This window comes from Candidatus Enterococcus murrayae, from assembly GCF_017315985.1.
Taxonomy (GTDB): domain Bacteria; phylum Bacillota; class Bacilli; order Lactobacillales; family Enterococcaceae; genus Enterococcus_A; species Enterococcus_A murrayae.
The window spans coordinates 1-57671 of record NZ_JAFLVR010000056.1 but is presented as its reverse complement, the minus strand read 5'-3'; the positions used below and the strand labels follow the sequence as shown (position 1 = coordinate 57671).

Sequence of the window (57671 nt, the reverse complement as noted above, 5' to 3'; positions counted from 1 at the left end):
TTCGTTTATTCAGCATTTCAGCGGCTGCTGGTGCAATACAGATCACCTCAGTCAATCCATATTTCTCCACCAGTTTTTCTTCTAATAACCGATAAGGATGAACTAGATCATCATGAATGATAATTTCCACTAATCCCAAGGAACGTGCTTTGGCTAAATACTTAGAAACTAACGAACGGCTAATATTGAATTTTTTTGCTACTTCTGATTGTTTGGCGCCTTCTTCGTAGTACATTGAAGCAATCTCCGTCAGTAATCGTGCATCGTCGGAATAACTCATCTCATTTCCTCCCAGTTCGATCTTAACTACACATACCGTTTCACTAACCTGCTGTCGCATTTAATAAAACGAACATCCTACAGCGAATTTTTGGACTAAACGCGTCTTTTACCATATGTTCTTATATTTAACATATGTTACACTGTCATCATAAGAGGGTTCGATGGAAGTGTCAACGCTTTCTCTAAATGATTTTTTTCACAAGCTCATCTTTATCGGATGTTCCAACGACGCGATTTTCGTAACAAATGTTACTGGAATTCACATTCTCGTACTGTCAGTGATCATTCAAGCAAAAAAAACGTCATAGTAAAAATCAGTTATTATTGGGCTCTCACGAATAAACCAATAAGGAGGATTTTCACTATGACTTTTCCAATTTCATTCTCATTCACGATAGAAGCCGGAGCATAACTAACTTTTCGTTCATTGAACGCATTATCGATGCAGTACGGCTGACTTTCAGCTAGTTTTCCGGCAAACAATCAGTGTTTACTAAAAGCTTTACGCCACAGCGCCTCCCTACTTCTCATCTTCATCATAATAAATTCCACTACCCGTTTAAAGACATCCTTTTTTCATCATTAATCATGAAAGAACAAAGTGAACACAGCTGTCGTCCTTCAAATTGCTTTTTACAGTTGCTCCATTAGTTGCTGACAGCAGCTGTCCATATTGAACTTCGTGATAAAAGGAGTCCCATCAATGATTGGGACAGTCGTATGAAATTGGGGCTGACCAATGGCGACGATTGCTGAAATGTCTGCCGCTATTTCTGTTACATCATAAATACTTTCTCCAGCAACCTCGACGTCCATTCCTTTATCTTGCATAAACTCGCTAATGTAGTTCACCGCAAAGTTTCGTTTATTATCGGACGTTCCGGCAACGACTAAAATTTTTTTCATATGCTCTCCTTTAATAGGTTCTTCCACCATCTGCTAACATAATTTGCCCATGAATATAAGAACTTTCTGGACTTGCTAAAAACAATGCCAGGTTCGCGATATCTTCTGGTTGGCCAATTCGCCGAAGCGGGATCTTTTTCAGCAGCTCCTCTCGACTGGCATCGTCAGGATAAAGAGTATCTAATATATCCGTCTGAATTACCCGCGGAGCGATCGCATTGACGTTGATCCCTCTAGGTCCGAATTCTTTCGAAGCTGCCCGCATCAAGCCGTGTTGACCCGCTTTTGAAGAGGCATAGTGCATACCGCCGCCGGTTCCTGTAATCGCTGAGCCGGAAGTGATAAAGATCACTTTTCCGACATTATCTACAAAATGATCGCAAAATGCCTTCAACGTATAGAAAGAACCGTCTAAATTGATGCGCAGTACACGTTGCCACTCTTCAATCGAAATTTCATCAATTGAATGCAGGTAGCTGATTCCCGCATTGATCACCAAAATATCTACCCGCTTAAAATACGCCAATACTTGATCGCTGGCTTTCCTTAACGACTCTGGATCAGAAACATCTGTTTTAATAAAGAGTGATTCTGAATAGTCGCGAGAAAATTCCGCCGCAGTCTCTTCCCCATTGTTCTGATCAAAATCCAAAATTACTGTATGTGCACCAGCTTCTGCAAACTTGCGTGCAATGGCTTTTCCGATTCCTTTAGCGGCTCCAGTGACTACCGCAACTTTTCCCTTCATGTGCCCGCTCCTTTTTCCTTTTAGTGCTTTTATTTTTTCTCTGTAGAAAATAAACCCGTTCTTCAAATCGACTGATTTATTTCCTCGCAATAAAACTGCAAAAATGGAACTGACTTCCTTTAGCTTAAAATATCAATAATCTTTTGCACATCCGCTTCAATACCGACACCTGTTAAAAACGATAGTGCTCGGATTACCGGAATATCCTCGCTTTCATAAGCGGTCGTAGTCACCACCAGATCAGCACCGCTGATTTTCGAAGGTAATTCAGCAACCTTACATTGTTCAACGGTTGCCGGGATATTGTTTTTCTCCAGCTCTTCTTTTACCCGCATACAAACGACGGTTGAGGTCGCCACTCCTGTACCGCAGGCGATCAAAATATGCTTTTTATTCATTCGTTCCAGCTCCCTTGACTGTATTATTTGGATCATCTTTTCCAGTTGGTAATCCATATTGTTTTTTGATGTCATTTCGTGTCCAGAACCACAATGCGCCATACATCACTAAAGCTATGACTCCTGCCATGAAGGCTGGCAGGTTCGATGGATCAATCAATTTCAGCATGATCCATAAGGTGATGTGAGAGCTCATATCAATTCCTGAGATCATCGTCGCCCCTTCTGGGAAAGCAAAGCCTACTGCATGCGCCATCGTTGTAGTCAATGCGCCTAAGTTCGTCGCAATGAAGAATACGATACAAATCGATACGATCGAGTTTAACAAGCCTCTGAAAATATTGCCCTTCGATGCTGCGACTGACCAAATAACCGTGAACGGCAGCACCGCTAAATCAGCAAAAGGCAGCAGACGGTTAAATGGCAAGACAGCTGCCAGCAGGATCGTAATTGGGACCATCAACAAGGCTACTGTGATAATGGCTGGATGTGCCGTTACAACAGCCGCGTCTAATCCGATGTACACTTCTTTTCCAGGGAAACGTTTTTGAATAAACGCCTTGGCTCCTTCTGCAATTGGTGACAGCCCTTCCATCAATAAGGCCACCATTCTCGGCATTAAAATCATGACCGCTGAGGTTTGAACACCTAATTGAATAATTGCCTGAGAATCATAGCCTGCCAATAAGCCCATTCCAACTCCTAAAACCAGCCCGATCATCATTGGTTCGCCAAAAATCCCCAAGCGCTCCTTTAGATTTTTTGCATTGATATCAATTTTGTTAATACCTGGAATTTTATCCCACACACGATTCAACGCGTAGGTCAGTGGCGCAAAGTTCACTGTCTCTCCATGGGGCAGTGAAATCCCCGGCAGTCCAAAGAAATGCTCGACTGCTGGAGCCGTCCAATCGGCTAGCTTGAAAATAACGAACGTATTGATCAGAGAACAAATAATAGCGATCCAAATTGAGTTTGTCGCATAATAAATCATTGCCCCCGGGAAAATCAGATGCCAATAATTCCATAAATCCACATCCATCGTTTTTGTTAAATTAAATCGCAGCAAGATCATATTAAAAATAAAAATGACTGGAATCAAAATAACTGCGATCGGCGTTGCGAATGTGATTGCGGCTCCAATCGGCCACCCCACATCTAAAATATCCAATTGTAACCCTAACCGTTCGATCATCGCTTGGGAGGATGCCCCGATAGAATCCGAAAGCAATCCAATCACTAGATTCAACCCAGTAAAACCGATCCCGACAGTTAAACCGGCACGAAAAGATTTACTCAGCTTTTGCCCTAAAACCAAGCCAAAGACAGTCAAAATGATGGGCAGCATCGCCGCTGCACCTAAATCTAAGATATAATTTACCCCTGCTTTAAGTATATCTAACATAGTTTTTTCTCCTTCTCCTTTGAATGAATCGCTTTTCCATAAAATGGAAAAGCTTTTGCAGTCAAGCCATACAGCGTTTTACTAATCTGCTGAAGCAAAAAGTAAAACTAGCAAACGAACACCATTACTGGATCGTTTTCAATAATCGCTCAACCTCAACAACCTGCTCTTTTGATTTTAGTAGCTGTAGATTTTTTTCATCCTGACACAACAACATGAGCTTTTGCAGCATCACCAATTGATCTTCCGGCTGTTTGATCGCCAACATAAAAATAAGTTCTACCTCTAGATAAACATCCTTGCTTGCCATCATTTCAAACGTGACTGGCTGCTCTAACACGCCTACTAAAAAACCTTCCTTTTTTACATGGATCGAATCTGTATGAGGAATAGCCACATTGATCCCCTGCGTTGGTAATCCTGTGGGAAAGACCCGTTCCCGCTCAATCACAGCCTCTTTGTAGCTCTCATGTACAAAGCCTGCATCAATCAAAACCTCACTCATATTAGCAAGCAGTGCCTCCTGCTCCTTTTCATCAAATGCATAGTACAGAAACTTCTGATTTTCATTACTTAATAGTTTATTCATAAGGAAACCCCATCACTTTATCTTCTAGTTTTCTTAACTGGACCATTACCTCTTGTTCACAACGACACTGATCCATTATTTCCAAAAAATTCTCCGTTGCTAAGATTTCAGTAAAATAATAAAGACAGGTTCCGATGGAAACACCTTCCGGCAAAGAGAAAGCGATTACATATTTTACTGGATCATTTTTCTGATGATTAAAGTTTATCGGCTCCTTTAAACGAACAAAGCTTGCGCCGATCTTCTTTGCCCCATGAGAAAATTCTGCATGCGGGATAGCGACTCCCGGAGAAATAACGATGTATGAATCATTTTCGACGACCATTTGAATCATCCCTTGAATGTAATCCGCTGTAATCAAGTCATCTGCCAGCAATAATTGCCCCGCTGCTTCGATCGCTGATTGCCAATCGTCACATGGACAGTCCAGTTTAATTCGCTCGATAGTCACTATCGATGTCAAACGGCTAACCTCTTGTGTCTCTGCTGACAAGCGCTCATTCAGGCGATTAAAGGATTCAATATCACTTAAAAAATTTTGATATTCGCCCACATCAATGTATTTCTGAATGATCGGCAAGAAATTTTCAATCATCGCCTCTTCTTTGGTAATCAAGTAATCTTGATCAATGAAATGACGTGGCTTGATCTTATACAATGCTTTTTGAATTCGAACAATATCCTGCTCTGTCAGAATCGGATTCACTAAAACAACTGGTGATTGGTCAAAATTTAAAGGAACCGTACTGACGATTAAGTCTTGATCATCCGGCCGAATCTTTTGCAGCGCATGAGAAGAGTCAACAGAGATTACCGAAATCTGCGGAAATGCCGAAAGCAGCTTTACTTTAATCAATTGGGCTGTCCCACTGCCGGAGTTACAAACAATGCGTAATCGTATCTGACCTTTTGAATGAGTATTATTACTATTTTCTAGAATGGCCATTGCATACATAACGATAAAAGACAGCTCGTTCTGTTGGATATCAACCTCCAAATAGCTTTCGATCTTTCGCAAGTTTCGTTTTACAATTTCAAACATCTCCGGATAAGACTGATAAATTTCATCAAACAACACATTTACCACGCTATCCTTTAGAGAAAGTCGATAAATCAACAGCTTTAAATGATTTTCCAGCAGATCAAACAGATCGCTGTTCAAGTAATATTTGATATCCATCTCCTTCGCTAAATTAAAGATAAACTCATTGATCAAGATTTGAATTTCAATCGAATCGATTTTACGTCCATTATTTTTGATATAACTTTTCCTGCGTAAAATGGAGATCAGATAACCCAATTCTCCCTCCGCAGCTACAATGGAGTAGGCTTCCTCGATTTTTTTGATGATCGTCTTGGCAAAGCTGGATTTGGAGCTCTCAAGCATTTCATCTAGGTCTTCAGAGGCTTCAATATAATGACTAAACTTGATGCGCTCAATCAAAATGATCAAGTAGCAGATCATCTCCTGATAAGAAAAATCGGACAATTGCAAGTGTTCTTCCTTTTCAGCCTCCATCAGCAGCTGACTGACTGTTTGGTAGCGATTATCTGAATCAATAATATCCAGCAGCAAATTTTGAAAGATATTATTTTCCCATCCTAAGGCATAATCATAACCGTAATCAAACAACCCGTTGAAAATAATTAGCTTAGTCATTGCCTTTCGAATCCTTATTTCATCTCCGGCAACTTTGTACCCTTTCCCAATGTGGGATAACAGAATCAGATCGTTCTTCGCAAACCACTTTTTTAACGCCTCGATATCACTAACCAATGTATTACGGCTGACTAAGAGGTATTCAGAGAGATAGTAGGTTGTCACATAATCATGACTAGTTATCAGAAGTAAAGCGAGAATGGTTCGGCGTTCGTCGAGGGTTAAATGATAGTGTTGAAATGATGCATAGGTTTTAAACAGTTCCTTTAGATCGACCTCCTTCGGTATTTGTAAATACCCATCTTCTAGATAGATGCCTTTATTTCCGTCACTGCTTTCCAATTGAAAGTTGATTTCTTTGACGTCATTACGAATCGTTTGTTCGGAGACCTTAAACAATTTTGCATAATTGGCCAATGAATCTTCTTTTTCATGCAAAATATCCAATAAAATTTTATTGATCCTTCTGTTCATCACTATCACCTCTACACATTTAATTGTATCTCCCCTCTATTATTTCACAAGACCAATCCTTTTTGTTCATTTCTCAAAAGAATTGTGATAGATAGTCAGGAAGCTTCTATGCTACGCTTGGCATACTAAAAAAACTCTATTTTTTAATAACAAATTTAATAAAGGGATTGATTAAGGAGGGTATTACATTGAAAGCACTAAGAAAAATGAAGGACGGTTTTGGCAATATGGAATTATGTGATTTTGATAAGCCATCACCTAAAAATGATGACGTATTAATCAAAGTCGTGTTCAGCGGTATTTGCGGGTCTGATATTCATGCCTTTAAGGGAGAATATAACAAAAAAATACCATTGACACTTGGTCATGAGTTCATTGGTATAGTTCATGAAATAGGGGATAAAGTAACAACTCTCACTGTCGGAGATCGAGTTGTTAGTGAAACAACCTATGAAGTTTGTGAAAAATGCGTCCACTGTTCCGCACAGGAATTCAACCTATGCAGCCAACGAAAAGGGCTGGGCACTCAGGTCGATGGAAGCTTCGCAACCTTTGTTTTAGCCAAAGCAGAACGCTGTCATAAGCTGCCAGAAAGGATTTCAAATGAGACTGCTGCTTTGATCGAACCCCTTGCTTGCTGTGTCCACGCCGTAATGGAAAAGACACATATCCATCCCAACGAAAAAATCGCGGTATTTGGTCCTGGTCCGATTGGTGTTTTACTGGCGTTAGTCGCAAAATCATTGAAGGCAGATGTAACACTTATTGGTATATCAAAAGATGCCTATCGTTTAGCCAAGGCCAAAGAACTCGGTCTCTCTCTCACCGTCGACAGCCAAACAATTGATTGGGACTCTTTCCTCGCTGAGCGGACGGAACAATTGGGCTTCGATCAAGTTTTTGAATGCTCCGGCAGTCCGCAAGCGCTGCAGCAAGCACTAGAGATTGTTAAAAAGAAGGGAACTGTTATTCAGGAAGGTTTATTCGCAAAAAATCCTGTTCCTGTTGATATGAGCCTGCTCCTAAACAAAGAGATCCAGCTCATCGGATCGCGAACTCAAAAAACCAGCTCATGGCTTAAAACGATCGAATGGCTGCAAACCTCTAATATCGACTTATCTCCTGTAATCACAAACATTCTTCCGTTAACTCAGTGGGAGGAAGCCTTCCGCTTAGCAATGAGCGGTGAAGAGCTGAAAGTCCTGCTGAAACCGGAATAATCGGCGTACAACCCTTTCTTCAACACTGCAAAATAAAAACTGTCTGCCTAAAAATGGCAGACAGTTAAGTCACACGCTCGCTTCGCTTGTCACAGAAACTATTCGTAAGTTGAACTTACTTCAATGCTGGCTCTGTCCATAATCCTTGAATACTTCAACAGCAGTTTGAATCTGCTCATCACTTAGTTTAGCGATCTCACCGCCATAGGAATGAGCGACAAATAATGTTTTAGCAGCCTCTTCTAGATAAACAGCAGCATACAATGCTTCTTTTAGATTTTTACCCACCGTTACGACACCATGGTTTTTTAATACGACTGCTAATTGATTGCCAATATGGTCAACGACTGCATAGCCCATGTCGATGCTGGCTGCTGAGCTGTATGGAGCTACATTGACCGGTCCCTTTGCCGTATTAGCAAGTGTGGTAACATCACAATCGATCCGATCAGTCACCAAACCAATCCCTGTGGCATATGGCTGATGGGTATGAATGACTGCGTTAACAGTTGGTAACTGCTGAAAAATATAACGAATCGCGATCGTATCAACACTTGGACGACGTGTACCTTCGATTATTTTTCCTTCAAGAGTCATCACGAGGACATCCTCTAGAACCATTTCTTCATACATCATTCCGCTGGGAGTGACCAGTATTGTCTCCTGATCCACTCGCATGCTCACATTTCCGCCGGACAATGAGATTAATCCATAGCGATCCAGTTTTATTCCCGCTGCGATTATTTCTGCTTTTTCTTTTTCTAACATCCGCTGGCCTCTTTTTTCTTTTTTGCACGAGCATTATACTCAGTGTTCACTCTTCTAGCACGAGCCTTCAGTGATTCCGGATGCTTTTCATATTCCAGATCCAGCAACAACCGGAACAGCTCTTGACCATCATTATAATTTTTTGTATTCAACCAATAGCGGCCTTTTAATATCCCGCCGCCATCCATCCGCAGATACATTTTTCCTGCGGTCGGAAATTCCCGGATCTTAAAGCTTTTTAATTGCGTGAGACTATAATCATCGGTCCGCTTAAAAGAACGTAAACGCAACCTATCTCCTGTTACATCTACTTCCTTTGGTGTGACTCTTGCAACAAGGGCATTCCAAAAACTATAGAAAGCAACGATGCTAACTAAGCCCATCAAGGCAGGCATCCAATTAGCTATAATTGAACTGATCGCAATGAGGAAAACGATCAATGAGACTACTCCTGTAACTAGGACATCCATAAAATACAATGTATTATCGTATTCGAACCGTTTCATTCGTTCTTCCTCCTCTATAACAATTAAGCAACTTCTCCTTCGTCATGAAGCTGAGCGGCTTCCTTTTTAATCCGGTTGCGATTCCAAATCGCCATGGCTACAGCGACAACGGCTCCAATTCCAGTACCGATATAGCCAAAGCCATTCAATCGGACGATTGCCCATGTTAGTGGATTCGCACCATCACAAATCGATGAAATCTGCGATGCACCTTCCGGCATTTGGAAGTTTACATTGTTGGCAGCTGTAGTGATCATCGGTGCCAAGTCCGTTGCGATCCACAGACCGAAAACTAAGACGATTAAACCGACAATCAGACCTCTGAAGCCATTCTCTTTTACGATCGGCGTAATCAGTACGAACATCCACGGAATAACTGCTAAATCAGCAAACGGCATTACTGTGTTCCCCGGCAACACCACTGCCAAGAAAATCAATAATGGAACTAAGATGAAGGAAATAGCCAAAGTAACTGGATGTCCCACACCTACGGCAGAATCTAGCCCAATATAGATTTTCCCACGATTTTGGAACCTCTTTTGAATAAAATCACTGGCAGCGTCGCTTATCGGGATCAGTCCTTCCATCAACAGCGCGGCCATTTTAGGAATCAAGACTAAAACAGCTCCCAGAGAAACGCCCAGCGTCAATACTTCTGTCACGTTGTATCCCGCGATAATCCCAATGATAACCCCTAAAAACGTACCTACTAAGATCGGTTCGCCAAAGACACCAAACCTTTTCTGAACAGTATCCATGTTGATATCGATGTCTCTTACACCTGGAATCATATCGATCAGCTTATTAATCACCATCGCGATCGGCGCATAGGCCGTTGTAAAGCCGTGCGGGAGTGAGACTCCCGGTAAATCCAGCGATTTTTCCACCTCTGGCGCTGTAACATCACCTAGAACCATAATAATGATCATATTCACAACTGCAGCAACAATTCCTAACCATAAGGTATCCGTAACAATCGCTACCAAAGCACCCGTAAAAGCAAAGTGCCAATAATCCCAAATATCGACATCAACTGTTTGTGTCGTATTTGTCAGCAGCATCAAAATGTTTACTAATAAGCCTAACGGGATGATGATCAAGCCGACTGTTGATCCCATAGCGATCGCCGCTGAAGCCGGCCAGCCCACATCGATCGTCGACAAGCTTAAGCCATAACGATCAACCATCGCCTGTACCGCTGGTGAAAGACTCGTTCCCAATAGCGAGTTGATAACTAAGTTCAAACCAATAAAGCCTACCCCTACTGTCAATCCTGCCCGAAGACTTTTCCCAACGCCTGTTCGGAATGCGCAACCAAGGATAAAAATAACAATTGGCATTACAACGGATACACCCAATCCCTGAATAAATTGAAACACTTTAATAATAGTATCCATGCTTAATCCCTCTCTTTACTCATTTTTTTAATAGCTTATTTCTCCATCAGCTCTAAGATTCGATCGATCGTCGGTTTTGTGTTCACGCCTGTCAAAAAGCACACACCCGATACAGATTCACAGTCTAAATCTTTAGGTATCACTGTTGTAGAGATCAAAAAATCATAATTGGATGCTTTGTTGGGCGCCTCGGAAATCTTGCATTGGGTAATTTTATATTTTCCCTTATACCCATTTTCATCCAATAATTTAGAGATTTTTCCATTGACTGCTGTTGAAGTCGCGATTCCTGAACCACATGCTAGTAAAATATTTTTCATTTTCTCCACGTCCTTAATTTAGATTCTGTTTTATTTTTTTCACGGCCTCCGCCGCCGTTTTTGCTTGAATAATAGCTAAGACCTTTTCATCTGTTTGAAACATATCGATCAGCGCCTGTAAAAATTCCAATTGCTTTTTCGGCTCCTTGATCGCCAGCATAAACATGATTTTTACCGGAACTAGAACCTCTGGTGAACCCATCATCTCAAACATTACTGGCTCCTTTAAAATACCGATCGCCATTGATTGCCTGAAAACATATTCTGAATCTGTGTGCGGGATCGCAACGCCTATGTGCTCCAAGGGCAAGCCGGTCGCAAATTCCTTTTCCCGCTCTTGAATCGCCAGGCCAAACGCTTCATTCACACACTGATTATTTTCAAGACGATCCGCTAATGTAGCCAGTGCTGAAAAATTATCAGGCTCATCCATTTCCAAATCTACCAAATGTTCATCTAAATACATTTCATCCCAAAAATCAGCCACCTAAATTGCACTCCCTTCCCCCATCACTAACTCCAAAAGTGTCTGTTTATCCGTTACTTGAATCAGCTTTTCCACGTTCTCCTCCTTCTCGATAAATTCAAGTAATCCCGTAATTTTGCTTTTTGCTGCATCGATATCCGTATCTGAAATAGCGAAAAATAGTATCACATTTACGTTATTGATCCCCCAATTTATTTTTTTATCCAAGGTCATGATCCCAATCGACGTTTGATTAACCTCACTTGGATCCGCATGGGGAATCGCAACACTGACAGAAAAGCTGGTATCTCCCAACTTCTCCCGAACCCAAACAGATTCACCAAAATTTTCTTTTGCGATTCCTAGCCGCTGGTACTGGTCAATCATGAAATTTAAACACGCCTCTTTATTTTCCACATGCTGCTGAAGAAAAATAAGGTCTGGATTGATCCACTGATGCTGGACCTGCGTTTTTTCTTTTACCGTTGCGTTGTAGCGTTTGTAATAGGTATGAACAATGCGGCTGATTTCTTCATCCTTGATCATTGGAGAGATATACACGACATTTCTTGCCTTCAAATTAGCATCTGTAGTCACTACGACATCTCGCGAGTTCAGTGTCACCTGCTCAAACTCTTTTGTTGTTAACTGAATAACCTTATCTGTATGAGGAATGATTCGACGAATTTTGGTAAAAATCAAATCACTCGTGATCAGCCCTCGGGAAAGAACCACGTAAATATTGCGGAAGCTCACGCCATATTTTCGTTCCAAAGAAACTTGAAAATAAATCACTAAAAAAGAAATCTCATCCCCTGTAATTTCGATCGAAAAACGTTGTGCAATGCTGCTTGTCGCATAACACATCATGGAATAAAGCAATAGATAGCGGTTCTTGATTTCCTCCATAAAGGGATTTTTGATCAAGATATTCCGCCGCAGACGATAGATCATCGGAACGATATGGCTCATCAGAGAATCATGCAGCTCCTGATCGCCAGAGAAATCAATATTTAACAAGTTGCCTAAATCAGCCATCAATTCTTCAACAGCTTCCTGATAACAATTGCTATAGCTTTTTGTTGATTTGTAATACGGCTTTACGTTCATGGCATACAGCGTTTCGGATAAATGATAAATATCGGGATACCAAAGCTCAATCGAACTATTCGCAGAAATGAAGGCGCAGATTTCATATGTTTGGGTGTAAAGGGCTAGATCTTCTAGTTCGTTTTTCTTCTTTTCCTCGATCGTCATATGACAGCCCTGTTCTGCGCGAGTAATCAAACATAAAAAGGTAAGAAAAATTGCTGAAAAATACTTGTTTGAAATATCGCTGTAAAACATGTCTGAAAACTTCTCCAGTGTATCCTTAACTAGCTGGATTCGTGTTTCTGGAAAATAATTGCTCAATTGCACCAGCAGCTCATCATTATTGACAAGCAGGGCATCGGGAAATTTTGTCATCAAGAAATTTTGATAGGACTGTTGAATGTCAGCCTCTGTTCCCTTGAGTGTCACCTTGCGCCGGCTTTGGCAAATCTTAACTTCAAAACGACGCAGATACCGCTGCAGATAATCTAAATCTTTTTTTAGGGTCGAATCAGAAATGAAAAAGTCCCGTTCCAATGCTTCTAGCAATTGCCCTTCAGGATTTATGAATAATTGTCGAAAAACGGCTTCTCTTCGTCCCAAGACATCATAAATATCCGTGTCGCTCTCCACTGAGAAATCCGTGATTTGACTGACATTCCCCTCAGTTCCAACTAATTTGATCCCATGCCGCGGGACCTTGACGATCTCTATCTCTTTCTTTACCAATTCCTTATTCAAAAAATTGACATCATTCAAAATGGTTCTTGTTGAGACCTCTAGCTTCTCACTGAAATAATTCGTTGTTTTGTAATCGTTTTCAGAAACCAATAGTGAAAGTAATTGATTTCGGCGCCGCATACTCTTATCCATTTTCACACCTCCTTATTCATTTTGCCGGGCTGACCGCCTCACTATCTCTTATATTCATCATAGTCAATTTTCTTGTTAGTTAAAAGGCATCCTTTTTTCATCATTAATCATGAAAGAACTAATGAATAGGAACGATTCTTTTTTGAAAATATTCATCTTTCAATAGTTAAGCGCAGTTCGTTCGATCTAAGATAGTTTTCGTATGGATACGATTTTGCTGGATGAAGAGGAAAAAAACTGCAAAAAAATTGCTGACCACCGAGGTCAGCAATTTTCTACTTAGTTTATTTCTTCCACTCATCAACTTCTTTTTGATGGTCCTTGATCCAGTCTTTTGCTGCTTGAGAAGGATCCTTTCCTTCATTGATGGCCAGCATGACACTTTCCATATCTTTTTGGTTCCAATGGAAATTATCTAAGACTTTATACGCTTCAGGCTGATCCTTTTTCAGACCCTTACGTGTCATCGTATGAATAGCTTCTTCAGCTCCCATCGCACCCTTCGGATCTTCCAAATACTTCAAACCATATTTAGCAAACATCCAATGCGGCGACCAGCCAGTGATTACGATCGGCTGTTTCTTTTTAATTGCTTGACCCAAAGCTACAGTCATAGCACCAGAAGATGAGGTAGAAACCTTCCAATCTGCTAAGTTCGGATAGGCTTTTAAGGTGTTCTCTGCTGCATTCACAACACCGGCACCAGGTTCAATTCCGGTAATTGTTTTGCCGGCCTGATCAGTCAAGTCCTCGATGGAATTAACATCCATATAATCTGGAACAACAATCCCAACTCTGGCGCCTTTTAAATTAACGCCTAGATCATTTACTTGATCTTTATATTGAGCAAATTGCGACTTATGGGTATTCGGCAGCCATGCAGCAACCATTGCATCCGATTCACCTTTTGCCACAGATTCCCACATGATCGCATTATCCAACGGTGTCAGGTTGACATTGTAGCCCATTTCTTTTAGAACCTCACCGATTACATGGGTTGAAGCAACTTCAGTATCCCATTCTACGTAAGTCAGGTTGATTGTTCCTTTGTTCTCGTTAGAGGATCCTCCAAAACCAAACGAAGCAAGTAATACAACAGCGGCGACAACGCCGGCTGCGATTCCAACTTTTTTCTTTTTCGTTTTCGGCATTTTTTCAGCTGCTTGTTGCTTCGGTTTATTGATATTTTGAGTGAAGCGGTCAATGATGATGGCTAAAATAACCAATGCCAGCCCATTCACAAAACCATTACCAACCTGTGCTCGCTGCAAGGCAGATAGCACACCCCGCCCAAGACCAGGTGCTCCAATCATTGATGCGATCACAACCATTGATAAAGCCAACATCGTTGTTTGGTTGATTCCGGCTAAGATCGTACTTTTCGCTAACGGCAATTCCAATTTAAACAGCTTTTGTTTACCCGTTCCGCCGAATGAATCAGAGGCTTCTACCAATTCTTTGGGAATTTGACGAATCCCTAGATTGGTAAAGCGTACGGTTGGCGGCAAAGCAAAAATTACTGAAGCAAAAACACCGGGAACCATACCGATTCCAAAGAAAGCGACAGCTGGGATCAAATACACAAATCCAGGCATCGTCTGCATGAAATCTAAGATCGGCGTAATGATTTTTTTCGCCGTCTCATTTTTCGCCATCAAAATCCCTAATGGCACTCCAATAATAATCGATAATAGACTAGATAAAAGTACTAAGGTAACTGTACTCATCAAATCAATCCATAAGCCTTGATTGTAAATAAAGAGCAACCCAATTAAGGTAAAGCTCGTCAGACCCCATTTTCTATTTGAAATAAAAAATGCGGCAACAGTTAAAATAAGAATCAATAATAAGGGCGGAATTATCGTTAATAGATTTGTCATGCCGTCCATCAAAAACTGTCCTGCATGCTGCAGGGCCGAGAACAATCCTGAAAATGTTCCCGTTAGCCAATCTGTAAATCCTTCGACCCAATCTGCGACGGGCAAAGCTTGCTGTAAGAAATTAAACATTCATTTTCACCTCTTCTGTTTCCGTATCTGCCAACGCTTCTAACACACTGCCGCGAATGACGACACCGACTAAACGATCGCCTTCCACTACAGCCAGCGGTGCCGGCGAATCAAAAATCAGATTGAAAATGTCAGTTACCAGCATATCTTTAGGGATTCGGCGGACATTTTTATCAATGACTTCTTTTAATGTTAAATTATTTTTTCGTGCCTCTAGAGCTTTGTCAGCTGTCAAGCTGCCTTTTAGCTTACGTTTACGGTCCACAGCTAAGAGCATGCTGACTTCCTCTTTACGCATCCGGTTCAAAGCAACATTTGGTCCATCAACTTCGATGTTCGTAGTTAATGCAGGAACCATGATATTTTGGGCAGTCAAGACTTTCGAACGATCCACGTCCTCAACAAAGTCCCGCACATATTGATTCGCTGGATGTGTCAGAATTTCTTCTCCTGTACCGATTTGCATAATTTGACCATCTTTCATCAATGCGATTCGATCTCCGATACGTAATGCTTCATTCAAATCATGAGTGATGAAAATAATCGTCTTTTGCACATTTGACTGCAAATCCAATAATTCATCCTGCATTTCACGACGAATCAATGGATCTAATGCGGAGAAGGCTTCATCCATCAATAAAATCTCCGGATCATTAGCTAAAGCCCGCGCTAATCCAACCCGCTGCTGCATCCCACCGGATAATTGATTTGGATATTGATCTTTAAAGGTCAATAAACCAGAGTTTTCCAATGCTTTTTCTGCTTTAGCCTGACGTTCGGCTTTGGGTACTCCGCGTACTTCAAGGCCATATTCTGTATTTTCTAAAATCGTCCGATGAGGAAACAATCCAAAATTTTGGAAAACCATGTTGATTTTATGACGACGCACTTCTCGTAGTGCTTCCTTATCCATTTTGGCAATATCCTCTCCATCTATGTAAATCTCACCAGAAGTTGGATCAATCAACCGATTTAATAAACGAATCATTGTGGATTTTCCGCTGCCGGAAAGTCCCATAATAACAAAAATTTCTCCTTCATTGACTTCAAAACTTGCATCATATACACCGACAGTTGCACCTGTTTGCTCTAAAATTTCATTCTTGTCGCGATTCTCTTGAATCATCGTAAGGGCTTGTTGCTGTTTCTTGCCAAAAATTTTAGTCAGATGTTCTACCTTAACTTTACTCAAAAATATATCCTCCTCTTAAAAAGTGACCATACTACCTTAACATCATGTGGTCACTTTTGTCAAAAAAGATGTTGAAAATTTTCAGCAAACAAAAAAAAGAAAGCGGACGCTTTCTTTTTTGTTTAAATTATTTATCTGGGTAAAACAAATGCTGCATTCGTTGCAATACTAACTCATTACCAACAAAAAACAGGGTATCTCCAGCACAAATCTTCGCATATGGCCCAGGGGACAGCAATAATTCATTTTTTTGCTGAATCGCAATAACAGTCGCACCCGTCTCGTGCCAAATGTTTAACTCATTAACGGTACTTTCTAAGTGAGCCGCTTCTTCAGTCAATGTCAATTCATAAGGAACAAAGGGCGCACCATTATGGACGCGCTTCGTTTGGGATAATAGCTGATTCAATAGTCCGCTGACATTGTCCAGCTCCTGCTTCTGTTTTTCAACACTGGCTTGGATCTCGTTCTTAATTTCTTGGATAGACTGCACATCTTGATATTTTTCGAAATAGGCCTGCGCTTTTTCTCGCGAAAGCACATATGCTCCGCTGCCATGACGGACTTCCATAATGCCTAGATCCACCAAAACATTGATCGCTTTACGAGCAGTTTCAGGAGAAACATTGAAATTGCTGGCTAAAGTTGAGCGTGCATGAATTTTTTCTCCTACTTGATATCGTTTGTCAGCGATCCGTTCAGCGATCTCTACCGCTACTTGCTGATAGCGCGGCAGCAAGATTCGCTTTTTGTTTTCCCCTTCCATTCCAATCCCTCTTTTTCTGCAGAATTCTTTTCAAGCATAGCATATTTTTTTTGGAAAAGCTTTAATCATTGCAAGCGGACAAAATGAATTTGTTAGTGTTTTCGAATTTAGAATTTCTTCATAGAGGACTGTTTTTCATCGCTATCCTTCGCAATTTCAGCAAAAAAAGGCTAAGCTGATTCAGATTATTTTTTAAAGAAAAATACTATCAATAGAAACTAGGAGTGGTTGTTTGCATTTTTTTACAGGTATTATTGGGTTGCTTATTGTTTTAGCACTGAGTTTTTTGATCAGCAGCGATCGAAAGAATATTCGGTATTCTCCGATTTTGGTTATGCTGCTGCTGCAATTTTTATTAGGCTTTATCTTATTGCGAACGACTGTAGGAACGTCTCTCGTCAACGGTTTAGCAGCTGTTTTTGATGCCTTGCTGAGTTTCGCAGGCGCTGGTGTTGATTTCGTTTTTGGAGGAATCGCTAATAAGGACAGCTTTCCGTTTTTCTTAAACGTCCTAATGCCGATCATCTTCATCTCTGCGATCATTGGAATCTTGCGCTACATTAGACTGTTGCCTTTGTTTATGAAAGGTGTTGGACTTGCACTCAGCAAAATCAATGGTATGGGCAAATTGGAATCCTACAACGGAATTGCTTCAGCGATCCTTGGTCAATCGGAAGTATTCATCTCTATCAAAAAGGAGCTGCCTACTTTGTCTGAACAGCGCCTGACTACCATGAGTATCTCAGCGATGTCCACCGTTTCCATGTCCATCGTTGGTTCCTATATGGCGCTGATCCAACCGCGTTATGTGATTACTGCACTCGTACTGAATCTATTCGGCGGATTCATTATTGCTTCAATCGTTAATCCCTACCAATTGGAAAATGATGAATTGATGATCGCTGAGGACAAAGAGCAAACCTTCTTCCAAATGCTGGGAGAATATATTTTAGACGGCTTCCACGTGGCAGTCACTGTAGCAGCAATGCTGATCGGTTTTGTCGCATTGATCGCGATGATCAACTTCCTTTTTGCTAAACTCACGGGGCTGACCTTCCAAGAAATCCTAGGATATATTTTTGCTCCATTAGCTTTTATCACAGGCATCCCCTGGAAAGAAGCTGTGAATGCAGGAAGCTTGATGGCTACCAAACTAGTAACCAATGAATTCGTTGCTATGACGGAGCTGGCCAAAAGCAACTGGGATTTTTCAACTCGGACTACGGCAATTCTCTCTGTTTTTCTAGTTTCTTTTGCCAACTTCTCCTCCATTGGAATCATTTCTGGTGCGATGAAGGGCTTAAACGAGGAAAAAGGCAATCTGGTTGCCAAACACGGATTAAAAATTCTATTGTGTGCTAGTTTGGTCAGCTTTCTAAGCGCAATTATTACTGGTCTGATTTTTTAACTATCCAAAAACAACCGCTAAGGCTCATTTTTACTGAGACTTAGCGGTTGTTTTATTCATGCTGAAGTTGCGTATTCTTCTTTACTTTACGCTTGATCGCGATTACGAAACAAAAAAACTGTAATCATCATCCATAAAATGGACTTTGTCTACAGTCTGAGAGCCGCACACTTGTGCGACTCCTTATTAAACGGTTTTTATTAATTTTAACTTGATAAAGTGCCCTTCGGCAGATTCGACAACTTGCTCTATTTTATAGTGAGGAACAAACTTAGGTTCATCCACTTCCAACAGCGTTACTTCTTTTCCGAAGCCAGGAACTCCTACAACGAGGTTTTTTGTTTCTAAATGCAGCTGCATCACATTTTGCAATTGACCTGAAACCTCTAACAAAGCTTTCCTATCCTTGCTTTGACGCCAAGTACTTTGATGCAACAGCCGCAGTCCGCTTCGTAAAATAGTATTATGAACTGTCTTCTGTCGAATGACTTCTTTCCACATAAACGGCTCCTTAAGCAGCCGTTTCTTCAACTGTAACAGTTACTCGGACACCTAAATTACGACCAGCCTCGACCAGCTGTTCCGCTATTTCTGAGGAACTATCTAAATAAAAGACAAAAGCAGTATATTCCTTTGCGAATTTATTTAAGAAGCGTTCTCCTTCTTCTAATAAAGCCTTTCCAGTCAGACTTTCATAAAAAATAACTTGCTTATTACGTAAGAAGGTTTGCGGCAATTGCTTTTGAACTCCGACAACTGCGACTTTTTCCCCCTGGTAGTGACGTTTGATATGATTCCAGATTTGTTGCTCTGGTTCCGCTTTCTTTTCAAGAATGAACAATATATTAACTCCCTTTCAGTTTAAATTCATTGCCTGCAGGAAATAGCCCTGCCACTAGTAAATCATGCAAGACCATCACCCCCCATTCTTGCTAAAAAAATAACAAACCATATTATATCCATCATACCAGCTTCTTTTTTTAAAGCAAGCTTAAAAAAAGACTTTCAAGTTTTCTAAACCTGAAAGTCTTTAGGATCATAGCTGTTCTTCATCAGCAACTTCATATTCGTAAGGCGAATCTTCATAGAAAAATTGAGTGGATACTGTCGCCTCATTGTCCATAGCAATCAATTCTTTGCGAAAAGGAAATCTGACCGTATTGCCTTTGATCGTATATTCGCCAGGCAGGATATAATATAATTTGTCATCCGGCGTCGGCTTATTTAATTGGGTCATTACTTTATCGATCACCTGCTCCGGATCGATGGCTGTTGCTTTTACGACCTTTTCATAATCCTTTAAAAATGCTGTCTGTCCTTCAAAATAGGTTCTATCCATTTTACTCACCCTTTCCTATTTACTTTACCAGTTGCCTTCATTTTCTTAAACAAACTCGCTTACTCAGTCAAATCCAACGTTCCTGCTTCTGTTTGAAATACAGGCCAGCTACCCGCAACATCGATTCGAATCAAATTTAACTCGGGATACTTTTGGAGCTCTGTTCTTACAGCGTGAATCAATTGGGCTTGTTTCGCTAAGTGCTCCTCCAGCGGCAAAAGCTTGTCTTGATCAAGAATTTCCCGATACTCTTGATTCTTTTGAATGATCTCGCGGAAAGCCGCTTTGAATGACCGTTCGATTTTTCGCGCGAACTTTGCTTCATTATCAGTCGTATAAGCTACTTGCTCTTTTTCTGCCAGAAAAGTCACATAAATCAAAGGGACCGTCGAGACAGGCTTCATCGGCGACACATAATAAAATGCCTGTTCCAAAAGATCTAATGACAATGTCAGCTTCATAACTTCTCCTTCTTCCTAATCGCTAGAAATTTCTCGAAAAAACGAAAATCCTTCTAATAGTTCCGCCTGAATCCTTTTTTATAACTTCAGTGTAAGAAATAGGACTAGCCTCGTCTTTTCCTGTATTGATTATAGCACTGACAAGAAAAATTTTACTTGGATTTATCTTAAACAAAAAAAGCTGTCAGAAATCGACAGCTTTAGATCGTTACCGTTAATGCCGCTGCAGCTAGAATCAGTAACAGCCCAATGATGGTAATCGTCATTTCTTTTTTGGTTTTCTTTTGTCCCAAGAACCAAATACCGGTTAATGTGGCTAGTACAACCGAGGTTTGAGATAAAATGAAGCCAGTTGCTAATCCGTTCATATTAGGCTGTGCTGAGATCAAGTAGGTCAATGCAGCAAAGGCAAAAAAGAAGCCGGAGAAAATATGCTTATACGATACTGCTTCTACTAATGCAGATTTTTCTTTGTCCTTCATACGTAAAATCACGGAATAAACAAGCGCAACTAAAAACATACCGATCGCCTGCGGCAGGAATGCGTGCATCCCATCGATAGTGCTTGCTTGCGGTGCAGCGGAATAAGCCCAATAACCAATTTCACCGACTGCTAACAATAATACTGCTTTTTTCAAGATATTAGCTTTTTCTTGTGTTTTTTCTTCCGTCCAAACGGTCATCCAAGCACCTAAAACAATTAATACTAACGCAAAGCCGCCTAATAATTTCGCGCTAGTCCCTGGCCAATCGCCTAAAGCAAAGACTCCCCATAAGGATGCACCAAGTAACTGGAAGGCCGTCGTAATAGGCATCGCCCGAGACGAACCAATCAGGGTAAATGATTGAAAGGTGATAATTTGGGCAGTTGCCCACCCCACACCTGAGAGGATCGAAAAGACCAAGTTCATTCCTATTGGAAAACTCATTCCATTGACTATTGCAAAAACTAGGGCAAAAATCAATGTACCTAAAGTTGAACCTACTATTTGATTGACCGGACGTCCACCAATTTTTGACGCGATGGTGGGATAAAGCCCCCATCCAAGTAATGGCCCTAGTCCAATCAAGATTGCTGTTGTATTCATACTGTCTCCTCCTTGATTTTCTCTTTTAAACTGACCTATCTAGTTTAAAAGACAACACCGCTTTCTAGCAAAATATTTGCATAAGGAGTCATTTCTCCAGTACGAATAAATGCTTTACTATCGTGCAAAGCAGCCTTCATCTCAGCATGAGTAATGAACGTTACAGGTGTTTCAGGTAATCGCTCTTGAATTTTTTTCAACATTTCTGGGTTCTCCGTTTTGATTTCCTCTGCCAGATAGATCCGTTGAACAGCTAATTCCTCTAGTACATTGTTCAAAACATCCATAAAGCTTGGAATACCTTTATCTACGGCTAAATCAATTTTTTCTGTCGTCATTGGAACCGGCATCCCGGCATCACCGATACTTAATTGATCAAAATGTCCCATTTGTGCGATCACACGTGAAATATCTGAGTTGATGACTTTACTTTTTTTCATGATAAAAATCCTTTCGTTACTTCAATTCATTTTTGTATGGAATAGATGGTTGAGCACCAAAGCGTTGAACTGTCAGCGATGAGGCCTTATTTCCATATTCAATCGCTTCTTCCAAGTTACTAAAATCCTTCATTAATACACTGCTCATAGCACCAATGAACGTATCCCCAGCCGCGGTAGTATCTACTGCGTTGACCTTGAAAGCTGGAACGATACCGTTACGCCCCTGAACGTCGTAAAATGCACCTTTACTGCCGATCGTGATAATCACTGCTTCAATTCCTAATTGATGTAAATAATCTGCAGCTGCTTTTAAGCTCGCCTCATCCGTAACGTGGATCCCGGTCAAAATTTCCGTCTCAGTTTCATTTGGAATGATCATATCTGTAACGCGCAAAAGTGCTTCTGGAACATTTTCCAAAGCGGGGGCAGGATTTAAAATTGTTTTTACACCTGCTTCACGGGCAATCGAAAAAGCTTCAATCGTACTTTCTAAAGTGCTTTCAAATTGAGCAATAACAAAATCACTGGCCTTGATCACATCCGCATACTCTTGGACCTGCTGCGGGGTGAAAGCATTATTAGCCCCCGAATGAATCATGATGCTATTTTCACCGTGATCATCAACAATAATATAAGCCTGACCAGTTGCTTGCTTCTCTAGGGTTTGGACACCAGTTAAATCAATTCCTTCTTCAGATAAAAGCTCCCGCATCATTTCGCCTGCTTCATCATTACCGATTGCTCCGATAAAATGTGTAGCTGCTTCAGAACGTTTGGCTGCCACTGCTTGGTTTGCTCCCTTGCCGCCGCCCGCAGAAAAAATTTCTTTCGTATGCATCGTTTCACCAGGTTTTGGCATTTGCTTCACACGGATCGTCCGGTCAAGATTGATACTTCCAATAACTGTAATCGTATTCATTTTGTTCACTCCATTTCCTATTCTTTCGAGTTCCTCAATTCGAATTAAATTAAAACGTTTTATTAAAACGTTTTAATTCGACACCAAAAATATAGCACAGCTTGAAAGCTATTTCAAGTGTGCTGTTGAAAAACGTTTTATTAATTGAACCGGCAAGGTTTTTTCTTCCCATTCTTTCTCAGGCTGCTCGATTCTTTCCAATAATAAGCGAGCTGTTGTTTGTCCCAGCTCATGGATAGGCTGGGCGATCGTTGTCAGCTGCGGCGTGACGTATTCGCACATATCGATATTATCATACCCAATTACACTGTAATCCTGCGGAATTTTTTTCTTTGCAGCGGCTAAGCCCAAGTATAAACCAAAAGCCAATTCATCATTGATAGCAAAAACTGCCGTTGCATCTGTCTTAATGATTTCCCTAGCTGCTTGACGTCCGCCATCTTTCGTTAACTCCCCGTAAACCAAGATAGCCTTAGGATAAATTTCTTGAAAACCCGTTAGCCGTGTTTTGATATTTTCTGTCGCATCTTCAGGCAGCACTACTGCTACCTTTTCATGACCCAATTGGCTCAAATGTTCGCCAGCAAGTCTTCCCCCGGAAAAATCATCAGTCAAAACTGCGTCGCTGAAGCCCTCTGCTTTCTTTTGATCCAAAACAATATAAGGGAGATTCTTTTTCCTCAGCGTTTCATTGATAGCCTGGTTGGAGATTGCTGAACTGGCTATGATATAGCCATCAACTCCGCGACGACTTAATTCTTCTAAATAATCCGTCTCTTTTTTCGTATCTAAATCAGCATTACAAAGCATCGTTATAAAGTTTTCGCGATAGAGAACACCTTCAACCCCACGGACCAATGTGCTAAAAAAAGGATTGGTGATATCAGGGACCAATACTCCAATCGTCTTGCTTTTTTTCATGACCATCCGACGGGCAAAATAATCTGGCTCATAATTCAAAGCTGCTTTGGCTGCCAGTACTTTTTCGACTGTTTTCGGACTGAATTTTTGATCGTTACCGTTTAAAATCTGAGAGACCGTTGCAATCGAGACTCCTGATTGTTTGGCGACATCTTTGATGGTGATTTTTTTATTTTTCATCTGACCGCTCCTCGCTCGTCGTAAGGTAATGATTTTTTAACAAAAATCAGTTTTATGTTCGTTCTGCTTCAAGCTCTGCTACATTTTCTCATGAATGGATGCACCTGTAAATACATCCGCTAATGAACTTGCTATAGTCTTTATTTTTTTCTATACTTCTTATGATATGCTCGCTCCTTGAATTTGTTTCGAAGCTCCGCAACAAAGGGTGCGCACATAAAATTTTTATAGCCTTGGTAAATGGTTTCGCAGCTTACCATGGAAAAGAAAGGAAACAAATGAATAAAACAACAAAAATCATTCTAGGCATTATCCTAGTCTTAGCGATTGTATTAATCGCAGCAGGGAATTATTTTTACTCCTATGCCATTGTTCCTGCTAAAAAGGATTTTCTAGCGGATAGTTCAAAAAAGAAATCTGCGGAATTAATTTCTGCCGAAAATTGGTTCAATAATGAAAACAATCGCAGCGACTGGAATCTTTCCTCAAAAGACGGACTAAAATTATCCGCTTATTATCTGCCGGCAGAAAAGGATCAACATAAAACAGCGATTATTGCACATGGTTACATGGGGCAAGCTTCTGATATGCCGCAATATGCTAAAATCTATCACGATCTCGGCTACAATGTTTTGATGCCTGACGCTCGCGGGCATGGAAAAAGCGAAGGCGATTATATAGGCTTTGGCTGGCACGAGCGGAAAGACTACCTCCAGTGGATCGATCGCATCATCAAAAAAGACCCGCAGTCTGAAATCGTTCTTCATGGAGTGAGCATGGGCGCCGCGACTGTCATGATGACCAGTGGTGAAAAGCTGCCAGATAATGTCAAAGCCTTTGTAGAAGACTGCGGCTACAGCTCGGTCAAGGGTGAGTTGAATTACCAGTTGAAGCAAATGTTCAATCTGCCCTCATTTCCATTGATCCCTGTTACCAGCCTCGTTACGAAAATCCGTGCAGGTTACTTTTTTGGTGAAGCAGATACGATCAAACAATTAAATAAAAACGAACGTCCGATGCTTTTTATCCACGGTGATAAAGATGATTTTGTTCCTTATTCGATGTTAGCTCAAGTTTACGCAGCGACTAAAGGACCAAAAGAAAAATATGTGGTTCACGGTGCCAAACATGCCGAGGCACTAAGCAGCGACCCTAAACTGTATCAGAAAAAAGTGACGGAGTTTATCCAGAAATATATTCCTTGATCCAAGTAGATAGAACGCTGAGTTAACAAAAAAACGAGCACTCATTGCGAGGACTGCTCTAACTAGGACTTCCTTTGTTCTTTGTCCTAGTTAGAGCTAGCCTCTATCAATGCGTCTCGTTTTTTGCTTGCTCCAACAAATATTCAGCTAAACTATCTGTAATTGCAATGTGAGTAAAAATTTTCGTTTTCGTGCCCACATACAGCACATCCTTTTTACTTTCCTCGTAACAGGCAACTGCCACACTGGAAATTTTGCGTACATCATCAACACCTAGCCCAATAACATTTTCGTTAATCTCACAAGCGACTTCCTGTCCCGCCTGATCAATAAATTTCGAATTCACATCTCCGATCACATCAAGCTTCTCCAGTTCATTGATATCTTGCTGATTCACATAGCCGATTTCTGTCATTGTATTGTTTTGAGAGAAAGGGCTGGCGATTCCGACCAACGCGAAGTCGACATTTTTCCCTGCTTCCAACACATCGTGGATGCCATCATTTTCGATTAAGCTTCTCTTGATAAAATCATTGTCTACTAATGCTGGAGCATACAAATATTTGCATTTAGCGCGCAATTTTTTGGCTAGATCATAGGCCAATTGATTGGAATGGACATCTACCATCTCTGACCCTAACCCGCCAATCAGAGGTATGATCGTCGCATCTGAATGATTTTCATAGGGATATTCGTCAACGATCCCTCTTAACATTTTCCCCCACGAAAGACCAATCGTTTCAGCCTTCGCGACCTCCCTTTGAAAGGCCGTGATTGCGGTTTGAACTAACAAACGCTCAATCTCATCCTTTCGCAAACTGCTGGTATCTAATACTGCCGCCTTTTTTAACCCGAATGTTTCTTCCAATGCTAGTTCCAGCTCAACGGAATAAGCGCTTTCGCTTTTAATGAAAATATCAACAATGCCTTCATTTTTTGCGTCATTCAAATATTTTGAAACCAATGAACGAGAGATTCCCATATGCTTAGCGATCTCCGATTGTTTCAAATTCTTTTTGTAATACATCGTAGCCACTTTTACGATGTCGCGATTATGTTTTATAGCCATTTTAATCCCATCCCTCTAAACAACTTTTGATTTTCAAACACCATGCGATTAATCCTACGAATGCGCGAGTAGAACTAGTGGGGGGTAAAATTCATTTTTCGCAGTTAATGTAAATCAACAAAAGAATTTTCCTGTCGCAAAAAAACACTTGTTTTCCTACTTAACATTCTACTAATCTAACGGACTGATTCTATCAATAAATTGACAGCTGACCCCCTTTAGACAGCCTTTTTCTAAACCAAAGAAAAAGGCTGTTACGTTCATTTTGCCTATTATTTTTTGAAAAGCAGAACGGACAAATGAGGATGTACCCGATCGGCACATCCTCAACAACTTTTGTTCTAAATAATCTCGATCACATCGCCAATTTCAAAGCTTGGAAAAACTCCTGGGCTGACAATAATCGCTCCCGGCAAGATTTCCCCGATCTCATTTCGGAAATAAACCGAAATATGTCCTAACTCTTCAAAATTAGCATTTGCTTGCGACCCTACTTCTTCGATCGTAAATTCTTGATCACCAAATTTTATTTTCCCGCCGATCTTCAAGGCATCTTTCGGCTGATCCTCAAATTCATGAATCACACAAATATCTCTCAACTCTGCAGTCGCAGAAGGTCCAAACAAAATAATCAATCGTTCTTCTTCAAAAGCTGGTACCATGCTGCCAATTTCAATAATTTTAGATTTTACCATCCATCCATTCGCTCCATTCAAACAATTTTTAATACATTCCGAAACTAGCCAACCAAGCCAAAATTACAGCCGTAAAACCGGTTAGCATCCGTCCATATAAAATCGCGGGCACCCCGATGGCTACTGTTTCTGGTTTTGCTTCTCCTAAGGATAAACCAACTGGAATAAAGTCACAACCCACATGAGCATTTATCGCAAACAATGCTGGCAATGCGTATTGCACAGGAATGGAACCGTTAGCAATTTGTGTACCGATCAATACACCAATAACCTGTGAAATTACGGCACCTGGTCCCAAGATAGGCGACAAAATCGGAATACTACAGATTAAGGCTAAAGCGATCATCCCTGGTAGTGAGCCTGCTAGTGGAGAGAGTACCTTCGCTAACCAGTCACCGACACCAGTATAATTGATAATCCCAACGATCATACTGATAAATGCCATAAATGGAATGATATTTTTTAATAGCATATCCAGCGCATCACGTCCCGATTGATAGAACGTTCCCATTACACCACCAATGCCGCGTGAGAAACGAACTAAAAACCCGTCTTTTTTCGCTTGGACTTCTTTATGATCTTCTTTGATTTTTGAATATCGCTCTCTAAACTCTTCCTCAGATTCACGACCTTCAGTTATCATTTTTTCAGTTGCTGCCGCAGATTCTGCATCTTCAGCATGTGCATGATTAACTGCTGCCATTTGCCGCTCTTCTAGATTCGCATCCTCCATCAACGCTACATCTTCTGGACGTACTCCCGAAACGAAGATATCTTCTGTAATGTGCTTTGATAGCGGTCCAGATGGAGAAGATGGCAATACATCTACGGTTGGGATACGCTTCATTGGATAAACACCGATACGCGCTGTTCCCCCGCAGTCGATAACGGCACATACTGTCTCCTCTTCAGGAATTTGATTCTTAAATCCATCACAGGCAATCCCGCCGGTCAAATCAGCAATTTGCTGCGCTACTGGATGGATACCGCCGCCAGTAACAGAAACAACTTTATTTTTCTTCTCTGTTGGTGTCAAGGTCAATCCAACACCCCAGCCCTTATTTCCAGGTTTTACAAATACTGTTTTGTACATTACGATTTCCCCCTTACGCAGTCGCTTTCTTCGCTTCTCTAGCCATCATGAATTTAGTCAGTCTTTCAGTTACGATCCCACGAATCAAAATAACAACAATCCCTACTAAAAAGTAGCGAACAGCTAAACTAGACTGGTTAAATCCTGCTTTGGTCACACCATTGGCAATTCCCAAATAAACAAATAATTCGCCTGCATTAGCATATGGGAACAATCCAGTTACCGGGTGAACGAATGATACAGCTGCATCATAAAATGCTGGTTTTTCTTCTTCCTTAACGAACTTGCCGAATGTATAAGCCATTGGGTTCGTCAACATTAAAACCGCCAAAATCGGCATCAACGAGTAACGTAAAATCATATATTTTGAACAATAGCGGATAGCTCTGTCGACACGTTCTTCACCGATAAATGCAATAACTGAGTAAGTAAACGTTAGTAGTACAATTAACAATGGTACGATCCCGGTCATGTATCCCATGAATTGCTCGCCGCCGGCTTCAAACATACCAATAAAGTTTTTCCCTGCCCATTCGATATATTTCATTATAAAATCCTCCTTTTAGGTAACCGCTTCCAATTTCCGTGTGTAAATCTGTGATAAGGCCCGCTCAATGTGGGGCGCCTTTTTTTCTTTTTTTAATGTACTGTAGCTGACTAGCTGCACACCTCTATATGACTGTTCTTCTTTGAATCGTGCAAAAATCGTTAAACCTTTGCAAATATAGCACTGAATCACTTTTCCATCAGTATCAACGACAACTGCGACGATCGTCCGCAATACTTTCCCTTTAACAACTTCAGTATAAAATTCATATTCTGTTCCAGCCTGTTCAGTGGTGATTCTTTTTATGAAACTTTGATAATACTTCACCTGAACGATACTTAGCAGACTTTGACTAAGCATTAAAACGATCAAAATAATCATCAAGCCGTTCATAAGCTACATCCTCTCTAAAAGCAGATGAGGAAAATCCCCATCTGCCTAAAATTCACCTTACTCGCCAAACGTAGAATCTTGAAGTTTCCGCAAACGATAAACGGTCGTTGATTCATCAATTTCAATATCATCATAAGTCAAGAATGTACCGTCTTTAATGTCGCGTTTTGCAACAGATGAGCCGCCAACTAGGCCGATTGGTACATTATTATTTTTCACTAGATCTTCGTGTGTTTCTAGTACACCACGAACACAATAACCGCCGATACCATCGATTTTTTCTCCTGCCTTGATATCTTTCTTAGCTACGGCAACAGTTTCCGAAATCGGAGCGCCTAATGGAACGATCGCGTGATCATGATTTAAAACTGCTTTGGCAATCGTGATCGGTGTTTCTAAACTCGCTAAATGGTACGGACGATACAAGATATGGTGATCGCGATCCCCCTTCTTCATCAAGTAGCTCAATTCATGTCGAGCACCTTCATTTTGTCCTTTAACAATGACGAATACCCCAGGTGCCAATCCATCCACATATTCAACTACACCATATTTGTCTAAGACCCCGCCATTTTCTTTCAAATCCAAGTCCTTGATTACTGAATCAACATCGCCGCTGATCCCGTGCATCCCAACTTTATCAGGAATAAAGCCGATCGCATTAGATAATAAGTTCATTTCAGCCATAGTCTTCGTGCCGTCTTGGAAGGCTGCTAACATGTGGCTGGACATTTGTTTGGAATCTGCCTCTGCTTGAGCTGTATCTGGATTAGCGCCAACTTTCAGCTTATTGTTCTTTCCTTTACCAGCGACTAAAACTTCCATCCCCATGCTTTTCGCGAATTCAAATAATTCTGTTGTCGCAGCTGGCTCATCACCGTCTGACCCTGTATAAACTAAGTTTGCTGAATCATACATTTTCTTCATCAATGGTCCGATCGTGATATCTACTTCTACATTCAGCAGAACAATATGCTTCTTCGCTAACAATGTTTCTAACGAAATTTGTGCCCCTACTTCTGGAACTCCAGTCGCATCAACAATTACTTCTACCTTATCCGAATGAATGATTTCTTTAAAATCTGAACTGACTAGAATGTCCACTTTTTTTTCTGCACTTGCATTGTAAGCATCCGCTGCGCGCTGTGCAGCATCCTTATTGATGTCACTGATACCTGTCACTGCCATCCCCGGAATCGTCGAAATCTGAGCGATCATCCCAAATCCCATTTGACCTGCACCAATTACCCCGACTTTGATTGGTGCGCCATTTCTTTCTCTTTCCAAAAGCTTCCCATAAAGTGTCATTATTACCCCTCCATACTTTTTTGACATATGACAAAGCTCTTGACATATGCCTTAAGACACCTTTAGTATAACATCGAACAAAATCATGTCAACGCTTTCTTTTCACAAACTATCATTTTCCATCAATCGGAACATATGTTAAATAAGTATTAAATACCGTAAAAAACGTGATGCAACAACAATTACAATGTAGCACTCATTATATTCAATTCATTTCAAATAGAAACGAATCACAATTTCACATCTTTAAAATAACTAATAATTATTTCGGCGTAATTTATCTTATTCTGCTAATCACAAAAAAATAGAATCTATTTGATTAATGATTCACAATGCTGCAAAGTTCAAATATCCTAAAAAATGGGTTTCCTAACTATGGTAAATTTTTTTCGCCTTCTAATAATGTGATTTATCTCATTTTATTGTGAATGAACAAACTATACTATTTTTTGTCATTTCCTGATTGATTATTGAAGAGAAAAAAACAAAAACCGTAATTTTGACAGACGTCAAAATTACGGTTTTATTATTGCTGTCCGTAGGTCTCGAATTTCTCCAAAACCTCTTTCATTTGTTCTTGATTCAAAAGTTTAGGTGTACCGATACAACGAGCATGATAATCAAGCTTTGCTAAAAACTCAATATCCTTAGCAACACCAAAGGCACTCGCCAGGTCCGGTCCAATCGTTAGGACACCGTGATTCCCCAATAAAATACCATTATCCTGCTGGATAAAATTGAAGGCTTCTTCGGCTAATTCCCGCGTACCAAAAGTCTTATACTCACAACAACGAATTTTCTCACCAACAGAACCAATGATATAATGCAGCGGTTCGATTTCTTGCTGTAAACACGCAAACGTTGTCGCATATTCTGAATGTGTATGAACGACGGATCTTACATCTGGGCGATTCGCATAAAAGATACTGTGAAGATCATACTCACTTGATGGTTTACGATTTCCTTCCAGTACATTTTCCTGGAGATCCATCAAAACGATGTCTTCCGGCTCGGTTTCAAAATAAGGAATCCCGCTTGGACTGATCAGCATCGCTTCTTCTTCTGGAAAATAAATGCTAATATTCCCACCGGTACCAGTAGTTAATTTTTCGGTGATAAGTTTCTTGCCGTATTCGACAATCAACTCGCGTTCTTTTAGATGTCTCATCTTCTACTCCAATCAATAAAAATTATTTTCGGGTTGCTCCGTTAAATAGCGGTTTAAATCATAAGGCGAAAAAATTCCGCGGTCAGTTACAACCGCACCGATTAATTCCGGTGGCGTGATGTCAAAGGATGGATAAATCGCTTTGACTCCCGCTAATGTATGTTTGATACCATTCAATTCCATCACCTGCTCAGGATCACGCATCTCGATCTTGATACTTTCATGACTGATTTTATCCGTATCTGGAATCCCCGTAACAAAGTACGGAATACCAAAACGTTGCGCTAAAATAGCCATTTGATACGTTCCAACTTTATTGGCGATATAGCCGTCCTGTGCAATCGTATCTGCGGCAGAAGTGAACAAATCGATTGTTTCATGTGCCATCAGATAGGCAATCATATTATCAGAAATGACCGTCGTATCAAAGCCCATTTCCGCACAGCAGCTCGCAGTCAAACGAGCGCCTTGTAAATAGGGTCGGGTTTCTGCACAAAAGAAGCGCAATGTCTTTTTCTGTTCAATGGCTTCTCGCAGAAGCATCCCAATAATCGTCTCTCCGAAGCACTGCGTTAAGACCGTACCATTATTTGGAATTTTTTCAATCAAATATTTTGCGACTTGATCCATCGTGTAATAGCGGCGGTTTAAAGAATCAATCGTATTTTGTTTAATTGCTTCAGCTGGTTCTTCGCCCTTTTTTAATGCTGCTTCTGCAACTGCTACACATTTTTCAGTGATCAGCGTCATTCGATTAGCGGTCGTGGGTCGTGCATTGGCAATCGTATGGGCGGCTTTTTTTAAATAAGCGATTTGATCTATCGGACCTAACCCCTTACTTTCTTCAGCAGCTAAGGCCATTCCCATTCCTGCTGCGGTGTAGGGACCTGCACTTTGAGTCACCATGTCCGTGATAGCTTGCGCAACTGCTTGATGTGTCTCGCATTCAACAAATTCTACCCTAGTCGGATAAATTCGGCGATCTAAGATCCGGACCTTTCCCTCTTCGTACCATGCCACATTTTCATATTGCAATAATGTCGGCATCGTATAATCTTGTCTTTCCAACTACATTCACCTTCTACTTCATAAATAATGGAATCCTCTTATAAATTGAAAAACGCAGAACTGACACACTCATTGACTCCATCAACTAACTGACTGCCGCTAGTAATCTGTTGCCGATTGATAATTAATTGAATGCCTATTTTTAAAAGCAGCTGTTCTGCCGCAACTTTTTTCTCAGAAGGAATCAAAGATAACTCCTTCACCTTTGAATCTCCTACGACTCGCCGAATGATCTCCGTGCCGGCATACCCTACTGCATCAGTCATGATTCCTTGCAGCACGGTGTCTTTAAATGCATGATTACGATACAAGGAAACAGTCACTGCTTCATCGTAGCACCTATCCAGCTTCGCTTGAACCTGATCATAAACAGCGGCAATCATCTCCACACTCCATTGGTGGAAAGTTTGATCAATTTTCGGATCAAATAGGTTTTTGATCATTGGAAAATAGAGATGAGCCAAAACATTTCCTATGTCATATCCCGCTGGACCATAAAAGGCAAACTCGGGATCTATTATTTTTAAGCCTGCTTGATTGATAAAAATAGAGCCAGTATGAAGGTCCCCATGCAATAATGACTGGGCATTATTCATAAAATTATTACGCAGCATCGCAACCTCTACCTGCAGTGGTACATTTTCATACAAATTTTCTCTAATAAAGTCTTCGTTGCCAGGAGTCAAAATATTTCGCTGCTTGTAATCATTATACGGCTCTGTGAACACTAAATCCTCGCTGATATCACACATTTCCGGATTGATAAAGTCCCTAACATGCTGTTTTTTTACCGCCCGATCCAAAACAAGATCACTTGTTAAAAGCAATGTCCGTGCTAAATATTCTGAAATTTCCTCACTAAAGTCAGGAAATAGTTTCTTATCAATCAACTCATAGCGCATGTTTTGATAGTCTGAAACGTCTTCCATCGTCAAAGCATACATCTTTTGATCATAATAATAAACCTCTGGTACGAATTGTGGAGTTAGATTATTTTGCAAGCGTAAAATTTCTGCTTCGATTCGATTACGATCAATAGCTAATGGGCGGCCAGATGAACGCAGCAGCACATCTGCTTGCTTAATAATCAGACTTTCTTGTGTTGCCTCATTCACCACACGAAAGACATAGTTGATATTCCCATCGCCAATTTCAGTAACAGTCAGTGGTGCATCCTCTGGAAAAGCGCCTAGCTTCTCTACGACATAGCGTTTGATTATTTGCGTATCCATTAGAAAATGTTGCTGATACGCAGTCGATTCTTTTGGTGTAAGCTTCATATTATCGCCTCATTCATTTATTTTCGCTACCAGTTCAATAAGAGCTTCCTTTTTCTAAAACATGGAAAATGATTCTGTCTCTCGTCACACGATCATCTAATTAAACAGCTCAAACATTTTTTATGCTTAAACCCTCTATCTAAATCTCCCCTGATAAAACTGCAAAAAGTGTGACTGACAAAAAAACACTCATCTAAAAGTGTACATTTAAACCAGTTAAATGCAACTCTTAGATGAATGTTCTTAACTAATCGCAATTTTCGTTCCCACAGTAATCACTGGCATCGCTTTATCTTCCACATAAAGGGTGCCTGGAAGCTCTGCCGTTTTCGAACCATCAAACCGTAGCGTGATATGGCCTAAATCATCAAGATTCTTCTTTACCACATCCCCTACCGCCGTGATTTCATACACTTGATCATCGAAGGAAAAATTCATTCCTGCTATAATCTCAGCTGTGGATGGTGTCAATTGGATGTTATAACAATAATCTGCTAATGTCTCTGGTGCATCATCGCCAAAGAAAATCAACATCTTTTCTTGTTGAAACATCTCTGCTTCTGGGCCAATGTTGGTAACTTGCGTCTCAAAAATCATCTTTCATCTCTCCAAACATTTTAACTATATAATCCAAAACTTGCTAACCAAGCAACAACCACTCGGGGAACCCCATTTAGAAAACGTGAATACAAAACGGATGGTACACCAACTTCTACTGTCTCTGCTTCAGCTTCTTCCAATCCCAAACCAACCGGGATAAAGTCGCAAGCATTTTGTGTATTGATCGCAAATAAAGCAGGCAAAGCTAATTGCGGCGGAATGTTTCCTTTACCGATTTCCACCCCGATCAAGGTCCCTAAGATTTGGCTGATAACCGCCCCAGGTCCTAACAGTGGAGATAAGAATGGCAGTGAGCAGATAAAGCCAATAATGATCAAGCCAAAAACATTTCCTGCCAAAGGTTTCATCAGATTAGCAAAAACCGTCCCAATTCCTGAACCCTGAATGATCCCGATCAACAAGGACACGAAGGCCATAAAAGGAATGACTGTATTGATCATTGTCTGCACACCTTCACGAGCCGACTGATTGAATGTCGCTACGACTTTCCCGGCACCCATCCCGATTTTAGCGATAAAGCTTTTCTGTTCTGCTCTTTGTTCAGTAATTTTCTTATCTGTTGAATATTTGAACTCCCGCTCGGGCTTTTCTTCGGTGATAAAGGTCGGGCCGTTCGCTGCTTCTGATCCATCGGCCAGCATGATTTGATTTTCACCGACGGCAGACACGTAGATTTCCTCATTAATGTATTGGGCTAATGGACCACTTTTTCCTGTCGGTACAATGTTCACTGTTGGAATGTTCTTTTTAGGATAGATTCCACAGCGCAATGTTCCGCCGCAGTCAATGATCGCTAGGGCGATTTCATTGTCTGGTATTGATGTTTTGAAGCCATTAACTGATTCCATACCAGTCAATTCTTCGATTTTATTCACAATACTCGGTTTGTCTCCGCCGCCGGTTACATAAACAAATTTATGTTTTTCATCTGTTGGTGTAATTACTAATGGTCCGCCATACCCACCCGAACCTTTTACGATTTTGATACTATTATAAGCCATTTTCGCTCCTCCTAATTCATTTCAGTGTAATTATTCCTCTAAACTACTCAATTTAACTTCATATAAACTGGAAACTATGGATCGGACACGCTATTCTGTCACTGCGACTTCATCCACTTTTTTACTTAACTGGATGCCTTGTTGTTTGCAGACAAATGCAGTAGTAAAGTCTGTTGTCCAGCCACCAATAAAATTCATGACCAAACCAACAAACATATAGCGAATCGCTAATTCCATCGAATTTAATCCTAATTGAGTAATTCCTTGGGCAATCCCCATCCAAACAAACAGCTCCCCAGGATTGATGTGAGGGAAAACACCATTACTTGTATGACAGAATTGCGCATTTGACGCATAGTAACTTGGCTTATAAAATTCGGGTAAAAAGCGTGCCATCGTAAATGACATTGGATTTCCCAACATAAAAGCAGAAACAAATGGCAATACTAGATAACGGGTAAAAGGATTTTTGGAAGAAACCTTCGCAACTTTTGTTACTCTCTCTTCACCTAAAAAAGCAATCAGTGTATTCATTGCCACCATCAACATCAAAACAACTGGTACGATCCCTGTCATCCAACTAATAAATGTTTCAGCACCCGTTTGGAAAAGGCTCATGAAGCCTTCCGCAAATTTTGTAATATAATCCATTGTTACACACTCCTTTTTCATATTTATGATTTACTTATTCGTAATAAAAGCTGTAGAGACTGGAACTAACATCCTTTTTTGGTTAATTTATCTTGAATGGAAAGTTTCATTAATGATAATTGATTGCCTACATTAAAGATTGGGGATACAGGTGCTTCATCTCGATGGTTGCCGCTTTCAACCTCCACATAGACTTTTTGGGCATTCGCCGCCGCTTGACGCGTTAATTTATTTTCCTCAGACAGCATTGGAGCGTCCATCAATTGGTGGATATCTATTCCAATAAATTGCGGACGCGGTTTGAAGCGAGCCAAGATCGAAGTTCCCTGCATCATTTCAGCATCTTGAATGACCCCAGCAGCATCGACCCCCAGTAACAAGATCGTCCCTGAAGCAATTTTTCCCGGACGACGACCGATCGCAACTTTTCCTTTGCGCTTCATTCGAATATAGACAGAATTAAAATTTTTGATCTGCTTCATCCCTAAAAAAATTTGAAGAATGTAAGCAATAATTGCAATAGTTCCTAAAACAAAAATATTCATACAATACCCGCTCCTTTCTGATGCAAAGAGAAGACTCTCCGTCTCCCTTCACTAAGACCCGTTAACTAGTAGCTGCCGATATTCTTCTTTACTATTGATCTGCTTGACCTGTTCACGTAACATCTCATTGGAAGAGATGACAAAAATTGTGTCATAAAAACTGAGCAGCTCGTCTTCCATTGCCAGCGTCAGGTTTTCTGGAATTGCTACCAAAAAAATCAGTTCAATGTCCTCAAGGGATTGACCCTCTGGGTATATCCCAATAGTGACAAGAATTTCCTCACTTTTATGATTGATTCCGTGCGGAAAAGCGATTCCATTATCGATCACCGCAGATTCTTCTTGTGCTTTCGTTAGGATATACTCCTTAAACGAATCATCAATCAGCTTTTCGTTTCGTAATTTATCCAGCAAAACAATCAAATTCTTCTCATAGGGCAGATGCTTGTCTAAATGTTCAAAAGAAAACTGAATATGCTCGAACGACGCAGCCTTTGAAGCAACGATTCTCTTCCACTCGCTCAAGAGCCAATTTTCATTGAAAAGATCGGTTAACTTGATGACAGCAGTAGTGGCTTTCACATGTTTCAAGGGAATCGTCGTAAATACAGCAAAATAGCGTTCCAAATCCGTCGTTTCGTATTCTTCCTCTGAATAATGAACAATTCGAATGTTTGGTCCTAAAACGGTTGCCAACTGACGCTTAATCATTAAAGCTGTTCCTTTGCCGGTATTGCACACCACCGCAATCTCTTTCATTTTTGGCTGAGCATCGGATTTCAATGCCAACTCAAAATAAATAGCTAGGTAAGAAAGCTCAGACTGTTGAATCGGTTTTTGTAAAAAATCAGCCAGCGCTGTAATGCCTATTTCCGCCAGTTCATGGGCAAAGGCATGCTTTTGCTTGAACTCCTCACGAAATATGTCGTAGGTTTCAACTTGAAAAATGATCCGGTTAATCAAAAACATAAAATGGGCACGAATATTCTGGAACAGCACTTCTTGATCTAAGTGAATGATTACCGCCGCATTAATTTGATCCATCATGGATTGAAACAATGTTTTTACTTCTGGATTATCCGCCTGCTCCTCGGCAACCAAATTGTTGTTAAAAATATTCAATGGGAAACAAAGGAAATCAAAATCAAATTTACTAACCGTCAAACTGTAATCTGTTGCCAAGCTGACAAACAGCTCCTCCAATAATTGATCCTCCGAAAAATAATTAACATAATACGGAACCGCTTGTGTTAGAGGGTTTCCGCCTTGGATCCGTTGAATCGTTAAAATGATCGTCTTTTGCAATAACCCCAATGTACGGAAATCCATTTTCTTACTTAATGCGATTTCATCAATGCGCTTCAATAGCTCATCGCTTAACGTCGGCTGTTCCAAATAATCATACGCATGCTGCAAATAGAGCAATCGCAGCTGGGATTCGGCACCAGAGATTCGCAAGCCTTTATTCGGAGTACCAATCAAGGAAATTTGATACCGTGTCATCAGCTGCTTTAAATTCCGTAAATCCTTATTGACCGTTGAACGACTGACCCCTAACACCTCTGACAGATCATCGATTACGATATAGCCTTGCTGCTTCATAAAGCAATCAATCAAAACCGCAATTCGCTTTGTACTTGAATTGAAATCTGTCTGCTGCTTTAAACTGCCGTTCATAATTTCTGAGAACTGTTGAGGATCAATAACCTTTAATGAATAAATGGCCTCTTTTTCTTCAATTACTGCAATTCGTTCCATTTGATCATTCAATAGCTGTATCGCTTTTTTGGTGGTTTGTGCACTTGTATCAGTTATTTTCTGCAGCTCATTCAAACGCAAGCGATCATGAGTAATAAAATGCTGTAATAATTGATACCAGCGATTGATTAATGCCATCTTATTACCCCCACCTTCTTTTATCCTCGTGTCTTTCCTCCAGCAACGTTAGTCGTAACACCTGTAATATAGCTAGAACGATTAGATAAATAATAGCACACCAAATCAGCGACTTCACTGAGCTTTCCGCTCCGTCCTAATGGAATCGTAGTGGTTTTATCATAGTTTTTACGAAGCTCCTCAACAGTGATTCCGCGTGTGTAAGCTAGTGCTGTCTCGTAGGCTTCTGTTCTCAGGCCTGTTTCCTCCATGATTCCTGGTGCTACTCCTACCACTCGAATTCCTTGCTTGCCCAACTCTTTGGACCACGACCGCGTAAAGCTGTTGACTGCTGCTTTCGTTGCCGCATACGGACTTTGCCCTTCTGAGCCTTCCAAACCGCATTCCGAAGACATATTGATGATTACCCCTTCGTGACTTTTCATCATCGTCCGAGCGACTGCTTGTGTCATTAGAAAGAGACCTTTTTGATTAATTGCCATCATTTTGTCGAATACCTCATCTGATAATTCAAACTGACCGTGAGGATTTTCCTTATCCACTAATAAACGCGGAACATTGATCCCAGCGTTATTCACTAATCCGTCGATCCGATCGAATTCCTCAACGACCTTCGATACATTTTCCTCCACTTGCTGGCGATCTGAAATATCCGTCTGAAAATAGTAAAGATTATCATGCGTTACCTTACCAGGTTGAAGATCAAAGTTTACGACGATCACTCCTTGATCCAGCAATTCATCGATAATACTTGCTCCAATTCCTGAAGAGCCGCCTGTTACGATCACTTTTTTTCCTGCAACATCTAACCAATCTGACATTCTGTATTCCCTCCTCTTAATTACAAGCTCAGTATAAAGCGCTTTCCGAAAATGATTAATACGCTCTTTTTTTTGAGATTAGAAAAAAAAGTACACTAATTTGTGAAAAGGTATCAAAGACTTCACAAACTCATTCAACTTTTTAGCACTAATTACACATCAGCTCTCCAAAGCAATCACTGTGTCTCTCAGCAAATAATACTGAAAAGATCATACCTTCTTACAGAGGGCAAAAAAAGCTTAAGTAGGCGAACTACTTAAGCTTTTGCAATACTTTATTCATTTCGGTTTGTAGTAATTGTGGAGAACGCTCAATCGCATCGATCGTATCTCCAGCAATATGTGAAGTAATCACAACATTGTCCAGCTCTAATAAAGGCTCATTTGGATTGATCGGCTCTTCCCACAATACATCAATACCAGCACCAGCAATCCTTTTTTTCGTTAAGCATTCGATCAAATCGGCTCGATCAATAATATCCGGCCGAGCAGTATTAATCAAATATGCACTTGGCTTCATCAAACTCAATAATGAATGATCAACCAACTTTATCGTCTCAGGCACTACTCGTAAATGCAAGGACACTACGTCTGAGTCACTAAAGATTTCTTTCAAGCTTTTCAGCTGAACCCGATAGCCTTCCTGATCTAACGTTGCTTGATCCATAAACGCATCATAGGCGCTGACTTCTAATCCTAAAGCGGTTAATTGTTTCGCTACGATTTTTCCAATATGTCCTAATCCCACCAAACCAACTTTTAGATTGGAGAAGGAGGTTTTGTACGCATCATTCGGAAAATTTTGCGGCCACCTGCCATTTTTTACTTGAATCGCGGACGTCGCAATATTGCGAACAGTCGCATACATCAAGCCAATCGTAAAATCTGCTACTGGTTCTGCGTTTCGAATGACATTGATTACCGACAAATTCTTTGATTCTTTCACTGCTGTTAAATCAATATGTTCCAAACCGCCTCGGCAGGTTCCGATCATCTTTAACTTTTTTGCATGAGCAAGTAATTTTTGTGAAACAGGTGCTAAATGAACTAATAGGTATTCAGCTGTCGAAACAGCTTCTAGTATTTCTAACGGCCATTCAAAATTGTTCGGACCATCCCGTTCCAATATTTTGATGGTCTCGCGAAATTCTGAACGCGATTGGCCAGCTCGCCATTCAAACCGTTGAATGTTGATTGGCGCTTCAAGCATCAATCCTTTTGCCGCGGAAGCCAAATTATTCGCTGGAACAAACGGGTCACCAATCACGACTACATTAGTCATCTTGCTGTCCTTCTTCCCTCAATAGCCCAGCCTTCGGTTTCACGTGAAACTTTTCTGCTAAATCTAAAAGCTGCTGATCACTGATTTGCTGCTTAATCTCTTGTCTTGTCGAACAAATTTGCAAATAGATTTGTGCGGCCTTTTCTGCTGTTTCGACTAGACCAAAAGCATCATCCATCGTTTGTCCCGCACCCATGATGCCATGATGCGGCCAAATGACGATCCTAGAATCATGCATTTTTTCTGCCGAAGCAGCACCTAATTCACTCGTTCCAGCAACCATCCACGGTAGAACGGACACTCCATCAGGAAAAACAACTAAACACTCTGTAATCATTTGCCATAGTGTTTTTGTAAATTTTCTCTCGTCTAAATCATGAATAAAGGTCATTGCCGATATCGCTGTTGCATGGGTGTGCAAAATTACTCGATGTTCTGGATCCTGCTTGAGACGAACTGCATGACATTGAAGATGCGAAGCTAACTCGCTTGTTGGCAAATCGCCGCCTTCTAGACCCCACAGTAGTTCGTACTTGTCCCCTTCTGTACTTATGCGAATGATCGCTAAACTATCCGCGGGATTCTTCTGAATATTTTTAAAATACTTGCCAGAACCCGAAACAAGAAATAGCTCCCCTGCTAAATTTTTAACAGCAAACTCTAGCTCAACCGTTCTCTTAACCTGATCGACATCAAGATAATATTGAACTTCCTCCTGTGGCAACCGATAGCTAATATTTCCGCCATTCCGCTCTGCCCAGCCATACGCCCATAATTGACTAGTTGCCTCACACATTTCTCGGATAAAAGGAGCTTGACTGATCTCATGGATCTTCATTTCATCATCCTCCAGCTTTTAATTAATTAGAGGAGGATCGTAATTAGTCGAGCTACGATCATAAAAGCCACACCCAACACGCCGTGAATCCAATAAGTTCTACTTTTTACGACATCCCCATTGGCGCCAACGACTAGTTTTTTCGCCCCATCAAAAAAGATTTTGATAAAAAAAGCTAAACCGATCAAAACAAACAAATCGCTAATCATCGTAATCCTCCTCCATTTTAATAATTATTTTTGTCCGTAATAAGCATTTGCCCCATGCTTTCGCAAATAGTGTTTATCTAACACGCGCTGCGGCAATTTTTCTGCAAACGAATTTAATTGTCGAGTCAGCAAGTTCATCTTGCAAACTTCTTCCAATACAACTGCGTTCATCACTGCACTTTGGGCATCTTTCCCCCAAGTAAATGGTCCATGTCCATGCAGCAGCACTCCTGGAACTTCCAATGGTTTGATTTCACGCTGCTTGAATGTCTCAATAATGACATTTCCTGTCTCGTGTTCATACCCTTCATCGATTTCATTTTGTGTCAAAAAGCGCGCACATGGAACGGAGCCATAAAACGTATCCGCATGGGTCGTTCCCATCGCTGGTACATCTAAACCTGATTGTGCCCAGGCTGCTGCCCATGTTGAATGGGTATGAACGATACCGCCAATTTCTGGAAACTCTTTATATAATACTGCATGAGTCGGCGTATCTGATGAAGGGTTTAGTTTCCCTTCGATCACATTATTGTCTAAATCGACTACGACCATATCCGAAGCGGTCATTTCTTCGTAGCTGACACCGCTGGGTTTAATAACGAAATAGTTTGTCTCAGGATCGTAAGCACTGACATTTCCCCATGTATATTTGATTAATCCTTGTTTAGGTAATGCTAAATTCGCTTGAAATACTTCTTCTTTTAATTGTTCTAACATCGATTCGGTCCCCTCTTACTCTGGATTGACTGCAACAACGATTTTGTTATAAGCAAGCTCTCGATTGAACATCTTAGGCAGCACATCCGGCAAATCTGTTAACGTGATTTCATTGCTCACCATTTCTTTGAACTTGATTCTGCGCTTAGACATTTCCTCTAGCGTTGCCTCCCATGCGCGGCCTGGATAAGGTGCTGTATAGGAATTCCATGAGCCTGTAATCGTCAATTCTGCACGCATGATGCGCTCTGCCTCATGTTCAGATAATGGTAGGTCTTGATGTGAGATTCCCACTAATACCACAGTTCCATGTTTGCGAGTGATTAAAAGCGCTTGTTTTTGAGTGAATTTGCTTCCAGCAGTTTCAATCACTACGTGTACACCTAAACCCGTTTCGGCCTTGATTGCTTCTTCTAGATCCTGTTCTTTACTGTTGATCGTCACATCTGCGCCAAGTTGTTTTGCCAAGTCCAATTTTTCATCAAAAATGTCGACTGCGATCACTTTTTTTGCCCCGAAAATTTTCGCAATTTGAATCGCAAATTGTCCGATTGGGCCACAACCAAGAACCGCCACTGTATCGCCGACCTTCATATTTGAGCGCTGCATTGCATGCCAACTGATCGTCGCTGGCTCTACCCCAGCCGCTGACAATAGATCCAAATCTTCCGGCATTACTACACAGTGCTCTTCAGGAACTTTCACGTATTCGGCAAAGGCACCGTTACTGCCAGTACCGATTATGTTATAATTATCACTGAGACCATAGGATCCTTCTTTTGTATATTCAGAATTTGGATCGGGAATCAGTGGTGCAACGGCGATCTTGTCTCCGACCTGAACTTTAGTGACCTGTGATCCTACCCGATCAACAGTTCCGCTGAATTCATGTCCTAAAATGAGCGGATACATTCTTGCACCATCTTCTAAGTTTGCGCGGGGTACATCTGAGCCACAGATCCCCGCGTAAGCGACTTTGACTAATACTTCATCTTCACCAATAGCGGGAACATCCACCTCTTGAACTTCCAATACACCAGGTTTTATCAATACACTTGCTTTCATCTTTTTTGTCATGGTCATTTTCATCCTTCTCTATCTCTATTAAGCTACTTTGGTTTTAGCATCTGGGATTTCAACGCTGTTTTTTGCTGCAGCCCGTTCAACATATCCATAGAAAGCTTCTTTGTTTTTGCGGAACAAGAAGTAAACGACAAAGTATGCGACGATCGTCAAGCCAATCAGTAATGGATTTTGACTTAAAAAGGCTAAGAAGATCAAACCAAAAATTGGTTTCCCTAAAATATTGAAGCTTGTTACCATCAACGCACCTGCTGGTAAAGTAACACCGACTGTTTGCGCGATTTCTGTAAACATTGGTGCAGTATACGAACACATATACAATCCCAAACTGAACCAAATCACACCATTGAGCAATGTCTTCGCAATATTCCCATTCGATAAACATACCAACGCTTGTACCATATAAGGAATTGCCAACAAGTCAACGACTGGCAACGTTTGATTACCAGGTAAGATCATTGCGATAAATACCATGATCGGAATCAAAAGAATTCCTGAAATCAATGTCGCAGGTTCACCATAGCCCGTTGCATCATTTACACCTAGATACCATTCACGTCCTTCATTGTTGCCGCGAACGTTTTTACTAGCAGCTTGTGAAATTGGGTTGAAGGCTTGTGAGAAGATTCCTGCTACTTTCGGGAAGATCGCCATTACGGCACTGGTTGCGATCGCTACTTCTGTGATTTGCCCCCAAGCAGATAGTTCTGCTAGGTTGCTGAGATTTCCTAAAATTCCTAAAAACAGACCTAAGAATAAGCCTAGTGAGATCGGTTCACCCAAGAAACCTAATTTTTTCTGTAAGCCTTGCGGATTCAATCGAACTTTGTGCAGGCCAAGCATATTCCAAATCGGGTCCATCAATAATGCAAAGATACCTGGTTCGATATTGTGCATTGCAATGATCGTACAATTGGGATAATGATAATAGCTAGACCAGCGTCGAGCCAGCATTTCTGACAATAGTAAGCTGTACATATTTAGTAAACACATCAATACAACTGCTAAGATCATATTTTTCGTAGCCAGATAAACCATTGAGCCCCAAACCATATAAGAATAGTTATTCCATAAATCTGAAGGCTGGAATACATTGGTCCACTTCACTAGGAAAAGAACTGTTTGTAAAACTAGAGCGATCACTAAATAGATCATGCCCGCTTCTGTTGAATAGGCAACTAATGCAGTCGCCTGCCACCCCACATCAAATGCCGGAAGATTGATCCCTGTTTGGTCAACCATCTGTTGAACAACTTTAGAAATGATTGGGGTATATGAGTTCAAAATCAAGGTGAAGCCCATCAATCCTACACCTGCATATAATCCAGATAAAAATGCCTTTTGAGTCTTCACTTTTAATACTTTGGCAACCACAAAAATCATTACAGGGACAAAAACTGCTGATCCAAACGTATCAAAAACGCTCTTTAATGTTTCTAACATTTCATTACTCCTTTTTCATTTTAATGTATTTATTTTTCCTGTTGAAAAATAAGGCCGATTTTCAAGCCGTATACCATTTTACTAACTTGCTAAAGCAAGAAGGAAAACTGGCATCCTTTTTCATTTTAATGTATTTATTTTTCCTGCTGAAAAATAAGGCCGATTTTCAAGCCGTATACCATTTTACTAACTTGCTAAAGTAAGAAGGAAAACTGGCATCCTTTTTCATTTTAATGTATTTATTTTTCCTGCTGAAAAATAAGGCTGATTTTCAAGCCGCATACCTTTTTACTAACTAATGCATTTAGCCTTTGCTGAAGAGAATCAGCAAAAGCAAATTCTCTGTTACCATTCGCAAGAAACCAAAACAACCTAGTTAAAATTTATTTTTCCAACGCCGACAAAACGCCATCCACTTCTTCTAAAAATTCATCTTCACCAAAGCCTGTTAAGAAACCGATCGCATTTACTACTGGAATCCCATAGTCTCCGTCAGGTAGTGGACTCGTATAAGTAATAAAATCAAACTTGCCTGTCTTCGCTAAAGATAAAGCTTCGTTAGGATTTGCCTCTGTCGTATCAACGATATATCCTTTTTCCTCCAACGTCTCTCTTAATTTTTCCGCCACCATTGATGATGTAACTGTTCCTGATCCGCAAACGGACAATACATTGTATCTTTTCATTATTGCTCCCCCTATTTCTTTTTATTATTTTTTTGAACTTTTTACTCGTTTTTTTTCAGGCAATCTGCTAAATAGCTGGTCTGACATCCTTTTGCTTTACGCGATCTCCAATTCCATTTCTGTCACGATGTTATACATTTCTTCTGTAGATGCTGCTTTTTCTAGGCGCTTCAATGTTTCGACGTCCTGAAAAAGTCTCATCAATTTGCTCAACATTTTGACTTGACCATCCGGGTCCTCCACTGCCATTAAGATGACTAATGACACACGGACTTTTTCTTTCGGATTGATCATCGAGCAAACCTCGATGGGTTCTGCCAAAGTCGCAATGGCTAAAGCGGATTGATGTACATGCTCACGATCCGTATGGGGAATCGCAATTCCATAATCTCCCATCTGCAATCCTGTAGGAAATCCCTTTTCTCTTTCTAATACTGCCGGAACATAGGTTGGTTTAACATAACCTAGTTCTTCCATTTTCTGCCCCAAGAATGTAATCATCTCTTCATAATCCTGCGGCTTCATTTTGCTAAAAAGCAATTCTCGTTTGATCACTCGATCCCTCCTGTTCTGTTTTTTTTGCTTCTTGCTTAATCAAAAGATAGCACGGAAACGCTTTCTTTCAAATTTCTTTTGAACTCATTTTTTACTGAACCTATTCCGTAATATTTGTATGACTTGCGGAAAACGTTGATTTCACAAGCATTTTTTATCATCAACTATTTGTAGAATTATCAGAGAATACAAAAAATCCCGTTCTCCAAAAGAACGAGATCACTATTTTATTACTTTTTGAAATCTTGAATGATGGCTAAAAGCGACTCCTTATCCTGCGCCTGATCCAGCCGTTGAATCACCTTAGGGTCACTAGCTATTTTTAGCAGCTGCATCATAGGTTGAATGTGCATTTTTTTATCGATCGGAGAAATAACCACGACATAACGATAACTCTGACCTTGACTGGTAAACCCTTGTTGTACCTTAGCTAGGCACATTCCCAGCTCACGAGCTCCATTTTCAGGAACTGTGTGAGGGATGACAATTTGATTTCCCAACACGATACTCGGGGTGACCTCTGGAAACTGTTCTTCAAGATGGCGTAAATATTTAGGCTCGACAATCTCACGGTCAATCAGATTTTTGGTCGCTGCTTGTAGAACAGCTTGCCAATTCAGATCATCCGGCAAAATGATGATACTTTCTTTTGTAATCAGATCACTCAAGTTTAGCTTTGTTTCATTCGTCAAAATCTCTTGGTCTTGTATTTGAAAAATTGAATTATACGAGATCATCAATTCTTTACGTATCTTCCCTTCTATCTCGTCATTCATCGGAAGATGTTTTTTGACAATCGATAAAATATGGTCTGGTTGCAATTTATAACTATCGATCTTGTAAATCAGCTGGATCACTTCGTTGACGATCAGGGTTTTGTTCATCGCGGACAAGTCATTTCCAACAACAATCACGGGTAACTCAGTAGTTAAGGGTGTAGTTGAAAAAATCAATTGGACTTCTAAACTGTCTTCCTTTTCATAAAACTCGCGAATCGAAAAAGAGCTGACAAAATGAATCATAGGAAACCAATTGTCTAACGTCTTTTCCAACAATTTTGAGCTGATGATGCCATTCGGGCACACGACTGCTGCTTTAACAATCGTATGATCGAGATTGATTGGTTTTTCTTTTTGCATATAGGCCCCAATGAACATGGTAATCAAATAAATCTCATCATTCGGAATGCGCTCTTCAAAAAACTCCTCCAGAGGGGCAATCGATGACTTCACAATAAAAAATAAAGGATCTAACTGATTTTTTACTATATCCGTAAGTGTATAGTCTGAAGTCAAACCATAACGAATCCGATAATACGCTGGTGTCAGATGCAGCGTTAGGTTCTCGATCAATTGTGCCTTGTCATTTAACTGTATGATTGTGTTTTTCTCCAGCATCGCGATAAACAGCTCGATATGGGTTCGCAAAGCTTCTTTGTTTAGAGAAAAAATATTGCTTAAATCGGTAATTTTCAAAGAAAGGATATAAAGGCAGAGATAAAGGTGCTCTGTATAGGATTTTGGCAATATCCCCTGTCCAGCTAATACTTTTACGATTGCAGCATATTCATTCGTGTCCATAATTTCTTTGGCCAGCAGTCCAAATCGCTGCTCAATTGTGTGTCCGTTTTTCACTCTACGATCCAGCAATACCAAAAAATAAGGCGCCGTTTGTATCCGATTGTCGGTATACTGAACCTGCAGCTCCTCTTCGACTAAGCGGAGCATCTTCCGCTGATCGTCAATTTCGGCCACTTGAATGTCTAAGTATTTTTCAAAAATGAGCTGATTATAGATGGAATCCATCACTTGGTCCGTCACTACAAGAATCAATCCGCGAATCGCTTCTTCATCCCCTCGAAAATAATAGCCACCCTTCCGAGAATAATCGATCGTTAGCTTGTGTCTTTTCAGCTGTTCTTTGAGTTTCTTGATATCTGAAACTATGGTGTTTTTACTAACCTCTAAACTTTCTGAAAAGTGATAGAGCGAAAGATAGTCTGCAGAGAAAATCAATAATAAAATAACCAACAATCGATGATACTCATCTAAAAAGCTGTTTTGATTTGCCTGTAGCTGGCTTTCGCTGTTCATGATTCCCGAGAAAGCATCGACCACTTTCGTATCAACTACAAAGCTGCCGTTACGTGATCGAATGATCTTTCGGTAGTTATTTTCTTCCAGATAGTCGTTTATTTTTTTTACTGCGTAATCTAACTGGTTGCGGGTAAGACTGTATTTTTCCATGATTTCTTTGGAAGAAATTTTCATTGTAGACGCGACTGTCTGAAGAACTTGAACGCTTCGATTGTCAAGATCCATCTATTTCCCTCCTGTCTTTATTTTTTCCTTTAGTCTAGCCTGAACAGCAAAAATAGTAAACGGTTTCTTTGTGAAATTATTTTAAAATAACATCATTATTTTTTTATCACTCTTTTATTTCTAGTTGTCTTTTCCTGTAATCGATTGCTGATAAGCACTTATTTTTCAACGTGCCACCCCTAATGGAATCTGTACAAAGGGCTCGTTCACCGTTCCCATCCGCTTTGTGAAAAATAATTCTAAAATACAAAAAAAGCTGTACCAAAAAATCTGGTACAGCTTCCTTTGCTTAATTAAAATTCACCTGGATTAGACTCGATCATTACTTTGATCTCATGACCTTCCATCACTTTATCGAAAGCTTCACGCCATTCCGTCAATGGGTATTTTTTTGTGATCATCTCATTGATATTGATCGCGCCTTTGGCTAGTAGATGAATCGCGATGGGCCAGTCATAAGGATTCTGTGAACGACTGCCGATGTATTCGATCTCTCGCTGAATGATTGATTCAGTATCCAAATCCACCATTTGATTGGCGAATAAACCTACTTGAATAAACTGTCCCTGTTTGCGAATCAATGGCAAGCTGGCATTGACAGCTGGTACAGCACCCGATGCGTCGTATACTTTGTCCACACCATAGCCATTCGTTACTTCGTCAACGATTTTAGCCAAATCTTCTTTCATTGTATCTACGATCACATCCGCGCCAAGTTTTTTCGCTAATTCTAAGCGATGACTATCCTTCGTGATCCCTGTCATAATGACAAATGCCCCAATTTCTTTGGCAATCTGAAGTAAGAACAACCCAATCGGTCCAGGCCCCATGATAATGATGGTATCTTTTAGTTCCAATCGGCTCTTTTGATACATCGCATGCACACAGCAAGCCAATGGTTCGCTCATCGCTGCCCCCTCATAACTCAGATGATCTGGCAATAGATGGATACTCTCTTCCCGTGCCAGCACATAATTGGCCATCGAGCCGTTTTGCTGGGTACCGATTCCTTTACGATGTGGACATAAATTGTATTGTTTTTCCTGACAATACTTACACTCACCGCAGACATAGAATGTGGTCTCACTGGTCACGCGATCGCCAATTTTGACCTTTGTGACACTGTCTCCGACTGCAACGACTTGTCCAGAAAATTCGTGTCCTAGCACGACTGGCGTAGTTGGATTTTTATATTCACCTTTAAAAGTATGGATATCTGACCCACAGATACCGGTATAAGCGACTTTGATCAATACCTTATCATCCGTTGCTTCAGGTACCGCAAGGTCGATAAATGCCATTTGATCATAGCCGGGGGCTTGTTTTGAAACACCCTTCATTGTTTTCGTCATTTCTATATTCCTCCTACATCACTTGTGCAACTAATTCAGACAGCTTCAAGAATATCCATTTCAGGAAGTTCCCACCAGTATCTAAATTCGTGATTTCTGCCGCGCCTTCTGGGAATTTGACGATTCCTTGTGCCATCTCAGTAATAACAGGTGCAAAGTTTGTCGCCATCAATAACGCCACTGCCATAACAACAGTTAAAGAGATGACTGAATGTAAAATATTTCCCTTACGACTAGGCACAACTAATGCCGCGAAAAATGGAATTGTCGCTAAATCGCCAAATGGCAATACTCGGTTGCCCGGTAAAATAACTGCTAAGAACAATGTGATTGGTACCATCAAGAGACCTGTTGATAGCGCTGCTGGTGAGCCCGTTGCTAACGCCGCATCCATCCCTAAATAAATCTCGCGATCACCATAACGACTTTGCAGTAATTTTTGCGCTCCTTCTTGAATCGGGATCAATCCTTCCATCAGGATTTTTACCATCCGCGGCATCAGGAACATTACTCCGCCCATGTTCATCCCAATTTGCAAAATACCGATGAAATCATAGCCGCCCAGCAAACCGAGAAACATCCCGATGATGATCCCCATGATCATTGGTTCGCCAAAAATACCAAAGCGCTTTTGAATTGTTTCTGGTTTTACATCTAATTTATTGATGCCAGGAATCTTATCGACTAACCAGCCAATTGGCAATGCTAGAACAGCATACCCTTGAGCAGAGCCTGTTGTGATACTGATACCTTCAAGTCCATAATATTCTTGGACTTTAGGAGCAGTTTTATCTGCAATAATTTGGATGATGATTGTAAACAAAATCCCGCATAGGATGCCAAAGAAAAAACTTTTTGTTACAATATAACCAGTTGCTGCCACAGAACTAACATGCCAGTAGTTCCAGATGTCAATATTCAGTGTCTTCGTTCGATTTAATGCCAGCATAATTAAATTCACGATTAAAATCACTGGAATCATCACAGCCGCGATTGGTTGCGCCCATGTCCCGGCTGAGACTGCTGGCCATCCAGCATCGATGATCGTCAAGTTTAAACCAAATCGTTCAACCATCGCTTGTGCTGCTGGACCGACGTTTGTAGTTAATACGTTGATCACCAAATTGATCCCGATCATCCCGATCCCTACAGTTATCCCCGATATAATTGCTTTTTTTACTGGAACCCTAAAAATAATCCCAACAATGAAAATAATGATCGGCAGCATGACACTTGCGCCAGCACCTAAAATACTCTGCACCACATTCATTAAACCATCCATTGATACGTTCCTCCTAAATCGTTTTTTTAATGTATTTACTTTTTTCCTTTAAAAAAATAAATCGTTTTCTTATCATGTATGCCGTCCCGCTAGTCTTCTCTATCTCGAAAGTCTGCAAAAGGCGGAACTGACACACATGAGTCTAAAATTATTGAATTTCCTTAGCTGCCTCGATGATCTGATTCTCCACTTTTTCCGTACCGATCCCTGTTAAGAAAGCCATGGCTGTAATCGCCGGAATTTTGTATTGCGTTGGCAGCATTGTTGTCGAAATCAACATGTCTGCTTCATCTTGCTTTCCTGCTGCTTCAGCTATTTTAATTTGCGTGATCTCTACTGGCATCTCATTTCTAGCAAATAAATCCTCAACCTTTTTCATAACTACCGTTGATGTTGCGATTCCTGCTCCACATGCTACTAATACACGAATTGTTTTCATAATGTTTCTCTCCCTTTTCATATTTTATAATTGATTTTTTTTGATAGTACGGATCAGTTCAGTTTCCGTTGTCGCTAACAATAACTCTGATAGAACGGTCTCGTTTTGTAATAATCCCATTAAAGACTGCAACATTTCTAACTGCGCATGGGGTTGATTCAATCCTAAAACAAAGATAATCTGTGCTTTAACTTGCTTATTGTTGTCTTCCATATTGTGAAATACCACGGATTCTTGCATCGTGATTACCGCCACGAACTCTTCCAACACACATTCGGCATCTGTATGAGGAATTGCCGCACCCACATTCATCAATTGAATTCCAGTTGGGAAGGTTTCTTCCCTTTTTCGAATGCGGTCCAAGAAGTCTTCTCGTACCCAGCCTAAATCTAAAGCCTTTTGAGCAACTTGCTCAAACAACTCTGCTTGAGAAGAAAAATTCTCCTGTGCAAAGACTAACGGTTCTTTCACATAAGCACTTAGTGTCGCTTCTGTCATTATTTTGCCCTCCAATACTCATCGTTGAACTGGATCAACGCCTCTCGAATCTCTTCTTCCGAGGTTGCTTTTTCTAATTGTGTCAGCTCTTTTGCTCCTGCTAAACTCATCATTTCAAAAATCAAATCCAGATGCTCCTCCTTATCATTGGAGCCCAGTAAAATTACGGTATGGATTTTTCTGCCGTCTTCTGCAAAAACACCCTTTTTTACAAGACCTAAACTGATTCCTACTCCAATCGCGCCCGCCTCGGCCACTGTATGAGGCAACGCAATTTTATGTCGCAAAACAGTATAGGCAGGCAAGACCGGCATCTCTTTTTTCAATGCTTTGACGTAATCTGTTGTAATGACCTGCTGTCGTTCTAATGGCCGTGCCAACGCCTCTAAAACCTCTGGCCAGCTGATCGTCTCTTCAAATAGTTGGATCGTCTCCCCTTTTAAGAGATCAACCAAATGCGGTCGTTTCTTTTCTAGGATCATCGATTCCTTCGGTGCAAACAAGCTAAGCAGTTCTTCATAAAGACTTGCTTCATCCACGACCTGAGCATGTTTTTTCACCACCGTTAAGATTTTCTCTGGTGTAACAATCTCTGTTTGGATGATTGCAGTAGATCGCAACACTCGTTCTCGTAATTGACGTTTTTCCTGATCAGATAAAAAGTTGTTGACTACAAATAGCTTCTTATCAGTTTTCAGCGGAACCGCGGAAAAAATGAAATCTACCTCATTGTTTGTCCGGTAAAATTCCCGAGCGGACATCGATCGAACAAAATCAATTTCTGGAAGCAAGTTCTTCAATGTATTCTCCAACAAAGCAGCGATTGAAATACCATTAGGGCAAACAATGATCGCCCGTTTCCGATTTTCCGGGTGAACAATTTCCGTACTCTCGACTATATGACTGCCGATAAACAGCGAAATGAAAAATAGCTCTGCGTCTGGAACCGGCTGACCAAAATAGTTTTCTAATGGACCGCTGGCTTCTTTCACTAAGTAAAACAATGAAAACAGGTTTGCATCCTTGTTTTCTTGATAAAAACGAGTCTGCAGATTAAGGTGATATTTGATTCGATAATAGGCAGGCCGCATATGTACCAGCAGCCGTTCCAGTAATTTTTCCTTTTCCTCCAAATTAACTCCTGCGATTCGTTCAAAATTCGCAATGACCTTCTCCAAGGCCTCCTTCATCTTGTTGATCTCTTTTACTGATAAAATATCCCCTCGAGAAAGATTAGTCGTCAGCAACAGCATTGTTACATAAACCCGTTCATTTTCACTTAAGCCATCGACATCCCAAATGACTCGATCGGCAGCTAAATACTCCTTCGTATCCGCAAGCTCCCGATAATTTACCTTGAAACTATAGGAGATCAATTTTCCTTTTTGCGCTCGCCTGATCATCAGAATAATCAATAGAGGTAACGTTCTTAAGCGTTCATCTGTAAATTGAACCTCTAGTTCTTCCTCCACCAATTCCACTCGTTTGCGAAAGACGTCAATCTGTTGCGGATCGATATTGGCAAATTGGATAATGAAGTTTATTCCGTTATACATCACTGCCAAATTGTTTAATAAATCAGAAAGCACATTGCGCTTATTCCATTCGTCGCCTTGGATAAAATAACCCTTTTGGCGGGTATACTTCAACGCTAACTCATTTTGTTGAAGCTCTTGATCCACTTCCTTTAGATCTCGCAGTACCGTATTGCGACTGACCTTCAACTCATCAATGAAATGATTCAGTGATAAATAGTCTTCCTTACTCAATAACATCAATTCAATTATGGCTGCTCGTTCTTTACCAGAAAACACATAGCTTTCAGTTGGCACCCCGAGCTGCTCATCACCACCCTTATAGTTTGAAAGAATCTCATTTGCGATCAGAAAATGACCATTTTTTGTCCGTTTAATCTCACTTAACTTTTCGTCTAATAAAGAATCATTGATTTTTTTCAACGCATAATTTAATTGCCCTCGCGTCAAATCAAATTTCTCACACAACGATTTACTAGTGATTTGCGGATTGTTAACCAACTCAACAAAAATCTGATTCGTTCGTTCTTCTAAATTCATTCTCATCCCTCTTTACATCTTCAATTTATACAAAAAACGCTTACATTTCTATCTTCTTTGTTCCCCAATAATTCAGTGTTCTTTATGCAACTTGGTGCCTACAAATGCTTTTTTTCACAAAAAAAAATGATTAAAGACAAGAAAGCCCTAAATAAAGGTGATTATCGATCCTAGCATTCCTGTTTTTAACTACGTATTATGCAACTTGGTACTCTTGTTCTTCCCTCATTTTAGCAAGAGTCTCATTCTTTGTCTGTTCTTTATGTAAGCTAGACTTTGCAAATTCAATGATAAAACTCTTGGACTAAATGACTCATCTCAATCTTTTTAGTTGATGCTCTCTCTAGTTTTTGCTTCATTTATCAAATCTCAAAAAAAAATCCTAGATTTTCCTAGGATTTACATGACTGCTATTTTGATTTCATAAGGTTCTACTTTAAACAATTGAACCAAAATTTCATTAACCTGCTTAAATAATTCTTCCTTGTCTTCGAAAATACATTTTGTTTGAATCCGCTGATCCTTATTTTGATAAAGAATTTGATCACCAAGATATCTCGGTTTGATCACATCGTTTTCTTTTTTCAAAACAATCTCTTCCTCGCTAATCCCTATAGGAATTACGGTCTCCCGCCATCCGTTCTTTTGCGCAATTGTTTGAACAAGTGAAGGAACATCAAAGTTGTCTAACACATCGGAGCGTTGATCTTCAAAGTGAATAGTGAAGGTCTCAGTATTTTGCAGACCGCAGGCATTGCATCCGCCTTCAATCAAAAAAGCTTTACTGGAAATAGCTGCTTTAGGCATGGTGCTTCCTCACTTCTTGATAAATTTTAACGAGAGACTCAGCATCTAATTCAGAAAAAGTTGAAACGACGGTATCGGCAAAAGCCAAATCTTGCTTTGGAAACGCTGGGTTCGCAAAACCGACACAAACCATTCCTGCATTTCGAACAGCGCCTGTTCCATTTTTTGTATCTTCAATCCCCAAACAATTTTCAGGATTCACACCTAATCGTTCCGCTGCAGCTAAATAAACATCGGGCGCAGGTTTTGAATGCGTTACTTCTTCCGTACTTACTACTTCTGAAAAATAATCAGACAAGCCGATTTCTGCTAGGTTCACTTTGATTTCTGCTAATGAAGAGGAGGAGGCTACCGCCAGCTTCAATCCTGCTTCAGATAATCCTTTAACAAAAGCTTGGACATGGGGAATCACTTTGATTCCATCCCGTTTAATCATTGCTTGGCGTAAATCAGTCATCTGCTGGATATACTCTGGTACTGACAAAGGCAGTGAAAACTCTTGCTTCATTTGTTCCCACATATACTCGCCAGTCGTCCCCATGAACTGAAAATGATAGCTCTCTTCTACTTCATGTCCCGCTTCCCTTAAGATCTGTGATTTACTTTGGAAATACGTATATTCTGAATCAACTAATACGCCATCCATATCAAAAATAATCGCTTCTAACATAAATGCCTCCTTGAATTTTGATTGAAGAAACCATCCTTAAAGTAGTGTAACATACGATATTTACTAAGGGGAATTTGTTTCAAATGGATCAGAACAAAATACCAAAGAGAAAAGAAGCAAAGAAATCAGGATCAAGGATCTGATTCAATTGCTTCTTTGAGTTAAATATTTACACTTTTACACAATTCTATTTTTGTAATTGTATATAAGCTGTTACTCCTTTTGGCTTTCATAGTTTAATATGGTACGCTTCCATACGATAAAGATGTGCTATTATTATAGAAAGAAGGGGAGTTGCTCCAACAACTCCTCAAATATCGATTAAACAGATTGTTTAATTGTTATCGTTTCTCTGATCATCAACTATAAAATAGTTGATGATCATTTTTTTTCATCTCTAACGTAAGTTAAAACTAGCACCATTAACGTTAATGATGAAAGCATCAGTGATAGTGCAGATTCAACAGGCATAGAAGATTCCCCCTTACTTTTGTCATAATAATATACCTAATCATTCTTTTCTCTACTTCTGCTTAAAATCGCTGCTTCCTTCTTTCCATAGAATAACTTTATCACTGTTTCAACTATTCAGGTGTTTTGCTCCCGGTTCATAAGTTGAGGTCTTCACCTTTGAAGAATAGAATTGCTTCAGTGATAATTTTAATTCTATATTAAGAATAAAACATAAAAAAAATAATGCCAATTTGGGGACAAATACAGCTCTACTTGACAACCGATTTTGATTATGACAAATAAGAAGAGCACTAGTGAATTTCCTAGCGCTCTCCATTTCAAATCTAAGCTTCGACCATCAATATCTTTAACTTCTTGAATAATTTATCACTATAGCTAAATAGGGAAATAGATATATAGGGATATGAGTTAGCTATCTAATTTTAATTTGATACTCAAAACAATATAAATTTAGAAGACAATTAATAGATAGTGAGTATCAAGAATTTATGCTATTATGTTAATAGAAAAGGAGAGTTGCTCCAACAACTCTCCTGGCACCGACTTTGACGGTTGGTGATTTAATGCTTACTTATTTTCAGGAATGATCGTCTACCGGACGATCATTTTTTTAATCATTTTTCGAGAAAGTCAAAATCCCAAAAATAATACTAACAATCAAAAGCGAAAATTCAATCATGAGGCTTAATGCCGATTCTACGGACAACTGTCGTAACCTCTAAATAAGGGAGTCATCATAAATATATGCACCACTTTCAAATAGATTCCAACTCGTCATCGATGCCATATAAGAATCTTAGCATAAGTAAAAAAATAAATCAGAAAAATAAGTACTTCATACTATCTTTTTTTCACCCTATTTTTAATGGTTTCTCAAATTTGAAAAAAGAGGAGAGGAGACACATTAATTTCTGAATAAAACGACTAACTTAATATTTTTCTGATCAAAGACAGTTTTAAACGAAAGATATTATACTTATTGAGAATTTTGATTTCATTGATCATTTTTTTAGATTCAAAAATTAGTGCATTATCCAAAAAATACAACTGTTATGCATTTATTTAATAATGAAATGGTTACATTTAAATCGACAATGCTTCTTGCTAGTCTATCGATTTTAGTAACTAACACTTGATCGTTATATTGTACCGTGGAAAATAATTGCTCTAATTCAGTTCTTTCTGAATTTTTGATATAACACGAAAAGCGAGTATCAATCGGATACTCGCTTTTCGTGCTATTTATTATGTTCTAAGAAGTTCTCAGCGTATAGCAGGCTAAGAAAGAAGGCCTTCATGATGAAATACAAGGAGATCAACTGGAGCCCGTTTAATACGATAGATCGCTTAACTAACCAGCCAAAGTTATATAGCGATCTATTTTTTATAGTTTTGACTAAAAGTCTCCTTCTGAATAACCAACCACACCGTCAACATGTCAACCAAGTAAATACTTTTGGATACCATTTCTTTGAACTCTATATCCTAATCTCTTTTTAGACAATGCCACTAGTCCTTTTCAAATAGTCAGTGATCACGGAATATATCAACTGTAAGTCACTTTTTCAATTCATCGTTCTTTAGTCAATAACTGTAAGCGTCAGATAATAAACAGTTGATTGCTTAAAAAAGACCAAAAAACCTCTTACTGCTGTCCAAACAGCACATCATCCACAACATCCACCAGAATCTGCTCATTCACCGTCTCATGCAGCCGATACCCTCGGCCCCAACAGGTTTCAATGA

General features: G+C 40.2%; 60 protein-coding genes and 1 pseudogene (1 of these 61 running past the window's edge). 3 read left to right on the top strand and 58 right to left on the bottom strand.

What is annotated here, in order from left to right:
* The 7 genes from JZO85_RS19045 to JZO85_RS19015 all read right to left on the bottom strand — a co-directional run.
* Positions 1 to 280: the 5' portion of a sugar-binding transcriptional regulator gene (locus JZO85_RS19045; RefSeq protein ID WP_207110098.1), read on the bottom strand. 677 nt of this gene lie to the left of the window's left edge; 280 of the gene's 957 nt are visible here — the first part of the coding sequence; its start codon is at positions 278 to 280; its stop codon lies off the left edge, out of view.
* A 635-nt stretch (positions 281 to 915) separates the two neighbouring features.
* Entirely contained in the window at positions 916 to 1188 is a 273-nt protein-coding gene (locus tag JZO85_RS19040) for a PTS sugar transporter subunit IIB (protein WP_207110097.1), read from the bottom strand.
* Positions 1189 to 1198: 10 nt separating this feature from the next.
* Positions 1199 to 1936: an SDR family NAD(P)-dependent oxidoreductase gene (locus JZO85_RS19035; RefSeq protein ID WP_207110096.1), complete on the bottom strand. Its 738-nt coding sequence runs from the start codon at positions 1934 to 1936 to the stop codon at positions 1199 to 1201.
* A gap of 119 nt (positions 1937 to 2055) precedes the next feature.
* Entirely contained in the window at positions 2056 to 2334 is a 279-nt protein-coding gene (locus JZO85_RS19030; RefSeq protein WP_207110095.1) for a PTS sugar transporter subunit IIB, read from the bottom strand.
* Positions 2327 to 3739, bottom strand: coding sequence for a PTS galactitol transporter subunit IIC (locus JZO85_RS19025; protein ID WP_207110094.1), 1413 nt, complete (start codon positions 3737 to 3739; stop codon positions 2327 to 2329). Before JZO85_RS19025 ends, JZO85_RS19030 begins: the two co-directional genes overlap by 8 nt.
* A gap of 124 nt (positions 3740 to 3863) precedes the next feature.
* Positions 3864 to 4328 (bottom strand): PTS sugar transporter subunit IIA, encoded by a 465-nt coding sequence (locus JZO85_RS19020; protein ID WP_207110093.1) that lies wholly within the window; start codon positions 4326 to 4328, stop codon positions 3864 to 3866.
* The gene (locus tag JZO85_RS19015; protein WP_207110092.1) at positions 4321 to 6462 is read right to left on the bottom strand and encodes a BglG family transcription antiterminator; all 2142 of its coding nucleotides are present in this window, start codon (positions 6460 to 6462) and stop codon (positions 4321 to 4323) included. Before JZO85_RS19015 ends, JZO85_RS19020 begins: the two co-directional genes overlap by 8 nt.
* 188 nt (positions 6463 to 6650) lie before the next feature.
* Here JZO85_RS19015 and JZO85_RS19010 point away from each other — a divergent pair, with 188 nt between their 5' ends.
* Complete coding sequence (locus tag JZO85_RS19010) at positions 6651 to 7682, top strand: zinc-binding dehydrogenase (protein WP_207110091.1); 1032 nt, start codon at positions 6651 to 6653, stop codon at positions 7680 to 7682.
* A 120-nt stretch (positions 7683 to 7802) separates the two neighbouring features.
* Here the strand turns inward: JZO85_RS19010 and JZO85_RS19005 are convergent, their stop codons facing one another.
* The 9 genes from JZO85_RS19005 to JZO85_RS18965 form a co-directional block, all read right to left on the bottom strand.
* Positions 7803 to 8450, bottom strand: a complete 648-nt coding sequence (locus tag JZO85_RS19005; RefSeq protein ID WP_207110090.1) for a class II aldolase/adducin family protein — start codon at positions 8448 to 8450, stop codon at positions 7803 to 7805.
* Positions 8444 to 8956: a hypothetical protein gene (locus JZO85_RS19000; RefSeq protein ID WP_207110089.1), complete on the bottom strand. Its 513-nt coding sequence runs from the start codon at positions 8954 to 8956 to the stop codon at positions 8444 to 8446. Before JZO85_RS19000 ends, JZO85_RS19005 begins: the two co-directional genes overlap by 7 nt.
* 23 nt (positions 8957 to 8979) lie before the next feature.
* The gene (locus JZO85_RS18995) at positions 8980 to 10353 is read right to left on the bottom strand and encodes a PTS galactitol transporter subunit IIC (RefSeq protein ID WP_207110088.1); all 1374 of its coding nucleotides are present in this window, start codon (positions 10351 to 10353) and stop codon (positions 8980 to 8982) included.
* A gap of 35 nt (positions 10354 to 10388) precedes the next feature.
* Positions 10389 to 10673, bottom strand: a complete 285-nt coding sequence (locus tag JZO85_RS18990; RefSeq protein ID WP_207110087.1) for a PTS sugar transporter subunit IIB — start codon at positions 10671 to 10673, stop codon at positions 10389 to 10391.
* Positions 10674 to 10686: 13 nt separating this feature from the next.
* Positions 10687 to 11160 carry a PTS sugar transporter subunit IIA gene (locus JZO85_RS18985; RefSeq protein ID WP_207110086.1) on the bottom strand — a complete coding sequence of 158 codons (474 nt, stop codon included), beginning with the start codon at positions 11158 to 11160 and terminating at the stop codon, positions 10687 to 10689.
* The gene (locus tag JZO85_RS18980; RefSeq protein ID WP_207110085.1) at positions 11161 to 13104 is read right to left on the bottom strand and encodes a BglG family transcription antiterminator; all 1944 of its coding nucleotides are present in this window, start codon (positions 13102 to 13104) and stop codon (positions 11161 to 11163) included.
* A gap of 284 nt (positions 13105 to 13388) precedes the next feature.
* Positions 13389 to 15113, bottom strand: coding sequence for an ABC transporter permease/substrate binding protein (locus tag JZO85_RS18975; RefSeq protein WP_207110084.1), 1725 nt, complete (start codon positions 15111 to 15113; stop codon positions 13389 to 13391).
* Complete coding sequence (locus JZO85_RS18970; protein ID WP_207110083.1) at positions 15106 to 16305, bottom strand: quaternary amine ABC transporter ATP-binding protein; 1200 nt, start codon at positions 16303 to 16305, stop codon at positions 15106 to 15108. The genes JZO85_RS18975 and JZO85_RS18970 overlap by 8 nt, the downstream gene beginning before the upstream one ends.
* 127 nt (positions 16306 to 16432) lie before the next feature.
* A complete protein-coding gene (locus JZO85_RS18965; RefSeq protein WP_207110082.1) occupies positions 16433 to 17071 on the bottom strand; it encodes a GntR family transcriptional regulator in 639 nt (212 codons plus the stop codon).
* A 232-nt stretch (positions 17072 to 17303) separates the two neighbouring features.
* Here JZO85_RS18965 and JZO85_RS18960 point away from each other — a divergent pair, with 232 nt between their 5' ends.
* Positions 17304 to 18479 carry a NupC/NupG family nucleoside CNT transporter gene (locus JZO85_RS18960; RefSeq protein ID WP_207110081.1) on the top strand — a complete coding sequence of 392 codons (1176 nt, stop codon included), beginning with the start codon at positions 17304 to 17306 and terminating at the stop codon, positions 18477 to 18479.
* Between the two features lie 186 nt (positions 18480 to 18665).
* On the opposite strand, the gene JZO85_RS18955 is transcribed toward JZO85_RS18960, so the two are convergent.
* The 8 genes from JZO85_RS18955 to rbsR form a co-directional block, all read right to left on the bottom strand.
* Positions 18666 to 18980 carry a hypothetical protein gene (locus JZO85_RS18955; protein WP_207110080.1) on the bottom strand — a complete coding sequence of 105 codons (315 nt, stop codon included), beginning with the start codon at positions 18978 to 18980 and terminating at the stop codon, positions 18666 to 18668.
* Positions 18981 to 18990: 10 nt separating this feature from the next.
* Positions 18991 to 19320, bottom strand: a complete 330-nt coding sequence (locus JZO85_RS18950) for a type 1 periplasmic-binding domain-containing protein (protein WP_207110079.1) — start codon at positions 19318 to 19320, stop codon at positions 18991 to 18993.
* 195 nt (positions 19321 to 19515) lie between these two features.
* On the bottom strand, positions 19516 to 19818 hold the full coding sequence (locus tag JZO85_RS18945) for a DUF5960 family protein (RefSeq protein ID WP_207110078.1): 303 nt from the start codon (positions 19816 to 19818) through the stop codon (positions 19516 to 19518).
* 59 nt (positions 19819 to 19877) lie between these two features.
* Positions 19878 to 20279, bottom strand: coding sequence for a hypothetical protein (locus tag JZO85_RS18940; protein WP_207110077.1), 402 nt, complete (start codon positions 20277 to 20279; stop codon positions 19878 to 19880).
* A gap of 200 nt (positions 20280 to 20479) precedes the next feature.
* Positions 20480 to 21367, bottom strand: a complete 888-nt coding sequence (rbsU, locus tag JZO85_RS18935; protein WP_207110076.1) for a ribose/proton symporter RbsU — start codon at positions 21365 to 21367, stop codon at positions 20480 to 20482.
* A gap of 44 nt (positions 21368 to 21411) precedes the next feature.
* Entirely contained in the window at positions 21412 to 21807 is a 396-nt protein-coding gene (rbsD, locus tag JZO85_RS18930; protein WP_207110075.1) for a D-ribose pyranase, read from the bottom strand.
* Between the two features lie 16 nt (positions 21808 to 21823).
* On the bottom strand, positions 21824 to 22729 hold the full coding sequence (gene rbsK / locus JZO85_RS18925) for a ribokinase (RefSeq protein WP_207110074.1): 906 nt from the start codon (positions 22727 to 22729) through the stop codon (positions 21824 to 21826).
* A gap of 108 nt (positions 22730 to 22837) precedes the next feature.
* Positions 22838 to 23830, bottom strand: coding sequence for a ribose utilization transcriptional repressor RbsR (gene rbsR, locus JZO85_RS18920; RefSeq protein ID WP_207110073.1), 993 nt, complete (start codon positions 23828 to 23830; stop codon positions 22838 to 22840).
* A 278-nt stretch (positions 23831 to 24108) separates the two neighbouring features.
* Here rbsR and JZO85_RS18915 point away from each other — a divergent pair, with 278 nt between their 5' ends.
* A complete protein-coding gene (locus tag JZO85_RS18915) occupies positions 24109 to 25035 on the top strand; it encodes an alpha/beta hydrolase (RefSeq protein WP_207110072.1) in 927 nt (308 codons plus the stop codon).
* A 106-nt stretch (positions 25036 to 25141) separates the two neighbouring features.
* Here JZO85_RS18915 and JZO85_RS18910 read toward each other — a convergent pair whose 3' ends face one another.
* The 34 genes and pseudogenes from JZO85_RS18910 to JZO85_RS23200 form a co-directional block, all read right to left on the bottom strand.
* Complete coding sequence (locus tag JZO85_RS18910) at positions 25142 to 26104, bottom strand: sugar-binding transcriptional regulator (protein ID WP_207110071.1); 963 nt, start codon at positions 26102 to 26104, stop codon at positions 25142 to 25144.
* A 341-nt stretch (positions 26105 to 26445) separates the two neighbouring features.
* The gene (locus tag JZO85_RS18905; RefSeq protein ID WP_207110070.1) at positions 26446 to 26799 is read right to left on the bottom strand and encodes a PTS glucitol/sorbitol transporter subunit IIA; all 354 of its coding nucleotides are present in this window, start codon (positions 26797 to 26799) and stop codon (positions 26446 to 26448) included.
* A gap of 28 nt (positions 26800 to 26827) precedes the next feature.
* Positions 26828 to 27892 carry a PTS glucitol/sorbitol transporter subunit IIB gene (gene srlE, locus JZO85_RS18900; RefSeq protein WP_207110069.1) on the bottom strand — a complete coding sequence of 355 codons (1065 nt, stop codon included), beginning with the start codon at positions 27890 to 27892 and terminating at the stop codon, positions 26828 to 26830.
* A gap of 13 nt (positions 27893 to 27905) precedes the next feature.
* Positions 27906 to 28439: a PTS glucitol/sorbitol transporter subunit IIC gene (gene srlA, locus JZO85_RS18895; RefSeq protein ID WP_207110068.1), complete on the bottom strand. Its 534-nt coding sequence runs from the start codon at positions 28437 to 28439 to the stop codon at positions 27906 to 27908.
* A 15-nt stretch (positions 28440 to 28454) separates the two neighbouring features.
* A complete protein-coding gene (locus JZO85_RS18890; protein ID WP_207110067.1) occupies positions 28455 to 28832 on the bottom strand; it encodes a transcriptional regulator GutM in 378 nt (125 codons plus the stop codon).
* 57 nt (positions 28833 to 28889) lie between these two features.
* A complete protein-coding gene (locus tag JZO85_RS18885; RefSeq protein WP_207110066.1) occupies positions 28890 to 30140 on the bottom strand; it encodes an NAD(P)H-dependent oxidoreductase in 1251 nt (416 codons plus the stop codon).
* 526 nt (positions 30141 to 30666) lie between these two features.
* Positions 30667 to 31308 carry an L-fuculose-phosphate aldolase gene (locus JZO85_RS18880; RefSeq protein WP_207110065.1) on the bottom strand — a complete coding sequence of 214 codons (642 nt, stop codon included), beginning with the start codon at positions 31306 to 31308 and terminating at the stop codon, positions 30667 to 30669.
* A 12-nt stretch (positions 31309 to 31320) separates the two neighbouring features.
* Positions 31321 to 32376 carry a s-methyl-5-thioribose-1-phosphate isomerase gene (locus tag JZO85_RS18875; protein WP_207110064.1) on the bottom strand — a complete coding sequence of 352 codons (1056 nt, stop codon included), beginning with the start codon at positions 32374 to 32376 and terminating at the stop codon, positions 31321 to 31323.
* Positions 32377 to 32414: 38 nt separating this feature from the next.
* On the bottom strand, positions 32415 to 33656 hold the full coding sequence (mtnK, locus tag JZO85_RS18870; protein WP_207110063.1) for an S-methyl-5-thioribose kinase: 1242 nt from the start codon (positions 33654 to 33656) through the stop codon (positions 32415 to 32417).
* A gap of 243 nt (positions 33657 to 33899) precedes the next feature.
* Positions 33900 to 34253 carry a PTS glucitol/sorbitol transporter subunit IIA gene (locus tag JZO85_RS18865; RefSeq protein WP_207110062.1) on the bottom strand — a complete coding sequence of 118 codons (354 nt, stop codon included), beginning with the start codon at positions 34251 to 34253 and terminating at the stop codon, positions 33900 to 33902.
* Between the two features lie 20 nt (positions 34254 to 34273).
* On the bottom strand, positions 34274 to 35278 hold the full coding sequence (gene srlE, locus JZO85_RS18860; protein ID WP_207110061.1) for a PTS glucitol/sorbitol transporter subunit IIB: 1005 nt from the start codon (positions 35276 to 35278) through the stop codon (positions 34274 to 34276).
* A 90-nt stretch (positions 35279 to 35368) separates the two neighbouring features.
* Positions 35369 to 35929, bottom strand: a complete 561-nt coding sequence (gene srlA / locus JZO85_RS18855) for a PTS glucitol/sorbitol transporter subunit IIC (RefSeq protein WP_207110060.1) — start codon at positions 35927 to 35929, stop codon at positions 35369 to 35371.
* A 65-nt stretch (positions 35930 to 35994) separates the two neighbouring features.
* A complete protein-coding gene (locus tag JZO85_RS18850) occupies positions 35995 to 36474 on the bottom strand; it encodes a transcriptional regulator GutM (RefSeq protein ID WP_207110059.1) in 480 nt (159 codons plus the stop codon).
* A gap of 51 nt (positions 36475 to 36525) precedes the next feature.
* Positions 36526 to 38370, bottom strand: a complete 1845-nt coding sequence (locus JZO85_RS18845) for a BglG family transcription antiterminator (protein WP_207110058.1) — start codon at positions 38368 to 38370, stop codon at positions 36526 to 36528.
* A gap of 20 nt (positions 38371 to 38390) precedes the next feature.
* Positions 38391 to 39191: an SDR family oxidoreductase gene (locus tag JZO85_RS18840; protein ID WP_207110057.1), complete on the bottom strand. Its 801-nt coding sequence runs from the start codon at positions 39189 to 39191 to the stop codon at positions 38391 to 38393.
* 253 nt (positions 39192 to 39444) lie between these two features.
* Positions 39445 to 40473, bottom strand: a complete 1029-nt coding sequence (locus JZO85_RS18835; RefSeq protein WP_207110056.1) for an NAD(P)-dependent oxidoreductase — start codon at positions 40471 to 40473, stop codon at positions 39445 to 39447.
* On the bottom strand, positions 40466 to 41311 hold the full coding sequence (gene rhaD, locus JZO85_RS18830) for a rhamnulose-1-phosphate aldolase (RefSeq protein ID WP_207110055.1): 846 nt from the start codon (positions 41309 to 41311) through the stop codon (positions 40466 to 40468). Before rhaD ends, JZO85_RS18835 begins: the two co-directional genes overlap by 8 nt.
* Positions 41312 to 41337: 26 nt before the next feature.
* Positions 41338 to 41520 (bottom strand): hypothetical protein, encoded by a 183-nt coding sequence (locus tag JZO85_RS18825; RefSeq protein WP_207110054.1) that lies wholly within the window; start codon positions 41518 to 41520, stop codon positions 41338 to 41340.
* Positions 41521 to 41544: 24 nt separating this feature from the next.
* On the bottom strand, positions 41545 to 42240 hold the full coding sequence (locus JZO85_RS18820) for an L-ribulose-5-phosphate 4-epimerase (protein WP_207110053.1): 696 nt from the start codon (positions 42238 to 42240) through the stop codon (positions 41545 to 41547).
* 15 nt (positions 42241 to 42255) lie between these two features.
* Positions 42256 to 43317 (bottom strand): zinc-binding dehydrogenase, encoded by a 1062-nt coding sequence (locus JZO85_RS18815; protein WP_207110117.1) that lies wholly within the window; start codon positions 43315 to 43317, stop codon positions 42256 to 42258.
* Positions 43318 to 43344: 27 nt separating this feature from the next.
* The gene (locus JZO85_RS18810; protein ID WP_207110052.1) at positions 43345 to 44766 is read right to left on the bottom strand and encodes a PTS galactitol transporter subunit IIC; all 1422 of its coding nucleotides are present in this window, start codon (positions 44764 to 44766) and stop codon (positions 43345 to 43347) included.
* Positions 44767 to 45149: 383 nt separating this feature from the next.
* On the bottom strand, positions 45150 to 45452 hold the full coding sequence (locus tag JZO85_RS18805) for a PTS sugar transporter subunit IIB (protein WP_207110051.1): 303 nt from the start codon (positions 45450 to 45452) through the stop codon (positions 45150 to 45152).
* Positions 45453 to 45548: 96 nt separating this feature from the next.
* Positions 45549 to 46007 (bottom strand): PTS sugar transporter subunit IIA, encoded by a 459-nt coding sequence (locus tag JZO85_RS18800; RefSeq protein ID WP_207110050.1) that lies wholly within the window; start codon positions 46005 to 46007, stop codon positions 45549 to 45551.
* Between the two features lie 230 nt (positions 46008 to 46237).
* Positions 46238 to 48328, bottom strand: coding sequence for a BglG family transcription antiterminator (locus tag JZO85_RS18795; RefSeq protein WP_207110049.1), 2091 nt, complete (start codon positions 48326 to 48328; stop codon positions 46238 to 46240).
* A gap of 293 nt (positions 48329 to 48621) precedes the next feature.
* On the bottom strand, positions 48622 to 49680 hold the full coding sequence (locus tag JZO85_RS18790; RefSeq protein WP_207110048.1) for a zinc-binding dehydrogenase: 1059 nt from the start codon (positions 49678 to 49680) through the stop codon (positions 48622 to 48624).
* Between the two features lie 13 nt (positions 49681 to 49693).
* Complete coding sequence (locus JZO85_RS18785) at positions 49694 to 50962, bottom strand: PTS galactitol transporter subunit IIC (protein ID WP_207110047.1); 1269 nt, start codon at positions 50960 to 50962, stop codon at positions 49694 to 49696.
* A 148-nt stretch (positions 50963 to 51110) separates the two neighbouring features.
* Positions 51111 to 51401: a PTS sugar transporter subunit IIB gene (locus tag JZO85_RS18780; RefSeq protein WP_207110046.1), complete on the bottom strand. Its 291-nt coding sequence runs from the start codon at positions 51399 to 51401 to the stop codon at positions 51111 to 51113.
* 24 nt (positions 51402 to 51425) lie between these two features.
* Positions 51426 to 51899, bottom strand: a complete 474-nt coding sequence (locus JZO85_RS18775) for a PTS sugar transporter subunit IIA (RefSeq protein WP_207110045.1) — start codon at positions 51897 to 51899, stop codon at positions 51426 to 51428.
* On the bottom strand, positions 51899 to 53974 hold the full coding sequence (locus JZO85_RS18770) for a BglG family transcription antiterminator (protein ID WP_207110044.1): 2076 nt from the start codon (positions 53972 to 53974) through the stop codon (positions 51899 to 51901). The genes JZO85_RS18775 and JZO85_RS18770 overlap by 1 nt, the downstream gene beginning before the upstream one ends.
* Positions 53975 to 54373: 399 nt before the next feature.
* A complete protein-coding gene (locus JZO85_RS18765; RefSeq protein ID WP_207110043.1) occupies positions 54374 to 54781 on the bottom strand; it encodes a DUF4809 family protein in 408 nt (135 codons plus the stop codon).
* Entirely contained in the window at positions 54774 to 55451 is a 678-nt protein-coding gene (locus JZO85_RS18760; protein ID WP_207110042.1) for an HAD family hydrolase, read from the bottom strand. Before JZO85_RS18760 ends, JZO85_RS18765 begins: the two co-directional genes overlap by 8 nt.
* A 381-nt stretch (positions 55452 to 55832) precedes the next feature.
* Positions 55833 to 55922: a putative holin-like toxin gene (locus JZO85_RS23520; RefSeq protein ID WP_430732924.1), complete on the bottom strand. Its 90-nt coding sequence runs from the start codon at positions 55920 to 55922 to the stop codon at positions 55833 to 55835.
* 613 nt (positions 55923 to 56535) lie between these two features.
* Positions 56536 to 56631, bottom strand: a complete 96-nt coding sequence (locus JZO85_RS23515) for a putative holin-like toxin (protein ID WP_430732923.1) — start codon at positions 56629 to 56631, stop codon at positions 56536 to 56538.
* A gap of 299 nt (positions 56632 to 56930) precedes the next feature.
* Positions 56931 to 57117: pseudogene (locus JZO85_RS23200) on the bottom strand (recombinase family protein); the annotation flags it as partial.
* Positions 57118 to 57671 lie beyond the last annotated feature (554 nt).

Bases quoted from the DNA above. Each gene is read 5' to 3' on its own strand.
- JZO85_RS19040 (WP_207110097.1), bottom strand. From the start codon at position 1,188: ATGAAAAAAATTTTAGTCGTTGCCGGAACGTCCGATAATAAACGAAAC.
- JZO85_RS19035 (WP_207110096.1), bottom strand. From the start codon at position 1,936: ATGAAGGGAAAAGTTGCGGTAGTCACTGGAGCCGCTAAAGGAATCGGA.
- JZO85_RS19030 (WP_207110095.1), bottom strand. From the start codon at position 2,334: ATGAATAAAAAGCATATTTTGATCGCCTGCGGTACAGGAGTGGCGACC.
- JZO85_RS19025 (WP_207110094.1), bottom strand. From the start codon at position 3,739: ATGTTAGATATACTTAAAGCAGGGGTAAATTATATCTTAGATTTAGGT.
- JZO85_RS19020 (WP_207110093.1), bottom strand. From the start codon at position 4,328: ATGAATAAACTATTAAGTAATGAAAATCAGAAGTTTCTGTACTATGCA.
- JZO85_RS19015 (WP_207110092.1), bottom strand. From the start codon at position 6,462: ATGAACAGAAGGATCAATAAAATTTTATTGGATATTTTGCATGAAAAA.
- JZO85_RS19005 (WP_207110090.1), bottom strand. From the start codon at position 8,450: ATGTTAGAAAAAGAAAAAGCAGAAATAATCGCAGCGGGAATAAAACTG.
- JZO85_RS19000 (WP_207110089.1), bottom strand. From the start codon at position 8,956: ATGAAACGGTTCGAATACGATAATACATTGTATTTTATGGATGTCCTA.
- JZO85_RS18995 (WP_207110088.1), bottom strand. From the start codon at position 10,353: ATGGATACTATTATTAAAGTGTTTCAATTTATTCAGGGATTGGGTGTA.
- JZO85_RS18990 (WP_207110087.1), bottom strand. From the start codon at position 10,673: ATGAAAAATATTTTACTAGCATGTGGTTCAGGAATCGCGACTTCAACA.
- JZO85_RS18980 (WP_207110085.1), bottom strand. From the start codon at position 13,104: ATGGATAAGAGTATGCGGCGCCGAAATCAATTACTTTCACTATTGGTT.
- JZO85_RS18975 (WP_207110084.1), bottom strand. From the start codon at position 15,113: ATGTTTAATTTCTTACAGCAAGCTTTGCCCGTCGCAGATTGGGTCGAA.
- JZO85_RS18965 (WP_207110082.1), bottom strand. From the start codon at position 17,071: ATGGAAGGGGAAAACAAAAAGCGAATCTTGCTGCCGCGCTATCAGCAA.
- JZO85_RS18955 (WP_207110080.1), bottom strand. From the start codon at position 18,980: ATGTGGAAAGAAGTCATTCGACAGAAGACAGTTCATAATACTATTTTA.
- JZO85_RS18945 (WP_207110078.1), bottom strand. From the start codon at position 19,818: ATGGATAGAACCTATTTTGAAGGACAGACAGCATTTTTAAAGGATTAT.
- JZO85_RS18940 (WP_207110077.1), bottom strand. From the start codon at position 20,279: ATGAAGCTGACATTGTCATTAGATCTTTTGGAACAGGCATTTTATTAT.
- rbsU (WP_207110076.1), bottom strand. From the start codon at position 21,367: ATGAATACAACAGCAATCTTGATTGGACTAGGGCCATTACTTGGATGG.
- rbsD (WP_207110075.1), bottom strand. From the start codon at position 21,807: ATGAAAAAAAGTAAAGTCATCAACTCAGATATTTCACGTGTGATCGCA.
- rbsK (WP_207110074.1), bottom strand. From the start codon at position 22,729: ATGAATACGATTACAGTTATTGGAAGTATCAATCTTGACCGGACGATC.
- rbsR (WP_207110073.1), bottom strand. From the start codon at position 23,830: ATGAAAAATAAAAAAATCACCATCAAAGATGTCGCCAAACAATCAGGA.
- JZO85_RS18915 (WP_207110072.1), top strand. From the start codon at position 24,109: ATGAATAAAACAACAAAAATCATTCTAGGCATTATCCTAGTCTTAGCG.
- JZO85_RS18910 (WP_207110071.1), bottom strand. From the start codon at position 26,104: ATGGCTATAAAACATAATCGCGACATCGTAAAAGTGGCTACGATGTAT.
- JZO85_RS18905 (WP_207110070.1), bottom strand. From the start codon at position 26,799: ATGGTAAAATCTAAAATTATTGAAATTGGCAGCATGGTACCAGCTTTT.
- srlE (WP_207110069.1), bottom strand. From the start codon at position 27,892: ATGTACAAAACAGTATTTGTAAAACCTGGAAATAAGGGCTGGGGTGTT.
- srlA (WP_207110068.1), bottom strand. From the start codon at position 28,439: ATGAAATATATCGAATGGGCAGGGAAAAACTTTATTGGTATGTTTGAA.
- JZO85_RS18890 (WP_207110067.1), bottom strand. From the start codon at position 28,832: ATGAACGGCTTGATGATTATTTTGATCGTTTTAATGCTTAGTCAAAGT.
- JZO85_RS18885 (WP_207110066.1), bottom strand. From the start codon at position 30,140: ATGACACTTTATGGGAAGCTTTTGGAAAGAGAAAGAAATGGCGCACCA.
- JZO85_RS18880 (WP_207110065.1), bottom strand. From the start codon at position 31,308: ATGAGACATCTAAAAGAACGCGAGTTGATTGTCGAATACGGCAAGAAA.
- mtnK (WP_207110063.1), bottom strand. From the start codon at position 33,656: ATGAAGCTTACACCAAAAGAATCGACTGCGTATCAGCAACATTTTCTA.
- JZO85_RS18865 (WP_207110062.1), bottom strand. From the start codon at position 34,253: ATGATTTTTGAGACGCAAGTTACCAACATTGGCCCAGAAGCAGAGATG.
- srlE (WP_207110061.1), bottom strand. From the start codon at position 35,278: ATGGCTTATAATAGTATCAAAATCGTAAAAGGTTCGGGTGGGTATGGC.
- srlA (WP_207110060.1), bottom strand. From the start codon at position 35,929: ATGGATTATATTACAAAATTTGCGGAAGGCTTCATGAGCCTTTTCCAA.
- JZO85_RS18850 (WP_207110059.1), bottom strand. From the start codon at position 36,474: ATGAATATTTTTGTTTTAGGAACTATTGCAATTATTGCTTACATTCTT.
- JZO85_RS18845 (WP_207110058.1), bottom strand. From the start codon at position 38,370: ATGGCATTAATCAATCGCTGGTATCAATTATTACAGCATTTTATTACT.
- JZO85_RS18840 (WP_207110057.1), bottom strand. From the start codon at position 39,191: ATGTCAGATTGGTTAGATGTTGCAGGAAAAAAAGTGATCGTAACAGGC.
- JZO85_RS18835 (WP_207110056.1), bottom strand. From the start codon at position 40,473: ATGACTAATGTAGTCGTGATTGGTGACCCGTTTGTTCCAGCGAATAAT.
- rhaD (WP_207110055.1), bottom strand. From the start codon at position 41,311: ATGAAGATCCATGAGATCAGTCAAGCTCCTTTTATCCGAGAAATGTGT.
- JZO85_RS18825 (WP_207110054.1), bottom strand. From the start codon at position 41,520: ATGATTAGCGATTTGTTTGTTTTGATCGGTTTAGCTTTTTTTATCAAA.
- JZO85_RS18820 (WP_207110053.1), bottom strand. From the start codon at position 42,240: ATGTTAGAACAATTAAAAGAAGAAGTATTTCAAGCGAATTTAGCATTA.
- JZO85_RS18815 (WP_207110117.1), bottom strand. From the start codon at position 43,317: ATGACAAAAAAGATGAAAGCAAGTGTATTGATAAAACCTGGTGTATTG.
- JZO85_RS18810 (WP_207110052.1), bottom strand. From the start codon at position 44,766: ATGTTAGAAACATTAAAGAGCGTTTTTGATACGTTTGGATCAGCAGTT.
- JZO85_RS18805 (WP_207110051.1), bottom strand. From the start codon at position 45,452: ATGAAAAGATACAATGTATTGTCCGTTTGCGGATCAGGAACAGTTACA.
- JZO85_RS18795 (WP_207110049.1), bottom strand. From the start codon at position 48,328: ATGGATCTTGACAATCGAAGCGTTCAAGTTCTTCAGACAGTCGCGTCT.
- JZO85_RS18790 (WP_207110048.1), bottom strand. From the start codon at position 49,680: ATGACGAAAACAATGAAGGGTGTTTCAAAACAAGCCCCCGGCTATGAT.
- JZO85_RS18785 (WP_207110047.1), bottom strand. From the start codon at position 50,962: ATGGATGGTTTAATGAATGTGGTGCAGAGTATTTTAGGTGCTGGCGCA.
- JZO85_RS18780 (WP_207110046.1), bottom strand. From the start codon at position 51,401: ATGAAAACAATTCGTGTATTAGTAGCATGTGGAGCAGGAATCGCAACA.
- JZO85_RS18775 (WP_207110045.1), bottom strand. From the start codon at position 51,899: ATGACAGAAGCGACACTAAGTGCTTATGTGAAAGAACCGTTAGTCTTT.
- JZO85_RS18770 (WP_207110044.1), bottom strand. From the start codon at position 53,974: ATGAATTTAGAAGAACGAACGAATCAGATTTTTGTTGAGTTGGTTAAC.
- JZO85_RS18765 (WP_207110043.1), bottom strand. From the start codon at position 54,781: ATGCCTAAAGCAGCTATTTCCAGTAAAGCTTTTTTGATTGAAGGCGGA.
- JZO85_RS18760 (WP_207110042.1), bottom strand. From the start codon at position 55,451: ATGTTAGAAGCGATTATTTTTGATATGGATGGCGTATTAGTTGATTCA.
- JZO85_RS23520 (WP_430732924.1), bottom strand. From the start codon at position 55,922: ATGCCTGTTGAATCTGCACTATCACTGATGCTTTCATCATTAACGTTA.